Genomic DNA, 57,671 nt, shown 5'->3' with positions numbered 1-57,671 from the left:
GTGTATAATCGATAATATTGTCTAAAACATCTTTAATACGACGTCTATCTTCATCATCTTTTACATCATCAATCTCATTAATATAATCGAGTATTCGTTTATGTTGCTCATCAATAACATCAATACCCGTATTATATTCTGAAGCCCATTTCATTTTCATACACCACCCCCAATGATGTTCAATGACTGTTGCATAAAACGCATCTTATCTTTAAAGGGTATAAATAAAAACAAACCTATTTTGTCGGCTTTATATAAATAAAAATAAATAATTAATTAAGTTTTTGATTTATAAAATATTTAATAATATTAACCAACTAAAACAATAAAGTATTTTTTAAACAAAATACTTTATTGTTAATTAAGTGAAATATATATTAGTCAAGCAATTACATTTATTTTTACTGAAGATTTAATACTGATCTGCACGAGTAATACGTTTAAGTTCAGGATTTTTTTCTTCACGTATTAATCTTTCAACATGTGTTATTGCTTTTTTTATAGGCTGGCCATATTGAAATAAAATCATTTCACCAGGTTGATATGCTGTCCAAGTTTCATTATGTGTTAAAGGCTCAGTGGTTATTACTGCAACCCGATCTTCAGGAGTCGTTACTTGACTAAAATCGACTTCGACATCTAAATCGATTAAATGCGCATTATTAAATGGATATTCACGAACGAGCCAATGCAATTTAGTAATTGCATAACTAAATAAAGCTTTGCCATTAGATAAACAGAAATTAAATGTGCCATATTCTGCAATTTGTGGAGAAATTTTCTCTAGCACTTCAAATATCTGTTCAAGACTTGGTTCTTCATAGCCAAATACTTCTACAAGCTGGTCTAATAAATAACAAAATGCTCTTTCACTATCAGTATTTCCTACTGGTGTAAAACGCCCACTCAAGGGTGGATTAAAATCATGTAAATCGCCATTATGAGCAAAAATCCAGTGACGTCCCCATAGCTCACGAATAAAAGGATGTGAGTTCTCAAGTGTAATTTTGCCTTGGGTTGCCTTACGGATATGCGCGATTACGTTACGTGATTTGATAGGATAATTACGTATAAGATCAGCAATTGGTGATTCAACTGCAGACTGGTTGTCTACAAATAATCGGCATGCCTTATCTTCAAAAAAGGCTATACCAAAACCATCACTATGGTCAGAGGTAATTCCTGCGCGCTGTGAAAAACCACGGAAAGAAAAAGTGATATCCGTTGGTGTTGCACAATTCATTCCTAATAGCTGGCACATATTGTTTTAAACTTTTCGCTTCATTACCTCATACATACTATTGTGCATGAGAGTAAAATAGCTTGTAAATCCCAATATGCGCTCGCTATTACAAAATATAAGATATCTTTATCGCTGAGCCATTTTGTTCATTACAAAAGAAGTTGCGATTTTATTCACTTCCAAAAATACAAAATAGTCGAGACAGTTAAATTCAGCATCAAAAAAGGCATCTTTAGATAGTTTAGACTGCATACTCAAATACATTTGAAACAGTTTCGGCATGCGCTCATCTTGAGGAAAGCTAAACTCAGGATATTCAGGTTCATAAATTTTTTTAGAACGAATATCGATGGTTTTACTGTCTGGTAATTGCTGAATCTGACGGTGCGTATAGTACGCTCTGGCCAAGTTATCTTGCAGATGAATACTGACACAGCCCATTAAATATTTAGCGCGCATTGACCACAAAACTTTAGGTGCAAGATTCAACCATAACGTTGAAAGGGCCTTTCCATTACGGAAACGTGGATGTACACAGGTACGCCCTATTTCTAATACATTTGGCAAATGTGATAAGTGGGGAACAATATCAAATTCATGAGCACTATAGCTTTGTGCAATTTCATGGCCCTGAAAGAGTTTGAGGCGTGTATAAGCTACAATCTCTCCCGTCCATTTCTCACGTAATACTGCATGCTCACAGCTAAAGTCGTAAATATCTTGATCTAAGTTATCTTCAAAATGAATACCGAACTGTTTACTAAATTGTTGTGCACGAAACCGTTGTACATCTTGTAATTCTTTTAAATTATCAACCCATTCAAAGCGAAATTGTGTTTGATTCGTAGCCTTATGGCGATTTAGAGGTAAAGTCCACGTTTGGCGATATTGATTAAATTTTTCCAGCATAATGAACGCTCCTAGTGACACCCCCTACACTAGTCAAAGCTCATGACAAAAAAATGACCAAAATTAAATGGCATAAAAAAAGACCACTTAGCGTGATCTTTTAATGAAAATAATAATTTTAGTGGGCTGAATGAGTACGGTTAGAAATAAGCGTACCTACACCATGATCTGTAAAGATTTCAAGTAATGTCGCGTGCGGTACACGGCCATCAACAATATGAGCACTCACAACACCGCCTTTTACAGCATCTAATGCACAACCTACTTTAGGAATCATTCCGCCGTAAATCACACCTGTCTCAATTAAACGGTCAACTTCTTGTGTGGTTAATCCGGTTAAGAGATTTTTGTTTTCATCTAATACGCCGGTAATATTCGTAAGCAGAATTAATTTTTCTGCGCCCAGTGCTTCAGCAACCTTGCCAGCTACTAAGTCAGCATTAATGTTGTAAGTATTACCTTTTTCATCAACGCCTAAAGGAGCAATAACAGGAATAAAGTCACTTTGAGTAAACATCTCCAATACGTCTGTTTTTACCCCAGTCACTTCACCCACCATACCTAAGTCGATATGTTTGATAGAACCGTCTTCTTCGTGCTTTTCCATTAATAATTTACGGGCACGTAAAAGATTGCCGTCTTGACCCGTGAGGCCAATCGCACGTCCACCATGTTTATTAATTAAATTAACAATGGATTTGTTTACACTACCACCTAATACCATTTCAACCACTTCCATAGTGGCTTCATCGGTCACACGCATACCGTCAATACGGTCAGACTCACGGCCTAATTGCTTCAAGAAAGAGTCAACTTGTGGGCCGCCACCATGTACAACAACCGGGTTTAAGCCCACAGTTTTAAGTAAAACGATATCGCGAGCAAATGAACTTTCCAATTCCGGATCAGTCATCGCATTACCACCGTATTTCACCACCAGCGTCTTACCAGAAAAACGTTGAATATATGGCAAAGCTTCAATCAAGATTTTTGCTTTGTCGACGCCGAGATGCTGATCTTGTGGCATTGCGCCTCTCCTTATTAGGCCTCAGAAAGTTCTTGTGCAATTTGCGGGTAACGCTCTTGCAACATATCAATAAATTTTTGCTGGATTTCCTTTAAACGCAAAGGACTATCAGCGTCAAATCTTACGGTAAAATACTCACCCGTATTTGATGCTCGAATAATGCCAAAACCATCATCAAAATCAAGACGTACGCCATCAATTTTACTAATATGAGCGCCTAAACGATGGCTCAAAATTTCAATGTCTTGCAGTACATGCTTAGGATCTGATTGGTGAGTACTAATATAGGTATCTTCGGTACAGCATCTTTCAGGATAAATAGAAAATAAATCCGAAACTGTTGCGGCACTAGACTCGGTGAAATATTCCATTACACGCAGTGCAGCATATATACCATCGTCATACCCAAAACCACGTCCGTCATTAAACACATAGTGGCCAGCATATTCGCCACCAAAAATGGCTAGGCCTTTGGACTTAGACAAGTATGAACGGAGGAAACTGCTACCCGTACGAATCATTTTCGGTTTACCACCGAGTCGCTCTACGGTTCTTTGAACCATAAGCGAACATTTCACATCAAATACAATTTCTTTATCGGGCTGCTGTTCCAGACACATTTGTGCAAATAGCGACAGTAACCGATCAGCTGTAAGTATGTTGGCTTTTTCATCGAGTAATACGACGCGGTCACCATCACCATCAAGTGCAATACCAATATCTGCTCTTTGTTCGACAATTGTTTTACGCAACTCTTTCAAATGTGCAGCATGTGAAGGGTCTGGCGCATGATCCGGGAATTCACCATTTGGCGTCGTACGTAAGGCAATAACCTCACAGCCCATCTTTTCGAGTACCAGTTTCGCACAGTGCCCTGCCGAACCTTGTAAACCATCCAGCACTACTTTTAATGGACGTTTCAGTTGGATGTCGTCAAAGATGGCTTGCTGATATTTTTTGCAAAATTCTGATTTAAATTGAGGGGTTGATAATTCTAATAATGAAATCGGATGAGTAGGAACATAAGTTTGCGCGAACTCACCTACTTGCTGAATCATTTCTGGAGATGGAGGTTCGCTTCTTAAAATCCACTTAATACCATTATCTGATTTTGGATTATGGCTAGCTGTCACCATAATTCCATTACCACCAAACTCACGTGCAATGTAATACATCATCGGAGTTGAGCAACAACCAATGTTTGTAACTGTGAGGCCCTGCTCTACTAATATCTCTTCAATTAAATGCGCATAAGCTGGGCTTGTGAGACGGGCATCATAACCAATGACCAGTTGAGTTTGTTCTGCTTGTTTATATTGTTGTGCCAATCCATAGGCAATTGAACGGACGACATCCGTAGTTAAATAAGAAAGTTTGCCTCTAATATCGTAAGCACGGAAAATATTTTTTGGGAATGAGTGTCTTACATTCATAGCGTATCTTCTATTTAAAGATCAATCTGATCTATCGCAAAAATATAGAGTATTCAAAAAGGTATTTGCTAAAAAAGTTAAAAGAGTATGAGTAAAGCGTGTTGTAATATAATTCATTGTAACATTCAAGGTATAAAAAGAAACACCTGTAAAACAGGCGTTTCTTTTCATTATTTTTTATAAGTTAATTATTGTTTACCAGTGTGACCAAAGCCACCAGCACCGCGTAAAGTTTCTTCAAATTCCTCTACTTGTTCAAACTCAGCCTGCACAACTGGAACTAAAACATATTGTGCTAAACGTTCACCTGGTTCTAAACGGAATGTGGTTTGACCACGGTTCCAAACTGAAACCATCAATTCACCTTGATAGTCTGAGTCAATTAATCCGACCAAGTTACCAAGAACAATGCCGTGTTTATGACCTAAACCTGAACGTGGCAAAATTAAACCAGCAAAATTCACATCATGAATATAAATTGCCATACCTGTTTTAACTAATACAGTTTGGCCTGGTTCAATATCAATTGCTTCATCTAAACAGGCACGTAAATCTAAACCTGCTGATCCTGCTGTTGCATACGAAGGTAAAGGCCATTCTTTACCTAAACGTGGATCGAGCAATTTAACTTGAACTTTCATGGGATTTCCTAAAAATTAAAAAAATTAACGCTTTAATAAAGCTTTTAAATTTGCCAAATATTGTTGAGCCTGTTCTTTAGGGTCAACATTTGCTGCAATTTTCTTTTTACGCCCTAACCATTCGAGCTCGTCTTGTGGAAGCTCATCAAGGAAACGGCTTGGGGTCATTTGTTTCATTTGACCACCATTTTTACGCTGTTCTGCCAAAGTTAAAGTTAAGCCTTGACGTGCACGAGTGATTCCCACGTACATAAGACGGCGTTCTTCTTCAATGGTTTCAGCTGCAATCGAGTTCTTATGCGGTAAAAGCTCTTCTTCAAGTCCCATAATATACACAAATGGGAACTCCAAACCTTTTGCTGCATGCAAAGTAAGTAGGTTTACTTTGTCAGTGTCCTCTTCTTCTTGCTGTTGTTCTAACAAATCGAGCAAGACCAGTTTTCGAATAACGCTTTCAATGTTCTTTTCATCAACATCTTCTGCACGATTAATCAGATTTTGAATACTGGTAAATAAATTCTCGATGTTATCGAGCTTACTTTTCTCTTGAGCAGGTGTTGCAGACTGCTCACGAATATAGTCGATATAACCTGCCTCATTCATCATTTGACGAACTTTAGGCACAGGCTCATCATCTTCTAGCAACTCACGAGTAAACGTTGCGATAAAGTCAGCAAACTCATGTAATTGAGTTTCTGCTTTTTTAGGAAGGACCATGCTTAAACGCTGGTCAGAAGAAGCACCAAGTAAAGACAAATTATTTTCTTGCGCAAATAATCCTAGCTTCTCAAGAGTAACTGGGCCAATCGCACGTTTAGGCGTATTAATGATACGTAAGAAAGCACTGTCATCTTCAGGGTTAATAATAAGACGCAAGTAGCTCATTACGTCTTTAATTTCTGCACGAGCGAAGAATGATGTACCACCAGAGAGCTTATACGGAATCTGCATTTGGCGAAGCTGGGTTTCTAATACACGCGCCTGAAAGTTTCCACGGTATAACACAGCGTAATCTTTCCAGTTCTTACCATTCATCAGTTTATGAGTCAGCAAGTCTTTAACTACGCGTTCAGCTTCATCGTCATCATTACGACAAGTAATAATTCTAATGACCTCGCCATGGCCTTTATCACTCCACAATTTCTTATCAAAAATATGCGGGTTATTTTGAATCACACAGTTTGCAGCTTTCAAAATACGGCTGGTCGAACGGTAATTTTGCTCAAGCTTAATAATATGTAAATTTGGAAAATCCTGTTTAAGCAAAGCCATGTTTTCAGGCTTCGCCCCTCGCCATGCATAAATCGACTGGTCATCATCACCAACGGCGGTAAACTGCCCCATTACACCAACCAATAGTTTCACTAAAATATATTGTGCAGTGTTGGTATCTTGATATTCATCGACCAATAAATAACGAACACGGTTTTGCCATTTATCACGTACCTCTGCATTTTCTTGCAGTAATCGTGTTGGCATAACAATTAGATCATCAAAGTCGACTGCATTGTAGGCACGTAAATTACGCTCATAAAGTTGGTAAAGATGGGCAAATTGAACATCTTCGGGTGTTTCACACGTCGAATGTGCTTGTTCTGGCAAAATCAGATCATTTTTCCAATCTGAGATTTTCTTCATTGCCTTGGCAATTAACTCTTTACTCTCTGCACCTGATAAATTATCGCGATGCATCAGATCCATCAAAATACGTTTACAGTCATCTGCATCCAAAATCGAAAAATTGGCTTTTAAAGGTAAATTTTTAAGTTCTAAACGTAAAAGATTTAAACCAAAAGTATGGAAAGTCGAGACTGATAAACCTTTTGCTTCTTCGCGTGATAAAAGCTTGGTTACACGCTCTTTCATTTCACGTGCAGCTTTATTGGTAAAGGTCATCGCTGTAATACGATGCGCTGGAATACGACAATGTTGCACCAAATAGGCAATTTTACGAGTAATTACCGATGTTTTACCTGAACCAGCACCAGCAAGCACCAATAAAGGGCCTTGAGTATATTTCATGGCTTCTTCTTGCTTGTCGTTCAATTGACTGGCAGATGACATCGTGTATTACCTCTTAATTTTTCGAGCATGATTATAGTCATCTCTTTTTTAGAATCCCAATAGTAAATCTACGGATATGTATAAATGATGTCTAATAATGCAATTTATGCGCCGCAGAATGTCGTGATTATTTCTTGTACTGCACCCATAAAAAAACCACCCGAAGGTGGTTTTTGAAACAATAAATTAAATCTTATTGTTTAGCATAAATGCTGATTTCTACACGACGGTTTTGTTCACGACCAGAAGCAGTTGAGTTGTCTGCGATTGGGTTAGAAGAACCATAACCTTGTGCATCGATACGGCTTGAAGAAACGCCTTTACCAGCTAAATAGATTTTAACTGATTGAGCACGTGCTTGAGATAATGGAATGTTGATAGAGTCATTACCAGTGTTATCTGTGTAACCAGTAACTAAAATCGCACTCTTGTTATCTTCAGCCAATGTTTGCGCTACTTTGTCCAAAGTTGCATAGAAGTTTGGCTTGATGTTTGATTTGTTGGTATCAAAAGTGATGCTACCAGGCATGATCAATTGAACAGAACCATCTGGGTTACGGCCTACTTCTACACCAGTACCCGCCATTTGTTCACGTAATTTTTTCTCTTTTTGGTCAAGATATAAACCACCAGCTGCACCAAGAACTGCACCGATTGCCGCAGCACGGTTGTTTTGACGGCTAGAGTTTGCACTTGATTTAGAAATACCATAACCTGCTGATGCGCCGATTAATGTACCTAATGCGGCTTTATCGTATTCAATTCCACCAAGGTTGTTACCTGTTGTCTGACAACCAGAAAGTACTACTGCTGCCCCTACGACTGTTGAAATAACTAATGCACGCATTGCATGCCTCCTCACTTTGTGTGTTTTGTTGTCTGGATGAATAATGAAACAAAAAGGAAGTATAAAACATTGATATTTTGTTAATAATAAACAGTTTAGTTAGTTTTTTGTAATATTTTGATGCACTTTAAGACGTGCACTCATCACAATTTCTTCATTGTTGTCTAAGATACCGTTGTATTTCATTTCATGATAGTTATAGTTGAACAACTTTCTATGGATTTTGGATATTCGGGGCCATTTATATGTCAACTGCACCCAATAAGCAATCTGCGCTAAAAAAAATTACACGTGGACTCACTGTCGGTACAGTCATTACAGGTAGCACCTTTTTTCATGGACCACCTGTATTGGCTTTGGGTTTAACCAAGTTATTTAAAAAATCATCCAAAGTAGATGAAACCAACATTCAAATTACAAATAGCTGGCTCAGTGTCAACAATTGGCTCATTGACCATGTTCTACCTAATTTAAAATGGGACATTACGATCGACGAAGGTCTTGATTTAAGTATGCAAGGCCGTTACTTAATGACTTGTAACCATCAAAGTTGGGTTGATACGACTGTAAACCAGTATTTCGGCTTAACCCGTATGCCACTTACCCGTTTTTTTACCAAGTGGGAACTCATCTTTATTCCATTCGTTGGTCAAGCATTTAAAATTTTAGGCTTCCCAATGATGAAACGTCATACCAAAGAGCAAATCGCGAAAAACCCTGAATTAAAAGACCGCGATATGATGGAAGCACGTAAAGCATGCGAACAGCTCTTAAGCCAACCTTTTACATTATTAAACTATTTGGAAGGTACACGCTTTACTCAGGAAAAACATGATCAACAAAATTCGCCATATAAACACTTACTAAAACCTAAAGCAGGTGGTTTGGCACTGGCTTTAAATATTTTAGGCGACAAAATTGATGCTTTAGTTGATATGACGATTGTTTACCCTGACGGTGTACCAGGTTATGGCGATTTCTGGTTAGGTAATGTTTCACAAATTGCGGTAAATCTTCGTAAAATTGAAATACCAGCTTGGGTACTCGGCGGTAACTACGAAGATGACCCAGTTTACCGTGAGCGTTTTCAACAATGGGTACATGAACTCTGGACTGAAAAAGATCAACTCATCGAACAAATGAAAGCTCGATATACTACTTCAACTCATTAAAAGCATTTATAGCTATGCAAAACAGTTCCAGAAAACAAGCACAATATTACCATATGGACCCAAACAGCATTTCATTTAAGCTGTTTTTGGTTTATGACATCTTTATGGTGTTTATTATTATTTTCAATCTGTTCTGTCTTGCAGCAAATTTCTTTTTAATGAGCAGTATTGGGGCATGGTTTTTCGAACATATTCACTTGCCCCAAGTACTCAGCTTTTATAAAACCTATTTACACCCATGGGTAATTACGACAGAAGCTTGGTTTATTGGCTTTTTAATTACTGAATTTTTTGTCCGTTGGGGCATTTCTATTGTTTATAAACACCATAAACGTTGGTTCTTCTTTCCATTTATTCACTGGTATGAAATTTTAGCCATCATTCCGCAATTGCGTTTTTTACGTTTGTTTCGTGCCGGTATTATTGCCTATCGCTTATATGAATTAGGCTATCCGGTTATTCCTGAAAGCTGGAGAAAAAACGGTTTATTTTATTATCGTGTCGTTATGGAAGAGCTATCTGATCGCGTGGTTATTACGGTTATTGATGGCATTCGTAATGAGCTTCAAACAAGCTCAACACATAAGCAAATTATTCATGAGCTGGTTAACCATCATCGTGAACAATTTACGGTTACCCTGACCTCCATATTACAAGAATCCTTAGCTACAGCATTAAAAGAACAAAAGCCTGCAATTACAAAAGGTGTTGGACAAATTGTTGATCAAGCCATAGAAGATACGCCAGAATTAACCCAATTATTACGCTTAATTCCTTTAGTCGGAGGCCGTATTGAACAGCAAATACAAAGTATTGGTCAAAGACTTGGGGAAAATATCAGTGCAGGTTTAATAGAACCTTTAATTGAAGGATCAAAAGAACAGCCCAATGCAACTTATCAATTAATTTCAGAAAAAATAAGTAACGTGAATATTAATAACCGTGAGCTTGAGCAACTTGTAGAGTCTGTAGTGTTTGAAAGTCTCGAAGCAATTCGCAAACAAGTTAAAGTCAAACAGTGGCAACAAACCCTTGCGGAGCATGATCGAATCAAAGAATAAGCATTTACTTAATTTTTTATGAAACACGCTAGAGAATTGGCACGATTTGTTCTAGCATTTGCTCTATTTACAATAAACTTAACGATATTACAGCTCGTTTTAACGCCTTGAAGGAAGACTTATGGCTGATATCCGGATTACCGGCAGAATGGTTAACTTTAGCAGGATAACCTTCGATACGAATGATCATGATGTGATCCGCCAGCAATTATCAAATATTCTAAATGAAGGTTCCTATCAGGGAACTGTCGTTATTATAGATAGTACTGTTGAGCAAGAGCTCATTGCTTTAATTCAGTTGTTAGTCAGCTTAGGTTTACAGCCTATGGCGGTTATTGACGGTATTTTAGGTGATGAAGCACGCGCCATTCAGTTCCCTGTATTACCGGCAGACCAGCCATTACAACGCATTAAAGCAACTGCGGAGCAAGTTGCAATTGTAGAGAAAGCTGCCCCTGCACAAGCTTCAACAGAAACAAAAAAACCACTAAATAATAATGCAGTTGCCCATATTACCTCTTATCATGATGAAATTTTGCGTACAGGCCAATCTCTTGTACAAGACCAAGGCGATATTATTTTAAAAGCTGGCATGAATAGTGGATCTGAAGTGATTGCTTCAGGAAATATACATATTTATGGCACGGTTCGTGGTAGAGTCATTGCTGGTGCGGGTGGGCACGCTGCTGCACGCATTTTTTGCCAATCTTTAGAGGCTGAACTCGTTTCCATTGCCGGAACATATTGTGTCGCAGATGATATCCCTAAACATGTGGTAAAAAAGCCAGTACATATTTATTTAAATGAAAAGCAAGAGCTTGAATTTGAAGCTCTAGAACTTTAGTTTATTAAGCAAATCACCAAAAAACAGCCCTTTTAAGGGTGTATGTATGACCATAATAGGAGTGGATTCGGTGGCCAAAATTGTTGTCGTAACATCAGGCAAAGGTGGTGTAGGTAAAACTACAACGAGTGCATCTTTTGCAACAGGTTTAGCCCTTCGTGGTCATAAAACTGTTGTGATTGACTTTGATGTAGGCTTACGTAACCTTGATTTAATTATGGGGTGTGAGCGTCGTGTTGTTTATGATTTCGTCAATGTAATTAATAATGAAGCACGTCTGCAACAAGCCCTTATTCGCGATAAAGATATCGAAAACCTTTACATTTTGCCGGCTTCACAAACCCGTGATAAAGATGCTTTGAGCGACGAAGGTGTTGCTCGTGTAATTGATGAGCTTTCTCAAGAATTTGATTACATTATTTGTGACTCACCTGCGGGGATCGAGCGTGGTGCGATTTTAGCAATGTACCATGCAGATGAAGCAATCATTGTGACAAACCCTGAAATTTCTTCAGTACGTGACTCTGACCGCATCATCGGAATGTTAGACAGCAAAACTAAAAAAGTTGAACACAACGAAGGACGTATACGTAAGCATTTATGTATTACACGTTTTAACCCTGAACGTGCTGACCGTCAGGAAATGCTGACGATTGATGATATTTCTAAAGATATTTTACGCGTACCGACATTAGGTGTTATTCCTGAATGTCCAAGTGTATTACAAGCATCAAACGAAGGTAAGCCAGTTATTCTGTACTCAGAAACTAAAGCTGGCCAAGCGTATGATGACTTGGTTGCTCGCTTTCTTGGCGAAGACCGCCCTTATCGACACATCACAGCTCAACCTAAAGGCTGGTTAGCACGACTATTTGGAGCGTAGATATGGCAGGATTCTGGAGTAAATTATTTAGCAGTGAAGAAAAACCATCAAGTGCTCAAACTGCCAAAGATCGTTTAAAAGTTATTGTTGCATCAGAACAAGGTTTAGGCCGTCGTTTAAGCCAAGACAAGATTGACCAAATGAAGAAAGAAATCATGCAGGTGGTCAGTCGCTATGTAAGCGGTGTAGGCGAACAGCATATCCAAATGCAAGTTCGTTCTGAAGCAAATATCGAAATGTTAGAAATGAATATCAATTTACCTGAAGAACGATAATTCTATTTCTGACTATTCAATAAATCAGAATCAAGGCAAAATAACGCAAGTTATTTTGCCTTTTTTAAAATGAGGAGATTGTCATGGCATTATCACAGCCAGCAACTTTCAATGAAGAATGGTCCGATGAGCGTGTTTTTGCCTACCTCAACCAACTTCCTCCAAATGGTGTGAACGCAGACTTTCATGTGCTCTACCATGCTTTCAAACATATGCGCCCAAATGACTATGAACGTCTTTTGACTAAATTCGTTGCAGATGGACGAGATATCAATGCAACAAATCCTGAAGGCGAACGCATTCATGACGTAATTGCTAAGTTTCCGCGTCAATCAGCGCCGTTTTTAGAAGTTTTAGCAAAATTTGCTTAAGCTTAAGAATAAAAAAAAGCCTCTTTAAGAGGCTTTTTTTATTGTCTAGATTTACCGATTTCCAATAAGGAAAATACCAAATACAGTAAAAATACCACCTGAGATCCCATCAATCCATTTTGAAAAATTACGGTAAGCCACTCTCAAACTCGGTAATGAGAAAATAAAAGTCACAAAGCAGAACCATAAAATCGTTTCAACCGACACAATAATAAAAAGCAACCAATGAACTTGATCAAGCTGAGGGTTAGCTAAAAATAAAGAAAACACACTACCAAAATAAATCACGGCTTTAGGATTCGATAAATTGGTGAGTAATCCCTTCATAAAAAATAAGTAAGGTGCTTTAGGCAACTCAACAGCTGTAGCCTCTTGCTGCTGATCTTTTGAAAATGCTGAACGCAACATTTGATAGCCTAACCAACATAGGTACAAACCACCTGCGATGAGTAACCCTTGCTTTAACCAAGCCATTTTCTCAAAAATAATATTTAAGCCCATCAATGCTAAAGAAGCCCAAAACATAACACCTGCTGTTATTCCTGCCACAACCAACATGGCTTCTTTACGAGAGCGGCTCACTGCGGTCTGTGATACCAGAAAAAAATCAGGTCCTGGAGTAATAAGCGCACAAAAATGAATAAAAGCTAACGTAATTAACGCGACTAACATGTTGTCCTCCTGATTTGTTTCATTGTTTTTTATTTAGAAGCACACATTAGCATTTTTTACTATTTGATAAAATCTCAAACTACAACTGAATAATGATTATTTTTAACCATAAAAAAGCCTCCGAAGAGGCTTAATTTTAAATGTAGATATTAAACTAAAATATCTCGCTTACCATTGGCGCCCATAGCACTCACAATACCGTTCTCTTCCATTTGGTCGATAATACGGGCAGCACGGTTATAACCTAAGCTAAACTTACGCTGTAATGATGATGTAGATGCCTTACGAGTTTCTAGGACAAACGATACACATTGATCATAAAGAGCATCACGGTCTGAAGCACCATCACCCTCTTCAAAGCCACGCGAAGCTGGCTCTTCATCAAATGGTGTTAAGATCTCATCTACGTAGTCTGGTTCACCACGTTCACGCCATGCATCACAGATTCGGTTAACTTCATCATCACTAATAAATGCACCATGTACACGTTCTGGCTCAATCTTACCTGGCCCTAAGAACAGCATATCACCATGACCTAACAAGTCTTCTGCACCACCTGCATCCAAAATAGTACGTGAGTCAATTTTACTGTTTACACGTAAAGCTACACGCGTTGGAATATTGGCTTTAATAAGACCTGTAATGACATCTACCGATGGACGCTGAGTTGCAAGCAATAGGTGAATACCAGCAGCACGAGATTTTTGCGCCAAACGCGTAATCATTTCTTCTGCTTTCTTGCCTACCTGCATGATCATGTCGGCAAACTCATCTGCCACAATCACAATTGATGGTAATGGCGTTAAACGAGGTGCACGCTCTTGTGTCGCTGAATCACTTGGTTTCCATGTTGGATCAATCAAGTCTTCTCCATTCGCAATTGCTTCTTCAACTTTTCGGTTGTAGTCACTTAACTTACGAATTTTAAGGAACGACATAAGCTTATAACGGCGTTCCATTTCATTTACACACCAGTTTAATGCACTAACTGCATCTTTCATGTCAGTGACTACAGGCGTTAATAAATGCGGAATATCGTTATAGTTAGCCAATTCAAGCTGTTTCGGGTCAATTAAAATTAAACGTAATTGATCTGGCGTATATTTAAGTAACATCGATAAAATCATCGAGTTAACGGCAACAGATTTACCCGAGCCAGTTGTACCCGCAACTAACATATGCGGTGCTTTGGCCAAGTCTGTTAGTACCGGATTACCCGAAATATCTTTACCCATTGCCATACTAATCAGAGCACTTGGGTCACGATATGCTAGTGTTTCCAACAGCTCAATTAAACGTACCATTTCACGGGCACTATTTGGTACTTCAATACCAATATATGGTTTACCCGGAATAACCTCTACAACACGTACAGACGCCATAGACATTGAGCGCGCCAAGTCACGGGAAATATTAGTCACTTTAGATGCTTTCACACCCGGTGCTAAATCTAATTCAAAACGTGTAACAACTGGACCCGGCTGAGCTTCAACAACCTGCGCCTTCACATTAAATTCTTGTAATTTAATCTCAAGCAATTCAGACAAACGCGAAAGCTGCTCTTCGGTAAAGTTAACTTTCTTATTTGGGTCAACCTTATCAAGTAATTCAAAGCCCGGTAATGTTGGTAAATCTAAACGCTTTTTGGCTACCTGCATTGCACGCGACATTGGTCGACCTGATGCATCTGTTAATGGCGCATCAAAATCGAATTCATCATCAAGATTGTCTTGTGGCTTTCCAGCAGTTTCCTGCCAAGCTTCAATAAACTCTTCTTTTGAAAGCTTCTCTGCACCAATCGTAGTTTGAATAGGAGCTTTTACAAATGCAGAAGATTGCGCATAGCTACTTGCTTTGACCGATTGAGGTGCTGGGGCAATATCTTCATCAATTAATAAGTCATCAAAATCATCAAATACTTGTTCATTTGATAAGTTTTTAGGTGACTGATTTAAATTTGATACAGGTACAGATGTTTCAACTGATGGATGAGGTGTTTGCGGTGCTACCGCTGGTTCAACATGATGATCTTGAACGAACGGCGTATGTACATCAGTAGCAGTTTTACTATTTGGAACTGCTGCAAGCAATTCATCAAAAATCTCATCATCATTCCAATCTAGGCCTTGATGAATATTCGATGCTTGAGGTTGTGCTTGTTTAGCCTGATAAGCCGTTTCTTGGAATTGCTCATGACTTGGATGTTCATTCGAATCATCCGCAGCTCTTAACAGTGCATCAATTTCTTGCTTATGACTTGCATCATCGCGCTGTAGGGCACGCCAAACCTCACCTGTCGCTACTAAACGCTCACTGTCTTTTTTAAGCTGTTGAGCTTGTTCAAGCGTACGCTCAAAGTTTTCTGGTTGAGGAGCTGGTTTTTCTTCAACAGTTTCAGGCTGACTTTGCTCTTTCGCTAACACATCGGCAAATAAACGCTCCGCCATTTCATCGTGTCGTGTAGAGCTAGCTTTGGCTTGAGTTTTTTCTGGCTGAACATTTAGCTCTGCTTCATCATTAACTTCAGCTTTAGGCATCTCGGCAACTTTTACCGTTGCTGTTTTATTTGCGGGCTGTGTAGTTAAATCATAAGCAGATTCATTTGGCGATACATTCTTATAGAATAAATCTTGTAAATAACTCGGCATTGCTTTGAGCGTAACCCATGTTTTGCTCCACTGCACCCCAAATGCCAAAGTGAACAATACCACTCCGAAAACCAATAAAAATAAGGTCGCACCATAAATTGTTAACAGTTGAGATAAGCTCTGCCCTAATTCATAACCAATAATCCCACCTGCCGCATTATCTAAAGTATCTGCAGGTACATTCCAGTGTAAGTAAAGCAAACTAGACACAACAAGAATTAAGAAGAACTGAGCAGCATAACGGAATGGACGGTTTAGAAAACTATGCGGCCACCAGACTTGAATAGCTTCAACAAATAAGAAAATTGGAATAAGTAAACTTGCCCAACCTAAAAAGCCAAACAGCAAATCTGCAATCCATGCACCGGCAATACCACTTGCATTGGATACTTGCTGAGTATCACTTGAAATATGCATCCAGCCCGGATCAAATGGCGTATACGTTACTGTCGCCAGAAACATATAAATACCAAAAGAGACCAAGAATAATGTCATCAATAAGCGCTGTGCATAAACACTTGACACCGCAGTCATATACTGTCCTGTAACCCATTTAATTATTGGTTTAGAGATGTGAAGACCTACATTTCAGATCTTCAACGAATGAACTTTATATTATGCACCTGTTCTTACAAAAAAGGTGCATGATTCTTTACAGTTGTTGTTAACATAAGGCTCTTCTATATTGTTATATAACTTAATTCGATTGTCCTGATCAATATTATCCACATTGATTTCACGCTATTGGTCGGCAATTTCACGTATAATTTTCAAAATTCTCGAAATAAATAAGGATACCCTCAATGAGTGCTCGTCATTCTCGGTTAATTATTCTCGGTTCTGGTCCTGCGGGTTATAGTGCAGCTGTATATGCAGCACGTGCAAATCTTAAACCAACACTTATTGCTGGTTTACAACTTGGCGGCCAACTTACAACGACAACCGAAGTTGACAACTGGCCGGGCGATCCTGAAGGTTTGACTGGTCCTGCTTTAATGGACCGTATGCAAGCACATGCTGAACGCTTCGGTACTGAACTCGTCTATGACCATATTAATGAAGTGGACTTAAACGTACGTCCTTTTGTTCTTAAAGGTGATATGGATGAGTACACTTGTGATGCATTAATTATTGCAACTGGTGCGACAGCTCAATATCTTGGTTTAGAGTCTGAACAAAAGTTTATGGGCCAAGGCGTGAGCGCATGTGCAACATGTGATGGCTTCTTCTATAAGAACCAAAAAGTAATGGTTGTAGGTGGTGGTAATACTGCTGTTGAAGAAGCACTTTATTTATCAAATATTGCTGAACATGTAACACTGGTTCATCGCCGCGATTCTTTACGCTCTGAGAAGATTTTACAAGATCACTTATTTGCTAAAGAAAAAGAAGGCAAGATCAGTATTATCTGGAATCATGAAGTTGAAGAAGTCCTTGGTGACAATACTGGCGTAACAGGTGTTCGCTTAAAATCTACAAAAGATGAAAGCAAACAAGATGTACAAGTTCAAGGCTTATTCGTTGCCATTGGTCATAAGCCAAACACTGGAATGTTTGAAGGCCAGTTGAACTTACGTGATGGCTATATTCAAGTACAAAGCGGTACTTCAGGTAATGCAACAGCAACTTCTGTAGCAGGTGTTTTCGCTGCGGGTGATGTTGCTGACAGTATCTACCGTCAAGCCATTACTTCAGCTGGTTCAGGCTGTATGGCAGCATTAGATGCAGAAAAATATCTAGATAATCTTTAAGTTTAGATATTTCAAACAGCCGTTATAAAACGGCTGTTTTTTTATCATTTATAATAATTGCTGGCTGCCTCAAATTAATTTTTATAGCATAACCCTTAAGCACACATTATTTTAGTTTTATGAACATACTACCTCTATCTCAATATATTTTTCCAGATCCAGAGGAAGCCGATCCAGATGGTCATGGTCTAATTTGCATTGGTGCTGACCTCTCCCCTTCTACCCTCTATGAAGCATATACTCACGGACTTTTTCCTTGGTTTAATGAAGATGAACCTATTTGTTGGTGGAGTCCTGAACCACGCTGTGTAATTTACCCTCAAAACTATAAGCCAAGTAAATCGCTCATTCGGAACATGAAAAAGCACGATTACACCATTACGGTAAACCGTGCTTTTGAACAAGTCATTCGTTCATGTTCACTACCTAGAAGTTATGCTAACGAAACTTGGATTAGCGAAGATATTATTCAAGGTTACTGCGCGTTGTTTAATTCAGGTTATGGCTACAGCATAGAAGTTTGGCAAGACAAACAGCTGGTAGGCGGTTTATATGGAGTTACGATTGGTAAGGGTTGTTTTGGCGAGTCTATGTTTAGTACTCAAACCGATGTTTCTAAAATGGCTTTTTATACTTTAATGTTAATCGGTCAAGAAAATCAGCTTCCTTGGGTCGACTGCCAACTGGTAAATAGTCACTTAATTAGCTTGGGGGCTTGTACACTTTCTCGGCAGGAATATCTTAAATCGTTACAAGATGTAATTATTCACCCCTCTATCAATTGGAAAAAGTATCAAGAACGTGTATTTTCAAGTAAAACAATAGCATTAAATGCAAAATTAATGGAATGATAACAGGAGGGACCAATCATGAAATCATATCACCCGAAGTCCCTTTTAAATGATCTGCAGTACTATATTACTCCACCTCACGATTGCAGCTATTTAGAAAATAAGTCAGCACGTATGGTCTTTTTAGACCCGATTCATCGCATCGATGTGGTGACTCTTTCAGAGTTATCGCGATTAGGTTTTCGTCGTAGTGGTGACTTTGTATATCGTCCTGAATGTCATTTATGCAGACAGTGTTTGTCTTGTCGTGTACCAGTTGCCGATTTTCAAATGAACAGCATGCAAAAAAAAGCATGGAAGCGGAATCAAGACCTTACCATGACTGTTCTGCCAACACGGCAAGCTGCACAAATTCATTATGATCTATATGAACGTTACATTAACCAGCGCCATGCCGATGGTGATATGTTTCCACCAAGTTTAGATCAATTTGAAAAATTCCTAGTTCATAGTTGTACAGATAGTTTCTTCTTAGAGTTATGGAAAGATAACCGTCTAATTAGCGTTTCTACATGTGATTTAATGGATGATGGATTATCTGCGGTTTATACATTTTTCGACCCAGACGAGCACCGCAGATCTTTAGGTGTTTATTCAATTTTAAATCAGATCGAATATGTAAAATCACTTGGTTTAGAATATCTTTACTTAGGCTATTGGGTACCCCACTCAGCTAAAATGAATTATAAGTCTCAATATACTCCACTAGAACTTTTATTAGATGGGCAATGGCGCCGCTTAAATAGATCATTATCGCCAGAGGAGATTAATCAGTTAGGTAACTCTCTCATGACAACGTTACCTTCTGAATGGAATAATTTAATTATTAAGTAATGTGATTTTGTCTTGTTGTTAAAACAACAAGACAGTCATTTTAGAATAAAGACGCAAAATCGTCGGTACAGCTTTTTACCATAATAACGGCATTTTCACGCCCACCCTCTTGAGTTGGGTAATAATTGCGACGCACATCAATTTGATGAAAACCTGTTTTTTCGTATAAACCAATGGCTGCTTTATTACTTTCACGAACCTCTAGAAAAATTTGTACAGGTTGATTTTCTAACCGCTCAATCGAGGTTTCCAACAATTGATATCCTAAACCTTTACCTTGCATTTGGGGATCAATTGCCATAAGCAATAAATTCGCTTCATCTAACACAGGTTGTAAAATACAAAAACCGACGACCTTATTATTTAACTCAATTACCGTACACTGATAAGAGTTCACAGATTCTAGAAATTGCTGCCTAGACCATGGGTGTGTTTGAACAAGCTTCTCAATTTGGGCAACACTATCAATATCGGAGGCTTGCATAGTACGGATCATGAGTTTCAGCACATTTTTAGATTTCAAAGTAAACGTATTATAGAAACTTAAATAGAAAAAACGAGTAAAAAAAAGAGCAATTAAATTGCTCTTTTTCCGGATAGTTTTTAAAGACCTAACTTTTCACGCCAAGTGGCCAATAAAGCTGTCGTATCTGAATCATTTGGATGGAATTTTGGTCTTAAGAAATCAAGTAACTCAGGAATTTGACGGGTCATAAAACCTTTACGACCGTACATAAACTTGAGCATGTACTTCGTATCTTTCCAAGTTAGTTTGTCATCAGTCTTAAGTAACTTAGCAGTAAAATAAGATTGTGTTGCGAAGATTAATGCCATCGCAATAATTAAAGCGGTTGAGCGCATAAAATAAGCTTTTGGCCCTTGCCCATACATACTTGTATACACATCAAACGCAACAGCTTTATGTTCATTTTCTTCTACTGCGTGCCACATCCATAAGTGATACATGGTGTCATCTTGGAACATGGCCTGAATTTCAGGATTTTGTAAAAGTTCAGCGGCAATCGTCGATGTAAAATGTTCTAAAGCACAAGTACCTGTCAAATCAATCATTTCTTTAGTATAGCCAAAAGGTTTCATTAACTTGGTTACAACTGCTGTACCCATTTTAATAACTGTACCTGTTTGCTTTTCCATTTTGCGAACATCATATCCATACGCTTGCGCAGAAGCGTTAAATGCTAAATGTTCTTTAGAATGCATAGCTTCTTGACCAATAAAAGCACTTATTTCTTTTTGAAGAACCGGGTCAGCAAGCTTTGGATCATTTCGTACTGCACGTGTACTATTTACAAAGAACTGCTCGCCTTCAGGAAAAAGAGCCGATAATGCTGTCATAAAGTGAGTTAATCCTGCATCGTAATTTGCCCAATAACGTGGGACTTGAGCAAATTCAAAGTCCATACGACGTACAGGGAAACTTGCTCCGGCACGATTAGAAATATTTACTTTAGCATTCATGTCAGACTCCTTTAAGTGAACCATCAATTCACTTATATCCTTATTTATTTTCTTAATATTTATAATAATACGCCTTTGAAAGCGCTATTTAAGTGCAGATGAGGACAGCAAATTATCAGATGAGGTCATCACTAGCCCCTTTCTGGAGCAAAATGGACATATTCAATTTTAAAAATGAGCAGGGGTTTCAAGATAATAAAAAAAGGACTGTTAACAGTCCTTTTCACTTTATTTTTAATTTAAAGTCCAAGTTTGGCTTTCCATGATTTTAATAGGCCAACTGTATCTAAATCATTAGGATGAAAGCCTGGTTTAAAATAAGCCAACATCTCTTTAGCCATACCCGTAATAATGCCTTTCGACGGACTATAACCATATTTATAAATCACAGACAATTCATCTAAGTTTAATTTTTTATCTTCTCTTAAAAGACGCAGTACAAACGAAGATTGAATTGCGAAAATAAGCGCCATCGCAAATACAAGTGAACTTGTACGTAATGCATAAGCTTTAACACCTTTGCCAAATACGCCTTCGTATACATCAAAAGCTACGGCTTTATGTTCATTTTCTTCTATTGCATGCCAATACCACATAGTTGACATTGTTTTGTCTGTCATAAGCTCTTGAATGTGGGTATTAACTAAAAGCTGTGATGCAATCGTTGCAGTAAAATGCTCAAGAGCCGTAGTCGCAGTTAAATCTACCATTTCTTGTGTCATACCAAATGGTTTTACGATCTTTGCAAAAGTTTTACGCGCAGTCTGAATAGCTGTATCAGTAAATTTTTCCAACGTCTCTACATCATGACCAAACTTTTGTGCAGATGCATTAAAGTTCACATGTTCTTGAGTATGCATCGCCTCTTGACCAATGAAAGCACTAATTTCTTTTTGTAGCTCTTCATTGTTTTTAATCGCTGGGTGATAACGCACCGCACGTACACTATCAATAAAGAACTTTTCACCAGCAGGAAATAGTGCTGATAATGCTGTCATAAAATGTGTAAGGCCAGCAGAACCATTCATCCAGTATTCTGGTACATCATTAAAGTCAAAGTTCATACGACGTACAGGAAAGCTTGCTCCGGCACGATTCGTAATATTTACTTTAGCGTTCATAGTGAAAGCTCCTTGCTAGTAACCGTAGTTACTTAAACTTTATTGTTCGTTTTCTTGATTCTTATCATACAAAGTTAATAAAAAGGCTTAAGTGCAAATAGGGACATTGAAGTATCAGTTAAGGCCAGCTTTCTATTGAATTGTCGAACAATTAAACATAAAAAAAACGCCCCAAAAGGAGCGCTTTTTTCACTGAAAAGTGATTATGCAGTTACTTTCGCAACAACACCAGCACCTACAGTACGACCACCTTCACGGATCGCAAAACGTAGACCTGGGTCCATTGCGATTGGGTGGATTAATTCTACTGACATTTCAACGTTGTCACCTGGCATTACCATTTCAACGCCTTCTTTCAACTGGATCGCACCAGTTACGTCAGTTGTACGGAAGTAGAACTGTGGACGGTAACCATTTAAGAATGGAGTGTGACGACCACCTTCTTCTTTAGAAAGTACGTATACTTCTGCGTCGAATTTAGTGTGCGGCTTGATTGTACCTGGTTTAGCAAGTACTTGACCACGTTGTACGTCTTCACGCTTAGTACCACGAAGTAATACACCACAGTTCTCGCCTGCACGGCCTTCGTCAAGAAGTTTACGGAACATTTCTACGCCAGTTACAGTTGTTTTAACTGTATCTTTAATACCAACGATCTCTACTTCTTCACCAACTTTAACGATACCAGATTCTACACGGCCTGTTACTACTGTACCACGACCAGAAATTGAGAATACGTCTTCGATTGGCATTAAGAATGCTTTGTCGATAGCACGTTCTGGTTCTGGGATGTAAGAGTCAAGAGCTGCTACAAGAGCAAGAACTGATTCTTCACCGTAAGGACCTGCTTCACCGTTAAGAGCAGCAAGAGCTGAACCACGGATTACTGGAGTGTCATCACCTGGGAAGTCGTAAGTAGAAAGAAGTTCACGAACTTCCATTTCTACTAATTCAAGTAATTCTTCGTCGTCAACAAGGTCGCATTTGTTTAAGAATACGATGATGTAAGGTACACCAACCTGACGAGAAAGAAGGATGTGTTCACGAGTTTGTGGCATTGGACCGTCAGTCGCAGCACATACAAGGATCGCGCCGTCCATCTGAGCAGCACCAGTGATCATGTTTTTAACGTAATCGGCGTGGCCCGGGCAGTCAACGTGTGCGTAGTGACGAATTGGAGAATCGTATTCTACGTGTGAAGTATTAATTGTAATACCACGTGCTTTTTCTTCAGGTGCTGAGTCGATTTGCGAGTAATCTTTCGCTTCACCGCCGTAAGTTTTTGCACAAATAGTTGCAATCGCAGCAGTTAAAGTTGTTTTACCATGGTCAACGTGACCGATTGTACCCACGTTTACGTGTGGTTTATTACGTTCAAACTTGGCTTTAGCCATGATGATCTTCCTTTATTAACTACTCATGGAGGGTCACCCCATGAGCACTTGGTTTTCAACTAAGAATTAGTTAGGGCTTATAGTAATCGAAAGATTACTCGTCGTCACCTTTTTTACCGCCAGCTTGGAATTTAGCAATGATGCCTTCAGCCACGTTACGTGGAGTTTCAGCATATTTAGCAAATTCCATTGAGTAAGTCGCACGACCTTGAGACATAGAACGCATTTGAGTCGCGTAACCAAACATCTCAGCAAGAGGAACTTCTGCTTTAATTGCTTTTGTTCCACCAGGAAGATCGTCCATACCTTGAACCATACCACGACGACGGTTTAAGTCACCCATGATATCGCCCATGTAGTCTTCTGGAGTTTCTACTTCAACTTTCATGATAGGTTCAAGAAGGATAGGATCCGCTTTCATGAAACCATCACGGAAGGCATAAGAACCAGCCATTTTGAACGATAATTCGTCAGAGTCGACATCGTGGTAAGAACCGTCGAAAAGAACAGCTTTAACGCCTACAACTGGGTAACCAGCCAAGACACCATTCTTCATACGTTCTTGAATACCTTTATCAACTGCACCGAAGAATTCTTTAGGTACTACACCACCAACAACTTCTTCAGCGAATTCGTATTCTTTACCAGCAGTTTCAACGTCAAGCGGTTCTAAACGAACATATACGTGACCGAACTTACCTTTACCACCTGTTTGACGTACGAATTTACCTTCTTGCTCAACAGTTTTCTTAATCGTTTCACGATAAGCAACCATTGGTTTACCGATATTCGCTTCAACACCGAATTCACGCTTCATACGGTCAACGATGATGTCAAGGTGAAGCTCACCCATACCAGCAATAATTGTTTGACCAGATTCTTCATCAGTACGAACACGGAACGATGGATCTTCTTTCGCCAAACGGCCTAAAGCGATAGACATTTTTTCTTGGTCTGCTTTAGTTTTTGGTTCTACAGCCAATGAAATTACTGGCTCTGGGAATTCCATACGCTCAAGAGTAATGATGTTTTTCTCATCACATAATGTATCACCAGTTGTAACGTCTTTAAGACCTACACACGCTGCGATATCACCTGCACGGATTTCATCAAGATCTTGACGCTCGTTCGCGTGCATTTGCACGATACGACCGATACGTTCACGCTTAGCTTTAACTGGGTTATAAACCGGATCACCTTGTTTAAGAACACCAGAGTAAACACGTACGAATGTTAAGTTACCTACGAATTTGTCGTTCATGATTTTGAACGCAAGTGCAGAGAACGGAGCTTCGTCAGATGCTTCACGAGACGCTTTAGTTTCGTCTTTATCGTCAAGGATACCTTCGATCGCTTTAACTTCTGTAGGTGATGGTAAGAATTCAATTACAGCGTCCAACATACGTTGAACACCTTTGTTTTTGAACGCAGAACCACAAAGCATTACTTGAATTTCAGAAGCTAATGTACGAGCACGTAAACCAGCGATGATGTCTTCTTTAGAAAGATCACCTTCTTCTAGGTACTTGTCCATTAATTCTTCAGAAGCTTCAGCAGCTGCTTCAACCATGTTAGTACGCCATTCTTGAGCAGTATCAACTAGGTCAGCAGGAATATCACCGTATTCAAACTTCATACCTTGAGAAGCTTCATCCCAGATGATTGCCTTCATTTCGATAAGGTCAACAACACCTTGGAATGTGTCTTCAGCACCGATTGGCACAACGATTGGCACAGGGTTACCGCCCAAACGTGTTTTCATTTGTTCAACAACACGGAAGAAGTTTGCACCAGTACGGTCCATCTTGTTCACGAATGCTAAACGAGGCACTTTATATTTGTTTGCTTGACGCCATACAGTTTCAGACTGAGGCTGTACACCACCAACTGCACAGTAAACCATGCACGCACCGTCAAGAACACGCATAGAACGTTCAACTTCAATTGTGAAGTCTACGTGTCCCGGTGTATCAATTACGTTGATACGGTGTTGTTGGAATTGGTTAGCCATACCAGACCAGAAACAAGTTGTAGCAGCAGAGGTAATTGTAATACCACGCTCTTGCTCTTGTTCCATCCAGTCCATTGTTGCTGCACCGTCGTGTACTTCACCAATTTTGTGAGATACACCTGTGTAGAACAAAATACGTTCAGTTGTAGTTGTTTTACCTGCGTCAATGTGCGCAGAGATACCGATGTTACGGTAACGAGTAATTGGGGTTTGGCGAGCCATGATGTCTACATTCCTAAATGTTATCTTTAAAACAGGGCGCATCAATTAAATTGATGCGCACGAATACTCAAACGGGGTAACTTAAATACCCGCAAAGCCCCCACTTTGGTAGAGAGCAATGTTGAATCTAGCTACTGTATGCATGAGTATTCTCCTGATTAGGGACTGTTTTATCCGCTTAGAAACGGTAGTGAGAGAAGGCTTTGTTAGCTTCTGCCATACGATGCACGTCTTCACGTTTTTTGATCGCGGCACCTTTGCCTTCAGCTGCATCAAGCAACTCGCCAGCAAGACGTAAAGCCATAGTTTTTTCAGAACGCTTAGCAGCAGCATCTACTAACCAACGCATTGCTAAGGCAGTACGACGGGATGGGCGTACTTCCATAGGTACTTGATAAGTAGCACCACCAACACGGCGTGCTTTTACTTCGACCATAGGACGAACTTTCTCAAGAGTAGTCTCGAAAAATTCAACTGGGTCTACTTTGTTTTTTTCTTGAACGCGTTCTAAAGCACCGTAAACGATACTTTCAGCAATAGATTTTTTACCATCTTGCATTACGTGGTTCATGAATTTAGCGATTGTTTGGCTGCTAAATTTTGGATCTGGAAGGATCTCACGAGCAGCGACTACGCGACGTCTTGGCATTTTAATACACCTAATAATATGACACTTCAGGATAATCCAGCAGTTTGTACAAGTGTCATGTACACGACGCTGGCCTTACTATACGTCGCTTGAATTACAAATCTATGAAGAATTCAAACAAGCGAAACGCTAAAGGGCTTTTGGACTAGTTTCCTAGAATTACTTCTTAGGACGCTTAGTACCGTATTTAGAACGTGATTGATTACGATCTTTAACGCCGGCACAGTCTAAAGAACCACGAACGGTATGGTAACGTACACCTGGTAAGTCTTTAACACGACCACCACGGATAAGAACAACACTGTGCTCTTGTAAGTTATGACCTTCACCACCGATGTAGCTAGATACTTCAAAACCTGAAGTTAAGCGAACACGGCAAACCTTACGCATAGCTGAGTTAGGTTTTTTAGGTGTAGTTGTATAAACACGTGTACAAACACCACGACGTTGTGGACAAGCCTTCAACGCAGGAACTTTGGATTTTTCAACCAAAGTCGTACGACCCTTACGGATCAACTGATTCGTTGTTGCCATATGGCAATTCTCCCGTTATTAAAAAACCTTAAAAAGAAAATACCTCTTTTTAAGGGCACATAATTGTAAGCCAAGATGCAAAAATGGTCAACATGGCAATACTTACCAAATGTTGACCATATCAATGTTTGACAGGATGATTTACAAATTTAAATAAGGCTGAAACTTAATTTTCAAACCCTGTCTTTGTAATTGTATTGTTAAGAGTACTTTTGATCCTCTACAACCTCATCATTTTCAATTTCTAATGCTGGTTTTTGTTCACTGTGTTCATGCTCAACCACATGTTTTTCTGCAAGCTGCTCAATACCGTTATGAACATTTTCTTGCACTTTTTCTTCACTTTTTTCAGAAGTATTGGATTTGACTACAACAGATACTTTTGAAATTACATCATGATTTTCAATTTTATGATGTTGTGCTGCATGTACACTGCCATTTTCTCCAACATTTAAAAGACGTGGACTTGCCTTTTGAATAAGAGTTACTGCAGCATAGTAAGCTTGTAATGGTGATAAATGCTCACTTGGGTGTTCATTTAAATAATGTCGTGCTGCACCAAAAATAGCTTGTGCTTTATGACCTACATCTTCTTGTAACTTCCAGCTATAAACAGCACTAAGTACTGCACCAGCAACTGGAGTAAACTTGCCAACCGCAGCAAGTTGAGGAACTTTATTTAACCAGCTCCATTTGAATTCACCATTTTCATCGACTAACCAGCTTTTTAAAGTCTCAATATCATTTGAAGACCCAAGTACTTGCTGAAACTGTTGAATGTCTTGTGTCTCTAACATATTACGTAAAGCTTTAAGTGCTAAAAGCACTGTCTGCTTCTCTGCAATCAGGCTAATATCAACTTCTTTAAAAATAATTTCAACGACATCTTGATCAGTGGCTTCAGTCAAATCAAAACCGTGTGATCGTCCTGTTTGATAAATTGTTCTTAAAACCAATACTAAAGAAACTGGAATATCTACGGCTGCACCGACCATACCCGATACACCCGTAATTGCACCTTGAATACTTGCGATTAGTTTATTTTGTTCAATTAAAGCCTGACTTAAACGTTGTGAACGTGAAGTATCTTTTGTCAGCTCAAATAGGTCTTTAGCACCCGCCTCTTCTAAGATTTTTTCAGTCAGCGTACTTTTTGAACTAAAGTCATTTAGCCAATCAAATAAATAGCTCGATATTTTTTCATTCCAATCAGGCGAAATAAAGGTCGCAATACCATTGACCTTTCTAAAATGACGACCAAACACCTGACGCGTAACTTTAGGTAAATGTTCACGTAACATTTGTTGTGGACTTTCATACTGTTCCACTTCAAAAGGACTTTTACTTCTAGCATTACCTTCTACTGTTTTACCACCTGCAAGTGGCTCAGCCAACTTACTAACCTCACCTATTTGGCTTTGCTGCAAGATGTTTAAACCAGTAGAACTGAGCTTTTTAGCCACTCCGAAGACCTGAGAAAACAAATTGTCAGATTGATTATTATTAAATTTTGTCATCCAGTACCTCGATTTTTTAATTTATCTAATTAGAGATAAATACTAGGTGGAATGTGGATTTATCTCAACTTGAATGTGTGTATTTTAGTTAACCCTAAATGCAACATACTGTGTATTTGGTTATTTTTTTTAAATGCAAAATTGACATAAAGATTTGCCATAAGAAATAAAAAACCTTTCTGCTATCATGGTAACAACGAAAACATATGTCTAATGTTCTTACAGCTATATTCTCCTATCATTTAATAGCTGCTCATGTTCATAGACTTTAAATATCACCATAAAGGGACCTGTAGATGAAACGTGTTGTAATCACTGGTATGGGTATTAACTCATGTATCGGTAACTCTTTAGAAGCAGTTACTCACTCACTTCAAAATGGAATCTCCGGGACACGTTTTAACCCAACTTATGCTGAACTCAATTTTAAGAGTCATGTCAGCGCTGCTGCAGAACAAGATTTTGACAATATTGATCGTAAATTAAAACGATTCATGGGCGTATGTGCAATGTACGCTTATAACTCTGCTGTTGCCGCTATTGAACATGCTGGCTTAAAAGCAGAAGATTTAGCAGATAATCCACGTTATGGTATTGCTGGCGGTTCAGGTGGTGGTTCAACTGCTTCTGTTGTAGAAATGACTGAGCTTTTAGAAACTAAAGGTGCTCGTAAAGTTGGTCCTTTCTTCGTGCCACGTAACATGACAAACACAATTACTGCAAACGTGGGGGTTGCATTTAAACTTCAAGGTATTGCTCACTCAATCGCAAGTGCTTGTGCAACTTCTGCAGATGCAATTGGTTATGCATATAACCTTATTCAACTTGGTAAACAAGACCTTATGCTTGCTGGTGGTGGTGAAGAAGATCACTGGTCTCAAAGCTTATTGTTTGATGCTATGGGTGCTTTATGTTCTAAATACAACGACACACCTGAAACAGCATCTCGTCCATATTCAAAAGACCGTGACGGTTTCGTTATTGCTGGTGGTGGCGGTTTCGTTGTTCTTGAATCTCTTGAACATGCTCAAGCACGTGGTGCAAAAATTCTTGCTGAAGTTGTTGCTTATGCTGCGAACAGTGACGGTGCAGACATGGTTGCTCCAAGCGGTGAAGGTGCGACTCGTTGTATCTTGATGGCTCTTGAAGAAGCAAAACAACACGGCGTAGAAAAAATTGACTATGTAAATACCCATGGTACTTCTACACCAGCTGGTGATGTTACTGAACTTAAAGCAATGGAACGTGCTTTTGGTGAAGGTAAAGTTCCACCTTTAAGCTCAACTAAATCTATGACTGGTCATAGCTTGGGTGCTGCTGGTGTTCATGAAGCAATTTACTCTGTATTAATGCTTCAAAATGACTTTATTGCTCCAAACATTAACGTGACTGAGCTTGATGATGGCACTGAAGGTTTTGATATTGTGCTTGAAAAACGTGATGCAAAATTGAATACTGTAATGAGTAACAGTTTTGGCTTTGGCGGTGTAAACGCTTGCCTAATTTTCAAGAAGTGGGATGCATAATCCCACCTAGGATTAACGATGGATGCACCTTCTGATGCTTTTTTGTGGGTAAAAGCATTACATATTATTGCTGTGGTTTGTTGGTTCGCTGCTTTGTTCTACTTACCACGTCTTTATGTTTACCATGCAATGAGTGAGGATGCGGCAAGTCATCAACGCTTTGAAGTGATGGAACGTAAGTTGTATCGAGGTATTATGTGGCCATCTATGATTGCCACATTAATTACCGCCCATTTTCTCGTAGACTGGGGCGATGCAACTCGACATTACCATGAAGCCACATGGTTCTATTTAAAAGTTGGATTAGTGGCTTTATTAGTGATTTATCATTTAGTTTGTGGTTACTATCGCAAAAAGCTTATTGGAAATGCTCACTATAAATCACATAAGTTCTGGCGTTTTTTCAATGAAATGCCAACCTTAATTTTATTTGCTGTTGTGATTTTAGTTGTCGTAAAACCTCAGTTTTAACTGGGGTTTTTTATTATCTAAGATTTTTAACTGAATTCTTTTATTCATTTCACTGACTTAACCTATTCATAATTTATTTTTCCGAGCAAAAGACTTTTACAGCAATCTTGATACATTCTTATAAAAACACCTCATCTTTTTTATAAATTCAATAAACAGTAAGAATAAAGCATGAAAAGTCTGGCTTTTATTCATCGTAACGATACTCGTTTTGCAGTCGGCGATTTTTATCCAGTTCTTTCTGTTTTTTCCTACCATGAGTTAGGTAATACACTCTCCCCCTTTTTACTACTCGACCATTTAGGCCCCGGAAAAATTGCACCGTCTATAAAACGTAGAGGAGTCAATGATCATCCCCATCGTGGGTTCGAAACGGTAACACTTGTTTATGCAGGTGAACTCGAACACAAAGATTCATCTGGCGGAGGTGGGTCTATAAGTGCTGGCGATGTGCAATGGATGACAGCAGGCGCTGGTGTAATTCATCGGGAATTGTTTAGTGAAGAATTTTCTAAATCTGGCGGTGCTTTTGAAATGATTCAGCTTTGGGTCAATTTACCAGCAGCAGATAAAATGAATTCTCCACGCTATCAAAGTTTAAAGAAAGCTGAAATACCAGTGGTAAAACTGGAAAATGAGGCTGGATTTGTACGTATTATTGCCGGGCGGTTTAATCATATTATAGGACCCGCTCTTACTCACACACCTATTACCTTATTAGATGTAGAGCTCCGCGCAGGTCAGCAAGCCATTTTCCCTGCTCAATCTGGCGAAACAACATTAGTTTATTTACGTTCAGGCCGAGTACAATTTCAAAAAGATGAAGAAGTCCTAGAGGAACAAGGTTTAGCAGTGATGTCAAACCAAGGAGAGCATTTCTCTATTACGGCTTTACAAAGTTGTAAGTTACTTATTTTGTCAGGACAACCCATTACAGAACCGATTAATGGTCATGGTCCATTTGTAATGAATACTTATGATGAGATTTTACAAGCCTATGATGATATTAAAAATGGAAGATTTACCAAGTAAAACAGCCTAACTACCGCATGCGAAACAAATGACAGTTATTTGCGTCTGTCTTTCAACATAGTTGATGTATGTTATGCTACAAATTAACAGATGAACTTATTTACTAGCAAAACTATGTTCACTCTCAACGCTTTTAAACTTGTCACATATCGACAATTTATTATTTTCACCCTTTTCATTTTTCGTCACTTAAAAAGCTATCCGATTCGATTTCTTACACCAGAAGAAAAAGCTTTAGCGCAAAAGGTTTTTGGAGATTTTTTAGATTGTGACCGCCCTAAAATTATTGCTACTCGTTACTTACCTTGGCAAGCCCATGGAATTTTGATGGCTCCAAATGGAAATATTTATGTCAATCTTTCTGACTACAGTAGTAATTACGCGCTAGAGTCTAAATTCATACAAGGCATTTTTATTCATGAGTTGGCTCATGTCATGCAATACCAACGAGGTATTCATGTACTACTAAAAGGCGCCTTACTACAAACGGCCTACTATCTGAGTTTTAAATATTACAACCCATATAAATACACTTACCATCCTCAGAAAGCTTTTAGCTCTTACAATATTGAGCAGCAAGGAGAAATTGCTAGAGATATCTGTTCAGGTAAGCTACCAAATATTATTTGTTCACCTCACTTTGATTTGTAACTAAATAATCAAGATCGTCTTCAACGTAACTTTTTTGCTAACTTATGATCAGAAAATTTATAAACAAAAAAATATGAAAATAAAGTTGAGATCTGAGTTTATTAATGTCAAATTATTGAAAATAAGTATAAAAACTTATTCCAAAATTTGGAGTGTTAAGGCAGTATACAAACAATAAAAATAATGAAGCTTGTTTCTATTGTATACAGAAAATCTCGTTATTTTTACGCAGAAAATATGTGATTGGTATATATTATTGATCTTGACATTTTTGTTTACTATTTTACTTGTTTATTATCGTGCTATACACATCGTTGAAAAATTATATTCATAAAAATCAACACTATGTGTATTTATATTCGTTATGATCTAGGATTAGGTTTGAATGAAAAGTTTTAAAGTTGCCCTTGCTCAGTTTTCTCCGCATATTGGCAATATTGACTCAAACACCCAAAAGATGATTGAGCAAGCAAATCAGGCGAAAAAACAAGATGCTGACCTGATTATTTTTCCTGAGCTTTCTGTGATTGGTTATCCAGCTGAAGACTTATTGTTACGTCCAAATTTAAATAAACGTATGCAAAAGGCTTTTGCTCAACTTAGCGAAGTTAAAGATATTGTGATGGTTTTCGGCTTCGTAAACCAGACAGAAGATGGTCAACGTTATAATTCAGCTGCTGTCATGAAAGATGGCCAAGTTTTAGGTGTCTTCAATAAACATAACTTGCCAAACTATGGCGTTTTTGATGAAAAACGTTATTTCCAAAAAGGCCATCAGCACTTGGTATTTGAGTACTTAGGTCATAAGTTTGGTGTACTCATTTGTGAAGATATCTGGTCAATCAATACAGTAAAACAATTAAGCCAATTAAATGTTGATACTGTACTTGTGCTTAATTCATCGCCATATGAAGTGGGTAAACCACAGCATCGTAAACAGACATTAAGTGAGCTTGCAAAGCAGCTTCATTTAAACATTGTTTATGTCAACCAAGTTGGTGGGCAAGATGATTTAATTTTTGATGGTACAAGTTTTGTCAGCAACCAAAATGGTGAAATTGCTTTACAAGCACCAAGCTTTAAAGAAGACCTGTATATAGCTGAATTTGACCGCGATACAAAATTATATAAGGTCACCGAGTCTGCTCCTGCATTGGAAACTTTTGCAGAGATCTATCAAGGCTTAGTCATGGCAACACGTGACTATGTAGAGCGCTCAGGTTTTCCTGGAGTAATTTTAGGTCTTTCTGGCGGTATTGACTCTGCCCTTACGCTCGCTATTGCAGTTGATGCTATCGGTGCTGAAAGAGTTCAAGCTGTGATGATGCCTTATACCTACACTTCTCAAATTAGTGTAGAAGATGCAGCTGAACAAGCTCGCCGTATGGGCGTGACTTTCGGTATTGCCGAAATCCACTCAATCGTAAATAGCTTCATGCAAACTTTGTATCCGTTCTTTGGTAATTCACCAGCCGATGCGACTGAAGAAAATTTACAAGCGCGCGCTCGTGGCACATTACTTATGGGCTTATCTAACAAGTTTGGTAATTTAGTCCTTTCTACAGGTAATAAATCTGAACTTTCAGTTGGCTATTGCACACTTTATGGTGACATGGTGGGCGGCTTTGCTGTTCTCAAAGATGTTTATAAAACAATCGTGTTTGAATTAGCAAAATACCGTAATAGCTTAAGTGAAACTCCGGTTATTCCTGAGCGTGTGATTACTCGTCCACCTTCAGCAGAACTTCGTCCAGATCAAAAAGACCAAGATTCTTTACCAGCGTATGATGTTTTGGATGCTATCCTTTATGCATACATTGAAGAAGATTTAGGTCAGGCAGACATTATTGCCAAAGGTTTTGATAAAGAAGTTGTTGAAAAAGTCATCCGTTTAGTTGATCGTAATGAATATAAACGTCGTCAAGGTGCGATTGGCCCGAGAATTACTTCTCGTGCATTTAGTCGCGAACGACGTTATCCGATTGTCAACGGTTGGACAGCGAATGACTGAGCAGAAAAACTCATCAAAAACCACAGCACTTGCTCAAGCACTTTTGCTTGAGCAGGTGGAATTTTTCAAAAAACAATTATCGATAGAAAACTCACCTATTTATTTCCAGCAGTTCATTCAACTGTTTATGCAACATGCTGACGAAATTAAACTTTATGAAGTTGTAGATTTAGAACAATTACAAGCCGTTGTGAAACGCTATGCTTTTGAAATGCAGCTGGGTGCAGGCTTACTTGAGTTTATTGGAGAAATTGCACAGCGTATTTATTTATCTGCCATGAAATCTCCAATTCAGCTACAAGACTTGGTATCCGATCACCAGTTTGAAATGTGGCTTTCCAAGTTTTTGGAAATGGAGCATATTCCTCAATATCTAAATGAGTTTTTAAGAACCAGCCCTTCTGTTCAACAACTTTGCCAATATATTGCTACTTCAACCTTAGAACAAAAATTACCTAAATTTCTAACTGCCACTACAGTGAATGACTACCATTTTGAATGGCAGCATAAACTTAAAAAATTCTCGTTTTTACAGCAACAACGTCTCGAGCACAAACTTGAAACTTGGATTGCTAGTTTTATTCATGAACAACTTACAGAATTAAGTCTTTTGTCGGCTGAAGATTTAGAAAGCTTGGTGCGTCATATCTGGGAAGATATTAGACATAAAAAAATGTATGAGTTTATGAAACAGCTCACTCCTCTTGATGTGGAAGAGTTCTTTGTTTTAATTTATGAATACTGGAAAGAATTACGTCAATCGCAATTTATGCAAGATCTTATTTTGTATGGCGTCGAAGTTTTTTATGATTTTTATAAAGACCAAAGTCTATTTGAAGTGTTAAGTGAGATTGGTTTAACCGAAACCGATTTACAAACTGAAGCTTTACGTTTTTATCCAAAGGTTATGGATGCCTTTAATGAGCATGGTATTTTGGAACCGTTACTTCAAGCGCTCTTAGCTCCTTTTTATCAAAGCTCAAAAACACTCGATATGATTGAAAAACATTTTAATGAGTAAAAAATAGATAAAAAGAAACCACGCAGGAGCGTGGTTTTTAAAATGGTGGCTATGACGAGACTTGAACTTGTGACCCCCGCATTATGAGTGCGGTGCTCTAACCAACTGAGCTACATAGCCGTAAACTGTGTGCGCATTATCTATAGTTCTGTATAGCAGGTCAATACTTCAAAACTCTTAATGCCCACCAAATGAACAAATATGGTTCAGATCATCATTATTTGTTCATTTTTTAGCAAATTCATACTTTAAGCAATTGATCGGCCACAGAAATATATTAAAGATCTAATACTAGTTTTTTACCTTTTGCTCTTGATACACAAATCATCATGCTCTTTTGTGAAGCTTTTTCGGCATCACTTAAGTATTGATCGAAGTGTTCTGCTTCACCTTCTAAAATAGCCGTTTCACATGTACCACAAACCCCTTCTCGGCATAGACATTCCACATCAATATTTAATGTCTCAATGGCTTGTAAAATAGTCTGATTACTTTGTACTTCAATTTCCTGATTAGATTTGGCAAGTACCACCGTAAATGCCTCACCATCTTCAGGAACTGTTGAGGCAAATTGTTCCCAGTGAATGTATTCATCGCGGTAACGGTGCTTGTTACAACAATCAATCACCGCATCAATCATAGGTTTAGGTCCACATACATATACATGTGTGCCTTTTGGTTGCGATGAAATTAATTCGTCTAAGTTAAGCATGCTGCCTTCTGAATCAACATAACTAAATACGTGCTCTGGATGTTTTTGCTTTAATTCATCAAGTAAAGCCGCGTGTTCAGGTGAACGGTAAGCATAATGTAGCTCAAAGTCAGCACCACGTGCCGCAAGCTCATCCATTTGCGGTAAAAACGGTGTAATACCAATACCACCTGCAATTAAGATATGTTTAGTACCTGTTTCAGCTAGCGGGAATAAATTTTTTGGTTCTGATATCTGGATTTCACAGCCTTCATTGCACTGATCATGCATGAAAACTGATCCCCCCTTACCTTCAACATCCTTACGAACACAGACTTGATAAGTTGATAAGTCTTGCGTACAGCCCATCAATGAGTAAGCATTGGAAAGTTGATCATTCATTTTGACAATAATATGGCTTCCCCCACTAAATCGAGGAAAGTTCTGCCCATCTTGACGTTTGAACGTAAACCGTTTGATTAAAGGGGTTAGCTGTTCCACACGAGTAACAACTGCTGGGAACATTTCATAATGACTAGCCATATTAGAATCCTTCTTTTACCGCATATTCTTGTTGTTAGGGCTTATCCTTAAAGCCCTAAACACATGTATTTAATAGTCATGAATTCTTCAAGACCATATTTTGAACCTTCACGTCCAACGCCTGATTGCTTCACACCACCAAATGGTACAACTTCATTTGAAATTGCTGTGGCATTCATACCGACCATTCCATATTCAAGCTGTTCCGACACTCGCCATAAACGTGAAATATTTTCGCTATACACATACGCTGCCAAACCGAAAATCGTGTCATTTGCTTGAGCAACCACATCTGCTTCATCTGTAAAACGAATAAGCGGCGCAACTGGACCAAAAATTTCTTCTTGGACAATTTCCATTGTACGGTCGACATTAGTTAAAACTGATGGTTCATAAAAGGTTTGACCTAAAGCATGCTGCTTACCACCACAGGCAACCTTAGCACCTTTACTCACCGCATCATCAATTAACTGCTGTGCTTTCAAAACTGCTTTTTCATTAATTAATGGGCCAATTTGTACGCCATCTTCAAGTCCATTACCGACTTTAAATTTTTGTACTTCTTGTACAAACTTCTCGGCAAAAGCTTGATAAATATTGTCATGTACATAAATGCGGTTAGCACAAACACAGGTCTGGCCTGCATTACGGAACTTGGCAAAAATCGCGCCTTGTACAGCTTTATCTAAATCGGCATCATCAAACACAATCAGAGGAGCATTTCCGCCTAACTCAAGCGCCAATTTTTTAATGGTGCTTGAACACTGCTGCATTAGTAAACGGCCCACTGGCGTTGAACCAGTAAAAGTTAACTTCTTCACTTTTTCATGTGAAGTAAATACCGAGCCAATTTCTTGAGATTTACCAGTAACAACATTAATCACACCAGCTGGTATACCCGCCTTTTCTGCAAGCTTTGCAATCGCTAATGCACAGTAAGGTGTTTCATTGGCTGGCTTAATCACGACCGTACAACCCGCTGCTAAAGCTGGCGCTGCTTTACGGGTAATCATGGCAATTGGGAAATTCCACGGCGTAATCGCAGCCACGACACCCACAGGTTCTTTACTAATAATAAAACGCTGCTGGTTATTTACGGTTGGAATCACATCACCATAAATACGCTTGCCTTCTTCGGCAAACCATTGAATAAATGATGCAGCATAGCGAACCTCACCTTTTGCTTCTGCTAAAGGCTTGCCTTGCTCAATGGTCATGATTAAAGCAAGTTCATCGGTATGATCGAGAACCAGTTTATGCCAAGCCAACAAGATATCAGCACGATTTTGGGCAGTTAAAGCTTTCCAACTTTGTAAAGCCATATAGGCAGCTTCAACTGCTTGCGTTGCCTCTGCCGCTCCCATATTCGGAATTGTGCCAATTTCTTCCCCTGTAGCTGGGTTACTCACCGGAACAGTCGCATTCGACTGTGCAGCTAGCCATTGCCCATTAATATAGGCTTGTTGCTGAAATAGTTCAGTACTTTGTAAACTCGACATATCATCTTCCTAACTGAAGAATCAGGTGTAAGTGATCTTTACACCTGAATAAATCCATTTGTTTTATTTATGATGCTGCGCCACTAAATGTTGGAAGTAGGCAATACCATGCTCACTAATCCCTGAGCGTTGCTTGTCAGTCATAATACGACCTTGGCCACGATAACCACGTGATTTCAAACCACGTTGCACACTTTCAACCAAGTTCAAATCTTCAGGACGGAATACATTGCGATACCACTCAATCAAATCTTTTTGATCTTGAGTAAGCTCTTCATTTGTAAAGTAAATATCGTAATGCTGCAAAGTTGTTTCTGCATCAACTGGAAACTCATAGATCACAGTCATGAAGTTGCTGCCCGGTGGTACGTTGAACATGGTACAAGGCCAAGTCCAGAACCCATGAAACTCAGGATCTGTTACTGATGGATCAAGCTTAAATGACTTCTCAGATGAACGCGCAAAACCGTACTGTAATGTCCAGTTTTGATGTGTGGTGTGCCAATATTTGTCGACTTGTACTGAGTCAGCAAAGCCCGGATGTGCAGGCCCACAGTGATAACATTCTAAGTAGTTATCGACAATAACTTTCCAGTTTGCTGGCGTTTCTGTTACAAAACGAGCCGCCAATTTCAAATCTTTAATTACGCTACATGCTTGATTTAAACGCTCAGCAAAGCCTGGAAGCTGGTCTTCTACACAAGTCGCATTTTCATCCATATTAATGAAAACAAAACCTGCATATTCCTCGACTTTTAAAGGAACCATACTTGAGTTTTCTTTATCGAAAGATTCAACATGGTCACAATTACGTGCCAATGCCAAGCTACCGTCTAGCTTGAAAGTCCATGCATGATATGGACAAGTAATGACATTTTTTGCTTTACCACTGCCACTTAAAAGCTCATGGCCTCGGTGTGGACACACATTATAAAACGCACGTAGAACACTATCTTTACCGCGAATGATGACAATATTTTCACCAATTACTTTACGGGTAATATAGTCATTTGGCTGAGCCAACTCACTGCCATGTGCAACACAAATCCAGCTTTTAGCAAAGATTGATTCTTTTTCATGCTCATAAACTTGAGATGAAGTATAGAAAACTTTAGGGAAAGTCCATGCAACATCTGGGTTTGCGCAAAAATCTTCAGGTAATTTTTCAACTGCACTCATGTTTTTACTCCATTAAATTCTTTTCGTCCAAATGACTCGATATTAAATTGATGTCTTTTCGGCACTACTCAACATGCGGCTTATTGCACTTAGCATGTTTTGATATAAATGTTGAACTTCCGGACAGTCACGCATCAGACGTAAACTGCCATGTAATAAACCTTTACCTAAATGAAATTCGTTAGGGATGCCTGCTTGTTCCAGTTTTTGGGTAAAGAGATAACCGTCATCACTTAAAGGGTCATACTCTGCAACTGCCACAAAACTTGTAGGCATATCTGAAAAATCAGTTGCCAATAAAGGTGCTAGACGTAAATCCTGCCACTCTTGTGAATTCGGTGCATATTCCTTTAAATAAAAATGCATATCTTCAGCCGTTAACAACGGTGCATGGGCGTGCTTTTGCACGGCTGGGGTATCAAATGCTGTCGTTAAACATGGATAAACCAATGCCAGCCCTTGAGCTTGCAAACCACTATGTTGTAGATCTACTGCAAGAGCGGCTGCTAAATTACCGCCTGCGCTATCACCTGCTAGAACGATATTTTCGCTATCGATTTGCCAAGCTGAACCATGCTGTTTAAGCCATTGATATACCGCTAAACAATCTTCAAAAGCTGCAGGAAAATGATGTTCTGGTGCTAAGCGGTAATCTACACCAATGACAATTGCATTTAAGTCCTGACATAAATAACTGGTAATAAACTCATGTGAATCGAGTCCACCGACCATCCAACCACCGCCATGTAAATACAACACACTTGGCCAACCAGCTTCAGGTCGATTTGTTTTTGGTAAATACACACGAACAGGTACAGGATGCCCTGCATTTGCAACCACTCGGTCTTCTACTTCAATCTTGCCATCACGTGGCAAAGTGTAGTGTCGGCACATCGCTTCATATGCTGCACGAATTGAGTCAATATCTGCATCTGCTGGTGAATAAATGCTGTTCCAGTACACTAGGCTTTGCATTTCTTCACTTAAGACATAAGTAGTCTGTTCACGTGTCGTCATTACCGTTCCCTCTAGCTGGTTTTTCTATCCAGTTTGATTGAGCTTGCAAGCTCAAGCTGCATCCGTTTTGCATGTTCATCTTGAGACTGGTTTAAACCAATTTCCGCATCATCATAACCTTGTTGCTCAATTAAATGCGATGGGACTTTGGCATAATCCTGAATTAGCCATTTCACTAAGCCATAGGTTTGAATCAGAATAATCACGATGAATGGTAAAGCCGTCACAATAGTTGCCGTTTTCATGGTGTCTAACGGTGCTTTACTAAAAATCATGGCAATTGGAACTAAAGTCAGCATGACACACCAGAACAGACGAGCGTTTGGTGATGGATCTTGTCCTTCACTTAAACCGCGTGTACATGTTGCTGAAACCGCATATCCGACCGCATCCATATGCGCTGCCAAGAACACCACCATGATGCCGAGGAAAATCCACATCATTAATTTTCCGGCAGGTAACAGACTGAGCAATTGACCAATCGCAACCTCACCACCCTGTTGACTTAAGATTTGCGGTACATTGACAGCCCCATGAATAAAGCTATAAACGCTGTAGTTTTCAAACACACCAAAGATAAACCAAAGACCGACACTGCCACCAATTACCATGGCAAAGATCACTTCTTTAATGGTACGACCTTTAGAAACACGCGTTACAAACAGTGCCACACCCGGTGCATATGAAATCCACCATAACCAGTAGAAAACAGTCCATTCTCGAGTAAACTTGCCGTCACCCATTGGGTCGGTAAACAAACTCATATCGACAAAGTTGGTTGCCATTAACCCAAAACTCATTAATGAGTTATTCAAAATGAACTGAGTCGGACCAAAGCAAAGTACATAAATTGCAAATAACACTACACCCAAACACACCATATGGCTTAAACGCTGCATGCCCTTGTCCATACCTACATAAGAACTTAGTGCGAACAGAACTGAAACTGCCAAAATAATGATAACCTTGGTCATAAAGGTATTTGGAATACCTGTGAGCTGAGACAAAATATTGGTAAATGTCACGGCAGTGAGTACCAATGAGATCGTCAATGCGCCAAACATGCAAAGCAAGAACATTAAGTCGACTAAACGACCAACCACGCCAGTTGATTTAAAACCTGTCACAGCCTCAATTACTGAAGCTAAGCTTAATCCCTTGTTTTTTCTCACATGATAGCTGTAGCACAAAGAAATTGATGCCAAAGCATAAATTGCCCAAGCACTTAAGCCAGAATGAAAAAACGAGTAAGCCACGCTATATTTCAATGCTTCTGCTGACTCAGGCGGTAAGCTCAAACCCGGAGTTTGATAATAGTAAGCCCAGTCCAAAAAGCCCCAGTACAGTGTGGAAGAACCAATACCTGACAAGATGAACATAAAAATCCATGACATTGTGCTGTATTGAGGTTTTCCTTCTCCAAGCTTAATTTTTCCGTATTTACTAAAGGCAAGACCAAAAGTAAAAATGATGGCTAAAAAAGCAAACAGTAATACTGGGGTTGTAAATACCGATGTCGTCCATTGCATCCACGTTGCAGCAATCTTGATCGACTCTTGCGAATAAATCGCCAAACCAGCAACTGAAATAAATACAAACAGTAAGCTAGTTACGGCAAGAACTTTATCCGTATAAATTTTTGTGTTTTGATTATCCATATCCATACATCCATTTTTGGATGGCGTTATTCCATAGCGAATACGTCCATTTTAGTTTGGGCTACACATGATGCAATTGCATCTCCTACCTCATAAGTTTTCGCCTGACCACCGATATCGGCTGTTTTTGGTCCATTAATTAAGACATTCTCAATCGCGTGCATAATATCCTGACCTGCCTGGATACAACGCTCGTCTTCTTCACCAAAGAATTCGAACATCATGGCACCCGACCAAATCGCAGCGATTGGGTTGGCAATTTGTTTACCGTAAATATCTGGTGCTGAACCATGTACAGGTTCAAACAGTGATGGGAATTTTCTTTCTGGGTTTAAATTTGCCGAAGCAGCTAAACCAATAGTTCCCGTACATGCAGGGCCTAAATCGGAAAGAATATCGCCAAATAAATTTGATGCCACAACCACATCAAAACGTTCAGGTTGCAACACAAAACGCGCCGCTAAAATATCAACGTGCTGCTTATCGGCCTGAATTTGTGGATATTGTTTTGCCATCGCATCAACGCGCTCATCCCAGTACGGCATGCTGACAGCAATACCATTGGACTTAGTCGCTGCGGTAATTTTTTTCGCATCACGCTGATTTGCAAACTCAAATGCATAACGCAAAATTCGATCTACGCCATGACGTGTAAATACAGCTTCTTGTAAAACAAACTCTCGGTCTGTCCCTTCAAAAGCTTTACCGCCAATGGCTGAGTATTCCCCTTCACTATTTTCACGAACCACGTAAAAATCGATGTCGCCCGTTTTTTTACCTACCAATGGACATTTCACACCTGGCATTAAGCGCACTGGACGTAAATTCACATATTGGTCAAAACCACGACGGAACTGGAGCAGCGAACCCCAAAGCGAGATATGGTCAGGCACTTTATCTGGCCAGCCTACAGCGCCAAAAAAAATTGCATCATAGCCCTGCAAAGTTTCAAACCAGTCATCCGGCATCATTTTGCCGTGCTCAAGGTAATAATCGCAGCTTGCCCAATCGAAAGCATCTAACTGAAGCTCAATGCCATGCTTCTCTGCTGCTGCCTTTACAACCTTAATGCCTTCTGGTAGAACTTCTAAACCAATGCCATCGCCTGCAATCGTGGCAACTTTATATCTTTTTGCCATAAGCTTCCTTCACACCTTCGACTAATATCCTTGTATGGCTTAAACATGATGTTTTAAGCAAAAATGATCAACAACGGAACTATCAATCCAATGGACACGGATCGTGAATAATCTACCTAACCTATCGGATTTAAAGGTTTTTTGCACAGTCGCCAAACTAAAAAGTTTTGTCGAATCTGCTGAGGAACTTGGGACATCGCCAGCTTTTATTAGCAAGCGAATTAATATTTTAGAAAACACGTTAAGCTGCAAACTTTTTCATCGCAGTACGCGTCACGTTAGCCTGACAGAAGATGGCAAACTCATTCTTGAGAGAGTTTCAAATATTCTTGAGGAATTTGATGAAGTTTGTGAACTGGTCAATAACCCGCTCAGTACACCTACGGGTCGTATGGATATTATTAGTAGCTTTGGTTTTGGCAGGAAACATATCGCACCAATTTTGTCTAAATTAATGATGCTTTATCCAAAGCTTCAAATACATTTTGACACCATCGACAATACCAAGGACTTGATTCAACACAGTATTGATTTAGACATCAGAATTGGTAATGAAATTGCGCCAAACATGATTGCAAAGAAGTTAGCTTCTAATTTTCGAATTTTATGTGCAGCACCGAGCTATTTACTTAAACACGGCGTACCAGACAGTATTGAAGATTTGCAAACACATGACTGTTTAACGATTAGTGAACGTGATCAATCATCTGTACTATGGAAATTTAGACATGCTTCTGAAGATGTTTCAGTGCATATAAAACCACGTTTTGTTTCTAATAACGGCGAGATTATTCATCAGCTTGCCATAGAAGGCCACGGTATTATTTTCCGTTCGATTTGGGATGTTGCAGATGAATTGATTACCGGCCAACTTCAGCATATTTTGCCTGAATATTGGCAAGACGCAGATGTTTGGGCGGTTTATCCATCCCGTCTGAAAAGCTCTTCCAAGCTGCAAACCTGTATTTTGTTTATTCAAAATGAATTACTTAATCGTTTACAGCATGTACAAAACCTAAACCGTGGACAACTCATTTCACCAGCCGTCAAACGAGAACCACCACCTGAAAAAGTCTTTCTATAAAAAAAGCCCTAAGTGAGCCTATTCACTTAGGGTAATCGTTTGCTTTTAACTTTTAGAAATAATATCCAATTGAAAGATAAAACAGTTTATCCCAGTCATTACTGCTACCTTGTGCAAGGCCATTTGCCCCACCACCTACCATTGGGTCATTTTTACTCATAATATATTCACCCTGAATACCAATGGCTTTGTAATTAAAATAAACGCCTGCAATTAAACGCTCAGAGTCTTTATAGCCATCCTCATCTTTGAAAAAGCGACTATGAGAAATATAAGGCTTAATATTGGTAAGTTGATGAAATGGCTGAGCGAAGGTGTAATTAATTTCATTAACCAAATACTTACCCTTATTCGCTACTTGATATGGATAGTCGAAAGCACCAATAGTTGAACTATTTGGAAATAAATCATCTCCATTCGTGACATCTTGCTTACCTGCTAAGAACATCCATTGCCAAGCTTGGTATTGTGTTTGAGCAAACACATTCCATGACTTACGATGTCCATCTATGTTTGTTCTTTTATTTTCTAAATCAGAATACCAAAACGAACCACCCAATTCTGTTGAAAAATTTTGAGCTTTATCAATTTCAAATTTTCTAGATGCGCGGCCAATCCACATATTTTTTTCTTCAATATTAGTGCCATTGGACAAGTCATCAGCTTCAACAAAATTACCGCTATATCGGCTTGAGTCCTTTGAAGTACCCTTATAATTTCCACCATCAGATGGATAAAAACCTAAGGTCAAATTATATTTATCATCTGCAAATTTATATTTAATTCCTAAATTATCAATATCTTCTAAACCAACGGTATTTAAAAGTGTCTCGTAATAACTGCTGCCCCAAAATTCTCCAAAGCCAAAATCAACAGGTTGTAAACCTACTGTAACTCTTTGTTGGTCAGACAGTTTATAACCTGCCCATGCTTTTTTTAGAAAAGTTGCATCACACAGGCGATTATATTGGTAACAACGAGCATCTAAGCCCGCAATCCAATCTGGATTTTCGTAACCCAACACTAATTTAATATCTGTGAGTCGCCAGTCATCATTTTGAGAGCCTTCATTGGCCCCAACCACATAGTCCTTATGTAAATAACGGGAACGTACCGCACCAGACACTTTAAATTGACCCGAATCTAAAGTTGGATCACCCCAACTCAAATCAGCCGCAGAAACTTGTGCTCCAGCAGTTAAGCTTAGAATTCCTAAAAATAATAATGACCTTTTCATGTCTTCAACATCCTTGTTAAGTGTTATAAGAACATGAAGAAATTGGGTTAGACAAACAATGCCAGAACTATAAAGTCGGCCTTTACAAACTGTGTTTAATCAAAAAATAAGCATAAAAAAAGACCACGCAGGAGCGTGGTCTGTAAAATGGTGGCTATGACGAGACTTGAACTTGTGACCCCCGCATTATGAGTGCGGTGCTCTAACCAACTGAGCTACATAGCCGTAAACTGTGCGCGCATTATCTTAGCTTCTTTACCGCGCGTCAAGAAAAATTTTAAATAAAATGAGGTGAAGTGAGCCTATAAGCCGGGTTCTGTCGAGGATGGTCATTCCTCTAGGCGTACAATCACTCATACGCTCAAGCGACCTACCCGAATCCAGTACGGGCCGCACCTAGGATTCCTATTTGGTCTTGCTTCTGGTGGGGTTTGCCATGCCGTGAACTGTTACCAGACACGCGGTGCGCTCTTACCGCACCCTTTCACCCTTACCTCACGAATGAGGCGGTCTACTCTCTGCTGCACTTTCCGTCGGCTTTCACCGCCCAGGCGTTACCTGGCACCCTGCCCTATGAAGCCCGGACTTTCCTCTCCTGCTTCAGTCACGGAGACCTCCACAGCAGCGACCATCCGGCTCACTTCGAGGGCGCATATTAACAAATTTATTCACTAATTGCTTGTGCTTTTTTGAGCAATTAATCTTTTATATTTGTCTAATAGCTGTTCTTCCGTTTCCTCATGCTGCGGATCTTTAGGAATACAGTCGACTGGACAAAATAATTGACATTGTGGCTGATCATGGTGACCAACGCACTCGGTACATAAATCTGGATTAATTTCATAAATCACTTCACCCATAAAAATAGCTTCATTTGGGCAAACTGGTTCACAAACATCACAGTTTATGCACTCATCGGTGATATATAACGACACTTTACCAACCTTGTTGATGTTTACATTCAAAAGCTTCAACCACAGCTTGCGGAACAAACTTGGTTACATCACCTTTTAAGCGTGCAATTTCTCGAATCAACGTCGAAGAAATAAAAGAATACTGTTCGGAAGGTGTTAAAAACACGGCTTCAAAATGTGGGTCCAACTGGCGATTCATATTAGCCAATTGAAACTCATATTCAAAATCAGATACTGCTCTTAAACCGCGAAGTACTGCTGTAGCCTTTTGTTCTTTGAAAAAATTAACCAATAAACCATCAAAACCTACAAATTCAACATTTGATAGATGGCCTAATGATGACTGTGCCAGTGCAACTCTCTCTTCTAGACTGAACAAAGGATTTTTATGATGTCCAATTGCAATCGCTACTACGACCTCATCAAACATTCTTGATGCTCTAGTAACTAAATCAACGTGCCCATTTGTGATAGGGTCAAATGTTCCAGGATAAATTACACGCGTTTTAGACATCCGCTAGTACTCTAATTGTATTGTGCACCTATTTTAGCAAAAGTTATACATGAGGCGAAATATTGATATGTGGGAAAAAACTTCACCTTGGCATCAGTTTACGGCACAATAGGGGCAATTGTGGAAGTTTGAATTATGGCGAAAGCAACAGTAGTAAAGAAACATAATGGCGGAACCATCGCACAAAATAAACGTGCCCGTCATGATTATTTTATCGAAGAAAAATTTGAAGCTGGCATGTCTTTACTCGGCTGGGAAGTAAAGTCTTTACGTGCTGGTCGTATGAGTTTGACAGAAAGTTATGTCATTTTTAAAAACGGTGAAGCATTTTTATTTGGTGCGCAAATTCAACCGCTCCTTTCTGCATCTACACATATCGTGCCGGAAGCTACACGTACACGTAAATTATTATTATCTCGTCGTGAACTTGAAAAGCTTATGGGTGCAGTGAACCAAAAAGGTTATTCGTGCGTTCCATTAGCATGTTACTGGAAAGGTCATCTGGTCAAGCTTGAAATTGCACTCGTGAAAGGTAAACAACTCCACGATAAACGTGCGACTGAAAAAGAACGTGACTGGCAACGTGATAAAGCCCGTATATTTCATAAATAATAGACTAAAAAGCCTCTATAAAGAGGCTTTTTTATTTTTTACTAATTTAATCTATATAAAAGTCCAGCAATATATTCACCAAACCATTTAGCAGTATCTAAATCACCTTGTGGCGGTGTAATTTCAACTGGTGCATTATCTGATTGAGTCATTAAACCTAAACAGCTCGATAAACGGTTTAAATCAGTTTCGGTATGGCCTGTTGTCATTAAAGGCAAACCAGACCAGAGCATGCCATGCTGCATCGCAAAAATATTAAGTTGTTGCAAAACCGCTAGCTTATCACCACTCAAGCCACCTGAATTTGCAAAACCCGCTGCTAATTTGCCTTGCCATAAACGATTTTTCCAGCGTTTGGAGGTACTATCCATAAACTTTTTAAAGTCGGCAGTTACACTCCCCATATATGTTGGAGAACCAAAAATAATACCCTGTGAAGCATCTAAAACATCCCAGTCAATGTGCTCAATATTCATCACATGTACTTTAACACCCATCACTTGTGCACCAGCAGCAATAGCAGATGCTACCTTTGCGGTATGACCATATGGACTGTGATAGACGATAGAGAGATGTTTTTCAGGCAAAGACATAAGCTTAATATTTTTAGCGATTTTTTGTATTTTATCATTTTATTAAAAGTTGCTAAACCGTGATCTAAGAATATCAAAAATTAGCTTTTAAGCAGTTTATTTAAGTAAATACTGAAAATACAAAAAATAAAAAACTCCCTTATATTATTTTTAAATTTAAATAACATAAGGGAGTAATATCACAACAATCGTACTTCTAAAATTAAATACGATTTTTATAAATTACATAAAAACAAAAGTTGCCATACGGCCAGTTTTAGCATCACGGCGGTAAGAGAAATACTCTTCTTGCTGTTGATATGAGCATTGATCGCCGCCTAAAACTTGCTTAACACCAAGGCCTTGCAAAATAAAACGAGCAATCGCGTATAAATCTGCATGAAATTTATCTGGAGCTGCTCCATCAATAAATGCAGTTTCCAATTCAGGATATTTACTACAAAAAGCAGTTTTTACTTCGGCTCCAATTTCAAAGCAAGGTTGACTAATAGCAGCTCCTAACCACGCCCAAGTTGGAGGGCTTTGCATTGCAGCAACTGTATTTTCAATAATACCGCCCGCCAATCCTCGCCACCCTGCATGTAAGTTGGCAACTTCAGTGCCCTCTGCGTTACCAAGTACTACAGGCAAACAATCGGCTGTCATCATCATTAACGCATGACCTTTGGTTTGAGTAACCAATCCATCGCCAATTAATGCTGTAAAGGGAATTTGTTCATTTACCGTATGACAAATCGTACTATGCGTTTGGGTCATCCATGTCATTTTCTTAACACCGAACTGAGCAAATTCGTCTAAAAGCATCATTCGATGCTGCTGAACGCGTGCAGCTTCGTCTTTAACGTGTAAAGCAAGATTAAACCCAGTTAATTCGGTTTGGTCCGTTGGCAAAGCCAAAGGATGTTGAACACGTGTCTGCCCTACAAATACGCCTTGCGGTAAACCTTGAACAAATTCCATATGCATGTCCTTAATATGCAGCGTTTTCTGAACGTAGCACATTAACCAACTGAGTAAAATCTTCAGGCCAAGGTGCTTCAAATAACATTTCTTCACCAGTACGCGGATGTTTTAAACCCAACTTAGCTGCATGCAATGCTTGACGTTTGAAACCACGTAAAGTTTCAATGAGTAATTCAGATGCACCAGCAGGTACACGTACACGGTTCATATAAACCTGATCACCAATCAAGCCATAACCAATATAACTAAAATGCACACGAATCTGATGAGTTCGGCCTGTTTCAAGACGAGCTTGCACACGAGTAAAATCTTTAAAACGCTCTTTTACGTTGTAATGCGTCACTGCATCACGCCCACCCGGTAAAATCGCCATTTTCACACGGTCAACTGGGTGACGTTTAATTGGCTCATCAATCGTACCGCCAGCAATAATATTTCCATAAACAACTAAGTCATATACACGATAAACCGACTTATTTGCCAATTGTTTACTTAAAGAAAATTGCGCTTCTAGTGTTTTAGCAACAACTAATAGTCCACTGGTGTCTTTATCAATACGATGTACTAAACCAGCACGAGAAAGTTCTGCCAATTTTGGAAAATGATAAAGCAAGGCATTCACTAAAGTTCCAGAGGTATTACCTGCTCCTGGATGCACTACCATCCCTACTGGTTTATTAATGACTAAAATATCATTATCTTCATAAACAATATTAAGTGGAATGTTTTCAGGTTGACTCGTCGTCTGAGCTTCAAGCTCAACTTCGAGCGTAAGTAGCTCTGTCCCTTCACAACGATGCTTAGGTTTAACAATGTTACCATTCACCAACAGATGGCCATCCTTCAACCATTGCTTGAGCTTTTCACGCGAAAACTCACTCCACACCATGGCTGCAACTTGGTCGATACGTTGCCCTAAGTAGCTTTCATCTAACTGAACTTGCAACGATAAACGTGTTGCAGTTGTATCAGAAGTATGGTTATCTGCATCCTCAGAATCTTCAAGTAAATTGAAGTCGGTTTCAGAGAAGTTTGTGTTTGAAGATTGTGCTGAAGTCATTTGATCATTGAGATAAAAGTGGTTTAATAGCGCAATTGTAGCTCATTGCCCAACATAACAGAGGAGTTTTTATGTCGCTACCACGTTATAAAATTACGATGCTTGCCTTATCTCTAGGTGTAGCGTCTGCATTTGTGGGCTGTAGCAGCAATCCAAGTAAAAAAGAAGTGGTCGATACTGGCCCGCAATCTAGTGAACAAGCATATTTTGAAAAGGCCCAAAAATCTCTTGATCGTGGTCAATATCTTGAAGCTACTAAATCTTTAGAAGCGATTGACACCTATTATCCAACTGGACAATACGCGCAACAAGCACAACTCGAACTTCTCTATTCAAAATTTAAACAAAAAGATTATGAAGGGGCGATTGCTCTAGCTGAACGCTTTATTCGTTTAAATCCTCAGCATCCAAATGTAGATTATGCCTACTATGTACGTGGCGTATCTAACATGGAGCTGAACTATGACAGTTTATTGCGCTACACGTCTTTACAACAATCACACCGTGACATCAGTTATTTAAAAGTTGCTTATCAAAACTTTGTCGATCTGATTCGCCGCTTCCCAAGCAGCCAATATTCTGTCGATGCAGCACAGCGTATGAAATTTATTGGTCAAGAGCTTGCTGAAAGCGAAATGAATGCCGCACGCTTTAACGTTAAACGTAAAGCATGGGTTGCAGCAGCTGAGCGTTCACAATGGGTTATTGAACACTATCCACAAACACCTCAAATACCAGAAGCATTAGCAACTTTGGCATATAGCTATGACCAGTTGGGTGACAAAGCAACTTCACAACAATACATTGAAGTTTTAAAGCTTAATTATCCTAGTCTTGTTAATAAAAATGGTACAGTAAACATGCGTGCTGCCCGTAAAGAAGGCAACTGGATTAACCGTGCTACCTTGGGTATTCTCGGCCGTGAATCTAAGTCTACAACACCTGATACTACGACTACTGAAACAGAACCTAAACGTAGTCTACTGAATCGTGTAAGCTTTGGTTTAATTGGTAATTCTGGCAAAGAAGAAACTCAAGAAACAACAAAAGCACCAGTTGAGACTCCAAAAACTGAACGTAGCTGGACTAACCGTTTAAGCTTCGGTTTACTTGATAAACCTGAAAAAGCAGCAGAAGGTGCAACCACTGCACCTGCAGCATCTTCAACTGAACCGGACGACGCTGCTCAATAAGCCATAACAGCTTAAAAATAACCAACAAACAGGCAAGTGATATGACTTGCCTGTTTGTTTTTATAAAATAGTAAAATATTTATCGGGCATATCTCGTTTCAACATGTCAGAATAATCTGACCTATCGCATCATTAGTTTAAACACGGTTATCTGAATTATGGCAATTCCACAGCATACGATTGATCAGATTCTAGATCGGACAGATATTGTCGATCTGATTGGTCAACGTGTGAAATTGAAAAAGACCGGACGAACATATTCTGGTTGTTGCCCTTTTCATCAAGAGAAAACCCCCTCTTTCCATGTTTATCGCGATAAACAGTACTATCATTGCTTCGGTTGCCAAGCAAACGGCAATGCCATCCGTTTCCTAATGGATATTGATAACCGAAACTTTATCGATGTAATGAAAGAGTTATCGAGCAATGCAGGTGTCGAATTACCCAAAGATAATACCGATAATAAAAAACTGTCTTATACACGCCAGGTTACCAAACCACCAGTTCCAGCAAAAACAGTTGTTGAACCCAGTACTCAAGCACCTATAGATGATCAGTACAATACACTTGAACCAGTGTATTTTGATGATCCTTTTGCCCAGTTCGAACAGCCATTTAATTTTGAGGAACCTGTACAAGAAGGTAATTTATACGACCTTCTAGAAAATGTTGCCCAGTTTTATGAGCATCAATTACCGACTAGTCAAAAAGCCAAAAATTACTTTAAGCAACGTGGTTTAAGTGACCAGACTATTCAGTTCTGGCGTTTAGGTTATGCACCAGAAGACTGGCAGCATCTAGAAAAAGCTTTTCCTTATGATATTGAGGGCTTAAAGCAACTTGGCCTCATCCGTTCAAGCGATAGTGGTCGTGACTTTGACCTTTTACGTGATCGTGTCATTTTTCCAATTCGAGACCCGAAGGGTCGTGTAGTTGGTTTTGGTGGTCGTGCACTCAATGACGAAATTAAACCTAAATACATCAACTCACCAGACTCAGAAGTTTTCCATAAAAACCAATTACTTTATGGTTTATATGAAGGTAAAAAATTAAAGTCTAACGACTGGTTAATGGTTGAAGGATATATGGATGTTATTGCTTTACAGCAATATGGTATTACAGGCGCTGTCGCGACTTTAGGAACGGCAAGTAATACAGAACACCTTAATATTTTATTTAAACAAAATAATCGAATTACAATTGCCTTTGACGGCGATATAGCAGGTCAAAAAGCAGCACGTCGAACTTTAGAAATTGCGTTACCACTTCTAAATGATGGACGTGAGCTTAAGTTCTTTGTATTACCAAATGATCACGATCCAGACTCATTAATTCGACGTGAAGGCCTCGAAAACTTCCAAAGACTTTTACAGCAAGCGCCCCTGCTCTCTGACTTTGTTTTTGCCCATCTTACTGGCCAACATGACATTAGTACGCCTGAGGGCAAAAGTCTTGTCATGGGCGAACTAAGAGAACTTACCGAGTTATTACCCAAACAGGGATCTTTCCGTTATCTATTAACCCAATCTTTCCGTGAAAAGTTAGGGTTAGGTAAGCGCTTTACCCCGCAAATTAGTCACGATGCCTCGTTATCTTTTAATATTCAGACAAAAGATGAAGACTTTGCTGTCGCAATTTTGATGCACCATCCGTTTCTTTATATTCATTTTGAAGGATTACGGGCTTATATTCCACAAGATGAATTATTGGCTAAAATATTAGCAATTCTAAATCGTATATTTGATGAATTGCCTGATGACCAAGAGTTAGCGACATATTATGTGTTAGGTGCATGTAGCAGTTATTGCCATGAAATTGCAGATATTATGCAAAGAACTAATATTCAGGCATTAACTCAAGCACCAGAAGTAGCAGATAAACTCGCTAAAGAATATGCATTAGGCTTACAAGAAAGATATTTACGTCAAAAGCTAAAATCTAAAATTTCTTTAGTTGAGTCAAGAAACTTAAGACAACAACTCAATGAGCTCACCAAACAAATTAGCTTAAGATTATTGTCTTAACGTTTCGGTTTTCGCTCATGATCAAATACATCCTGTAGATGCTGTTGGAGCCACTCGAAATAATCAGGACTTTCTGCTTTAGCAGCTTCACGTAACAACATAGACGTTGGATGCATTAACTTTTGTGTTAAGCGGTGAGCAAATTCTTTGAGTACTTGCTCTGGATTGCCGCCATGGTGCAATGCATCTAAAGCGTGAGCAAGTTCTTGCTGACTAATTTCTTCACTATGGTGGCGGTAAGCATGGATTGTACTGCCTGCTTCTTTGACTTTTTGATGTGTAATCAGTTGGGTGGCTAATTGATTCACCATCACCTCAGCTTCAACAGCTGCTTGACGGCGTTGGGCTAGGTTTTCATCAATTACACTTTGTAAGTCATCAACTCCGTATAGATATACGCCATCAAGTGATTCCACTTTAGGGTCAATATCGCGCGGTACAGCTAAATCAACCATTAACATCTGTTGATAACGGCGCTTTTTTAATGCCGTTTTAACATCTGCATACGCAATAACTTGATGCAAACTACCTGTGCAACTTGAAACAACATCTGCACGGTATAAATTTTCTGATAAAGCTGAAAAATCAATAATCTCAACTTCAACTTGATGGGCAATTTCTTGAGCTAGCAGGTCAGCACGTTCACGGCTACGATTACAGATAATAATCTTGGCAACACCCATTTCCGCTAAGTGCTTGGCCACCAGACTATTCATTTCACCTGCTGCAACCACCATAACAGTGAGTTTTTCAGGTTTACTAAAGACTTGTAAGGCTAATTGTGCAACAGCATAACCCATTGAAACTGCATGACTACCTACAGCTGTTTCTGTACGCACACGTTTTGCCGCATAAAAAGCGTATTCAAATACACTGTTTAACTCAGGAGAAACCGTCTGCGCTTCTTTAGACAATGCTAGAGCATTTTTTACCTGCCCTAAAATTTGTGGTTCACCTAACATTAAGGAATCTAAACCACTTGCAACACGCATTAAATGTGTGATCGCTTGAGCATTCTCGTAACGATAAACATGATGAATTAACTGCTTTACATCAATATTATTGGCATCGGCTAACCATTTCAGAAGGCTTTCGGCATCTTCCGCCATGGCGTAGACTTCTGTACGGTTACAGGTTGAGACAACCACTAAGTCTTTTAAAGACTCATGATGGCGTTGCTCGGCAAGCAAATTACTTAATCGCTCTGCATTGAAAGCAATTTGCTCGCGGAGTTCTACAGAAGCTGTTTGATGGTTGACACCCAATGCAAAGAAAGACATATCAGATCATCATTTCGCTAAATTTATGCTATTGTGCAACATCGGTGTCATAAAAAGCATTACTTTGGATCAATAAAAATTGCGTCAAATGAATAGCCGTATTAATTTTAACGGTGCTTCGATAAGACAGTATTCTACCACATTCTTATTGTTAGGTAGCATGTCCTCATATGTCTATGCACGTCCGTTGCAAGAGACCTATGCCGTGCATTCATTTGATCAGGCTCTACAACAGAGTATGGTCGCTGAATTTGCCTTAGCTTATGACGATATTCCTACGGCACTGCATAATTACACCGTACTTGCAATTAGAAGTAACTCAACAACCATTAAACAGCGTGCCTTAGATGTTGCACTTGAATACAACGACTTACAAGCTGCACTGAATATCGCAATACATTGGGTCGTTCAAGAGCCTAAAGACGTCCCTGCTTTGTTTTATTTATCGCATATTGCATTAAAAACACATGAATATCAGCTTGCTGCTGAAACTTTGGATAAAATTTTAAAAATAGATCCAACTGCCGATCTTGAACAAATTTTGGCAAGTATTGCACCCGAAAATGCACAAGATCGAGAAGTTTTATTAACCGCTTTACGTTCAAGTGCAGAAAAGGAAAATCCTTCTATTTTAGCGCTTATCGCTAATCTGGAAGCACAAAATGGCCAATTAGAACCAGCACTAAACACCATTAATCGTGCACTACGCCGTCGTCCTAAAGTAACCAGTTTTATCTTAATGAAAGCCAACCTGTTGATTGCCCTAAGTGATCAAGAAGGTGCTTTAAAATGGTATGCAAAATCCAGCCGTAAATATAAGAAAAATCTAGATATTCGATTAGCTGAAGTGCGATATCTCATTCAGATTAATCAGCCCCAGCTTGCTCTTGAAAAATTAGAAAAAATTATTGAGAGCAATCCTCGTGCTGAAGAAGCATTATTTATTGCGGGCTTAACCAGTATTGACCTGAAGCAATATGATAAAGCTGAACAATATTTAGTTGATTTACGCAACTCTGCAAAGTATCAAAATGAAGCGTATTACTACTTAGCAATCAATGCTGAACGAAAACAGCACTATGAGACTGCTAAAGCCTATTACCGTTTAGTAGATGGTAGTCTTTACATTGTTTCCAGACGTAATCTTATTGCGATTTATGATAAGCAAGAAAATTTACATGATGCATTACGTTTTTTAACTCAAGAACGAGTCAATTATCCGCAGCATGCAAGCTTTCTCTATCAAGCTCAAGCTGAAATTTTAAAGAAGATGGGCAATAAAAAAGCTGCATTAAATTTATTAGATGAAGCGATCAAAAACTTACCAGATGATCCAGAACTCATCTATGCAGAAGTTTTATTATTAGACCCTTATACCGACCGCGACAAACTTGATAAAACACTGAAGCAATTATTACAGTTAGAACCGAATAGTCCGACTTATCTAAATGCTTATGCGTATACGTTGGCTTTACAAAACCGTAGATTAAAAGAAGCACGACAGTATGCTGAACAAGCATTGGAATATGCACCTGAGCAAGCCTCAATTCTTGATACGCTAGGCTATATTGCATTTTTACAAAATGATTATGAAGCAGCAGCGGAAGCTTTAGGCAAAGCATATGAACTCAGCCATAACATAAATATTGGCATTCGTTACGCTAAAGCATTGTATATGCAAGGATCGTTAACTCAATTTAGTACCGTGTTACAACAACTGAAACAAAAGCACGCGAATGATCCACAATTGCATCAGCTTGATGCGTTAATTTTACCTACATCTGTAAAAAAGAGTTAAATTTATGAGCAAACTTGCCCAACTGTGCACAGCGATCTGTGGATCAAGTGTATTATTCTTAACCGGTTGTCAGCATTTTACTCAGCCTAAACCCGCAGTTACCCACCAAGTACAAGATGAAAAACACTTCAATTTGCAAGGTAAAATTGGAGTGCGTACCCCCCAACAAAGTGGGAGTGCTTTTTTCACATGGATTCAACAGCAAGATAATTTTGATATCGAGTTAAGTGGAATTTTAGGTGTTGGAAAAACACAAATTCAGGGAAAATCGGGTGAAGTCACTCTAAACAGCGCTAAAACTGGCGTTATTACAGCAGCATCTCCTGAAGAGCTTTTAGAGCGTGCAACTGGTTGGCAAGCCCCCATTACTCATTTAACCAGCTGGATTTTAGCAAAACCTGCAACTTTAAATGCCCAAATTAGCAAAGATAATGCAAACCGTGTGAGCCAACTCATCGAAGATGGTTGGACGGTTAATTTTAGTTATGATGGTGAACAAACTTTACCAAATAAACTGGTTTTAAAGCAGGCGCTTGCTGAAGATAAAGAAAACCGTATTACAATGGTTATCCAAAACCGTTAAGTCTAACTATATAAATCTATGATTCGAGTTCCTTCTCCAGCCAAGCTCAACCTGTTTTTACATATAACGGGACGTCGTGAAAATGGTTACCATGAATTACAAACCATTTTTCAACTCATTGATTTATATGACTGGATGACTTTTTCCCCTATTGAGAAAGATGAAATCCAGATTGAAGGTTTAGGTGAGGTTCAACTTGAGCAGAATCTGATTTATCGGGCTGCTCAAATATTAAAACCGCATGCAAAAAAATTGTGTGGCCTACACATTAGCATTGAAAAAAATATTCCAATGGGTGCAGGTCTAGGCGGAGGTTCTTCGAATGCCGCCACAACGCTCATTGTTTTAAATCAATTATGGCAATGTGGCCTAACTCAGACAGAGCTTGCTGACTATGGTGTAAAACTTGGTGCTGATGTTCCTATTTTTATTTATGGTAAAAATGCATGGGCTGAAGGTATTGGTGAACATTTAACATTCATAGACTTAGATCAAAAACAGTTCATTATTTTAAAACCTGATTGTTTTATCAGCACTCAATTGCTTTTTTCACAAAAAACATTGACAAGAGACACTAAGACCACTAAATTTTGCGCCTATCAGTTAGAACCTTCTAATTTTGGAAATAACTTTGAGCCTTTGGCTAGAAAGTTATACCCTGAAGTTGAAGAAGCAATGCAATATCTTGATCAATTTGGTCATGCAAAGCTTACAGGTACAGGTGCTTGTGTTTTTACTGAAGTAACCAATGAAATGAATGTTGATGACATTCTTAAACATGCACCATGTAAAGCTTACTTGGTACGTAGTTTAAAAGAATCTCCTTTACATCATTTTAAAGTTGCAAGTTAGGGGCGTCGCCAAGTGGTAAGGCAGCGGGTTTTGATCTCGCCATCCGTTGGTTCGAATCCAGCCGCCCCTGCCA

At 39.0% G+C, this 57,671-nt stretch carries 53 protein-coding genes, 3 tRNA genes and 1 other RNA gene (1 of these 57 running past the window's edge); 23 read left to right on the top strand and 34 right to left on the bottom strand.

Annotated features, from left to right (window positions below; all coding sequences use genetic code 11):
* The 8 genes from HMPREF0014_RS07505 to HMPREF0014_RS07470 form a co-directional block, all read right to left on the bottom strand.
* Positions 1-160, bottom strand: the start of a protein-coding gene (locus tag HMPREF0014_RS07505; RefSeq protein ID WP_000782976.1) for a bacteriohemerythrin. Its footprint begins 296 nt before the window's first position; the window shows 160 of its 456 coding nt (coding positions 1-160); it begins with the start codon at positions 158-160; the stop codon falls past the left edge of the window.
* 252 nt (positions 161-412) lie between these two features.
* Entirely contained in the window at positions 413-1,261 is an 849-nt protein-coding gene (locus HMPREF0014_RS07500) for a class II glutamine amidotransferase (RefSeq protein WP_006581389.1), read from the bottom strand.
* Positions 1,262-1,369: 108 nt separating this feature from the next.
* Positions 1,370-2,152 (bottom strand): GNAT family N-acetyltransferase, encoded by a 783-nt coding sequence (locus HMPREF0014_RS07495; protein ID WP_004710230.1) that lies wholly within the window; start codon positions 2,150-2,152, stop codon positions 1,370-1,372.
* A 118-nt stretch (positions 2,153-2,270) separates the two neighbouring features.
* Entirely contained in the window at positions 2,271-3,179 is a 909-nt protein-coding gene (argB, locus tag HMPREF0014_RS07490; protein WP_002052003.1) for an acetylglutamate kinase, read from the bottom strand.
* Between the two features lie 14 nt (positions 3,180-3,193).
* Positions 3,194-4,612, bottom strand: coding sequence for a phosphomannomutase/phosphoglucomutase (locus tag HMPREF0014_RS07485; RefSeq protein WP_006581391.1), 1,419 nt, complete (start codon positions 4,610-4,612; stop codon positions 3,194-3,196).
* A 188-nt stretch (positions 4,613-4,800) separates the two neighbouring features.
* Positions 4,801-5,253 carry a dUTP diphosphatase gene (gene dut / locus HMPREF0014_RS07480; protein WP_002121799.1) on the bottom strand — a complete coding sequence of 151 codons (453 nt, stop codon included), beginning with the start codon at positions 5,251-5,253 and terminating at the stop codon, positions 4,801-4,803.
* A 24-nt stretch (positions 5,254-5,277) separates the two neighbouring features.
* Positions 5,278-7,317: a UvrD-helicase domain-containing protein gene (locus HMPREF0014_RS07475; protein WP_002052000.1), complete on the bottom strand. Its 2,040-nt coding sequence runs from the start codon at positions 7,315-7,317 to the stop codon at positions 5,278-5,280.
* Positions 7,318-7,510: 193 nt separating this feature from the next.
* On the bottom strand, positions 7,511-8,164 hold the full coding sequence (locus tag HMPREF0014_RS07470; protein ID WP_006581392.1) for an OmpA family protein: 654 nt from the start codon (positions 8,162-8,164) through the stop codon (positions 7,511-7,513).
* 245 nt (positions 8,165-8,409) lie between these two features.
* Between HMPREF0014_RS07470 and HMPREF0014_RS07465 the strand changes: the two genes are divergently transcribed.
* The 6 genes from HMPREF0014_RS07465 to HMPREF0014_RS07440 all read left to right on the top strand — a co-directional run bounded on the left by HMPREF0014_RS07465 (position 8,410) and on the right by HMPREF0014_RS07440 (position 12,770).
* On the top strand, positions 8,410-9,336 hold the full coding sequence (locus HMPREF0014_RS07465; protein WP_006581393.1) for an acyltransferase: 927 nt from the start codon (positions 8,410-8,412) through the stop codon (positions 9,334-9,336).
* Between the two features lie 14 nt (positions 9,337-9,350).
* Positions 9,351-10,397 (top strand): hypothetical protein, encoded by a 1,047-nt coding sequence (locus HMPREF0014_RS07460; protein ID WP_004710238.1) that lies wholly within the window; start codon positions 9,351-9,353, stop codon positions 10,395-10,397.
* 121 nt (positions 10,398-10,518) lie between these two features.
* Positions 10,519-11,241, top strand: coding sequence for a septum site-determining protein MinC (minC, locus tag HMPREF0014_RS07455; RefSeq protein WP_002052013.1), 723 nt, complete (start codon positions 10,519-10,521; stop codon positions 11,239-11,241).
* A 70-nt stretch (positions 11,242-11,311) separates the two neighbouring features.
* Positions 11,312-12,124, top strand: a complete 813-nt coding sequence (gene minD, locus HMPREF0014_RS07450) for a septum site-determining protein MinD (RefSeq protein ID WP_001074362.1) — start codon at positions 11,312-11,314, stop codon at positions 12,122-12,124.
* Between the two features lie 2 nt (positions 12,125-12,126).
* Positions 12,127-12,399, top strand: coding sequence for a cell division topological specificity factor MinE (gene minE / locus HMPREF0014_RS07445; protein ID WP_000896934.1), 273 nt, complete (start codon positions 12,127-12,129; stop codon positions 12,397-12,399).
* Between the two features lie 83 nt (positions 12,400-12,482).
* On the top strand, positions 12,483-12,770 hold the full coding sequence (locus tag HMPREF0014_RS07440) for a PA4642 family protein (RefSeq protein WP_001218560.1): 288 nt from the start codon (positions 12,483-12,485) through the stop codon (positions 12,768-12,770).
* Between the two features lie 51 nt (positions 12,771-12,821).
* Here HMPREF0014_RS07440 and rhtC read toward each other — a convergent pair whose 3' ends face one another.
* Both rhtC and HMPREF0014_RS07430 read right to left on the bottom strand, forming a co-directional pair.
* Positions 12,822-13,442 carry a threonine export protein RhtC gene (gene rhtC / locus HMPREF0014_RS07435; RefSeq protein ID WP_006581395.1) on the bottom strand — a complete coding sequence of 207 codons (621 nt, stop codon included), beginning with the start codon at positions 13,440-13,442 and terminating at the stop codon, positions 12,822-12,824.
* A 149-nt stretch (positions 13,443-13,591) separates the two neighbouring features.
* Positions 13,592-16,624 carry a DNA translocase FtsK gene (locus HMPREF0014_RS07430; protein ID WP_006581396.1) on the bottom strand — a complete coding sequence of 1,011 codons (3,033 nt, stop codon included), beginning with the start codon at positions 16,622-16,624 and terminating at the stop codon, positions 13,592-13,594.
* A 269-nt stretch (positions 16,625-16,893) separates the two neighbouring features.
* Between HMPREF0014_RS07430 and trxB the strand changes: the two genes are divergently transcribed.
* From trxB to HMPREF0014_RS07415, 3 genes are all read left to right on the top strand, one after another.
* Positions 16,894-17,841, top strand: coding sequence for a thioredoxin-disulfide reductase (trxB, locus tag HMPREF0014_RS07425; RefSeq protein WP_002052068.1), 948 nt, complete (start codon positions 16,894-16,896; stop codon positions 17,839-17,841).
* A gap of 119 nt (positions 17,842-17,960) precedes the next feature.
* Positions 17,961-18,692, top strand: coding sequence for a leucyl/phenylalanyl-tRNA--protein transferase (aat, locus tag HMPREF0014_RS07420; protein WP_004710244.1), 732 nt, complete (start codon positions 17,961-17,963; stop codon positions 18,690-18,692).
* An 18-nt stretch (positions 18,693-18,710) separates the two neighbouring features.
* Positions 18,711-19,526, top strand: coding sequence for an arginyltransferase (locus HMPREF0014_RS07415; RefSeq protein ID WP_006581397.1), 816 nt, complete (start codon positions 18,711-18,713; stop codon positions 19,524-19,526).
* 40 nt (positions 19,527-19,566) lie between these two features.
* Here HMPREF0014_RS07415 and rimI read toward each other — a convergent pair whose 3' ends face one another.
* From rimI to HMPREF0014_RS07375, 8 genes are all read right to left on the bottom strand, one after another.
* Positions 19,567-20,022 carry a ribosomal protein S18-alanine N-acetyltransferase gene (rimI, locus tag HMPREF0014_RS07410; protein ID WP_002052080.1) on the bottom strand — a complete coding sequence of 152 codons (456 nt, stop codon included), beginning with the start codon at positions 20,020-20,022 and terminating at the stop codon, positions 19,567-19,569.
* Between the two features lie 107 nt (positions 20,023-20,129).
* Positions 20,130-21,005 carry a metal-dependent hydrolase gene (locus tag HMPREF0014_RS07405; protein WP_020992190.1) on the bottom strand — a complete coding sequence of 292 codons (876 nt, stop codon included), beginning with the start codon at positions 21,003-21,005 and terminating at the stop codon, positions 20,130-20,132.
* Between the two features lie 239 nt (positions 21,006-21,244).
* Positions 21,245-22,126 (bottom strand): metal-dependent hydrolase, encoded by an 882-nt coding sequence (locus HMPREF0014_RS07400; protein ID WP_006581399.1) that lies wholly within the window; start codon positions 22,124-22,126, stop codon positions 21,245-21,247.
* A gap of 203 nt (positions 22,127-22,329) precedes the next feature.
* Positions 22,330-23,520, bottom strand: coding sequence for an elongation factor Tu (gene tuf / locus HMPREF0014_RS07395; RefSeq protein WP_002157016.1), 1,191 nt, complete (start codon positions 23,518-23,520; stop codon positions 22,330-22,332).
* Between the two features lie 94 nt (positions 23,521-23,614).
* Complete coding sequence (fusA, locus tag HMPREF0014_RS07390) at positions 23,615-25,753, bottom strand: elongation factor G (protein ID WP_002050327.1); 2,139 nt, start codon at positions 25,751-25,753, stop codon at positions 23,615-23,617.
* 178 nt (positions 25,754-25,931) lie between these two features.
* Positions 25,932-26,402 (bottom strand): 30S ribosomal protein S7, encoded by a 471-nt coding sequence (gene rpsG / locus HMPREF0014_RS07385; protein ID WP_001138055.1) that lies wholly within the window; start codon positions 26,400-26,402, stop codon positions 25,932-25,934.
* 159 nt (positions 26,403-26,561) lie between these two features.
* Positions 26,562-26,936 carry a 30S ribosomal protein S12 gene (rpsL, locus tag HMPREF0014_RS07380; protein WP_002050319.1) on the bottom strand — a complete coding sequence of 125 codons (375 nt, stop codon included), beginning with the start codon at positions 26,934-26,936 and terminating at the stop codon, positions 26,562-26,564.
* A 200-nt stretch (positions 26,937-27,136) separates the two neighbouring features.
* The gene (locus tag HMPREF0014_RS07375) at positions 27,137-28,453 is read right to left on the bottom strand and encodes an EcsC family protein (RefSeq protein ID WP_006581595.1); all 1,317 of its coding nucleotides are present in this window, start codon (positions 28,451-28,453) and stop codon (positions 27,137-27,139) included.
* Between the two features lie 296 nt (positions 28,454-28,749).
* On the opposite strand from HMPREF0014_RS07375, the gene HMPREF0014_RS07370 reads away from it, so the two are divergent.
* From HMPREF0014_RS07370 to HMPREF0014_RS07345, 6 genes are all read left to right on the top strand, one after another.
* On the top strand, positions 28,750-29,979 hold the full coding sequence (locus HMPREF0014_RS07370; RefSeq protein ID WP_006581594.1) for a beta-ketoacyl-ACP synthase II: 1,230 nt from the start codon (positions 28,750-28,752) through the stop codon (positions 29,977-29,979).
* Positions 29,980-29,997: 18 nt separating this feature from the next.
* Entirely contained in the window at positions 29,998-30,450 is a 453-nt protein-coding gene (gene hemJ, locus HMPREF0014_RS07365) for a protoporphyrinogen oxidase HemJ (RefSeq protein ID WP_002050435.1), read from the top strand.
* Positions 30,451-30,621: 171 nt separating this feature from the next.
* On the top strand, positions 30,622-31,482 hold the full coding sequence (locus HMPREF0014_RS07360) for a pirin family protein (RefSeq protein WP_006581593.1): 861 nt from the start codon (positions 30,622-30,624) through the stop codon (positions 31,480-31,482).
* A gap of 90 nt (positions 31,483-31,572) precedes the next feature.
* Positions 31,573-32,133 (top strand): hypothetical protein, encoded by a 561-nt coding sequence (locus tag HMPREF0014_RS07355; protein WP_006581592.1) that lies wholly within the window; start codon positions 31,573-31,575, stop codon positions 32,131-32,133.
* 385 nt (positions 32,134-32,518) lie between these two features.
* Entirely contained in the window at positions 32,519-34,144 is a 1,626-nt protein-coding gene (locus HMPREF0014_RS07350; protein ID WP_004710259.1) for an NAD+ synthase, read from the top strand.
* Positions 34,137-35,165, top strand: a complete 1,029-nt coding sequence (locus tag HMPREF0014_RS07345) for a hypothetical protein (protein WP_004710260.1) — start codon at positions 34,137-34,139, stop codon at positions 35,163-35,165. The genes HMPREF0014_RS07350 and HMPREF0014_RS07345 overlap by 8 nt, the downstream gene beginning before the upstream one ends.
* Positions 35,166-35,208: 43 nt before the next feature.
* Here the strand turns inward: HMPREF0014_RS07345 and HMPREF0014_RS07340 are convergent.
* The 7 genes from HMPREF0014_RS07340 to HMPREF0014_RS07310 all read right to left on the bottom strand — a co-directional run bounded on the left by HMPREF0014_RS07340 (position 35,209) and on the right by HMPREF0014_RS07310 (position 42,891).
* A tRNA-Met gene (locus HMPREF0014_RS07340) sits at positions 35,209-35,285 on the bottom strand.
* Positions 35,286-35,442: 157 nt separating this feature from the next.
* Positions 35,443-36,399: a carnitine monooxygenase, reductase subunit CntB gene (gene cntB / locus HMPREF0014_RS07335; RefSeq protein ID WP_004888393.1), complete on the bottom strand. Its 957-nt coding sequence runs from the start codon at positions 36,397-36,399 to the stop codon at positions 35,443-35,445.
* A gap of 47 nt (positions 36,400-36,446) precedes the next feature.
* Positions 36,447-37,898 carry an NAD-dependent succinate-semialdehyde dehydrogenase gene (locus tag HMPREF0014_RS07330; protein ID WP_006581590.1) on the bottom strand — a complete coding sequence of 484 codons (1,452 nt, stop codon included), beginning with the start codon at positions 37,896-37,898 and terminating at the stop codon, positions 36,447-36,449.
* Between the two features lie 63 nt (positions 37,899-37,961).
* Positions 37,962-39,077, bottom strand: a complete 1,116-nt coding sequence (cntA, locus tag HMPREF0014_RS07325; protein ID WP_004710265.1) for a carnitine monooxygenase subunit alpha — start codon at positions 39,075-39,077, stop codon at positions 37,962-37,964.
* A gap of 42 nt (positions 39,078-39,119) precedes the next feature.
* Positions 39,120-40,094 carry an alpha/beta hydrolase gene (locus HMPREF0014_RS07320; protein WP_006581589.1) on the bottom strand — a complete coding sequence of 325 codons (975 nt, stop codon included), beginning with the start codon at positions 40,092-40,094 and terminating at the stop codon, positions 39,120-39,122.
* An 11-nt stretch (positions 40,095-40,105) separates the two neighbouring features.
* A complete protein-coding gene (locus tag HMPREF0014_RS07315; RefSeq protein WP_006581588.1) occupies positions 40,106-41,758 on the bottom strand; it encodes a BCCT family carnitine transporter in 1,653 nt (550 codons plus the stop codon).
* A gap of 20 nt (positions 41,759-41,778) precedes the next feature.
* Complete coding sequence (locus HMPREF0014_RS07310) at positions 41,779-42,891, bottom strand: tartrate dehydrogenase (RefSeq protein ID WP_006581587.1); 1,113 nt, start codon at positions 42,889-42,891, stop codon at positions 41,779-41,781.
* A 103-nt stretch (positions 42,892-42,994) separates the two neighbouring features.
* Here HMPREF0014_RS07310 and HMPREF0014_RS07305 point away from each other — a divergent pair, with 103 nt between their 5' ends.
* Positions 42,995-43,975: a LysR family transcriptional regulator gene (locus HMPREF0014_RS07305; protein WP_004710275.1), complete on the top strand. Its 981-nt coding sequence runs from the start codon at positions 42,995-42,997 to the stop codon at positions 43,973-43,975.
* Between the two features lie 52 nt (positions 43,976-44,027).
* Here the strand turns inward: HMPREF0014_RS07305 and HMPREF0014_RS07300 are convergent, their stop codons facing one another.
* From HMPREF0014_RS07300 to coaD, 5 genes are all read right to left on the bottom strand, one after another.
* Positions 44,028-45,212 carry a porin gene (locus HMPREF0014_RS07300; RefSeq protein ID WP_006581586.1) on the bottom strand — a complete coding sequence of 395 codons (1,185 nt, stop codon included), beginning with the start codon at positions 45,210-45,212 and terminating at the stop codon, positions 44,028-44,030.
* Between the two features lie 148 nt (positions 45,213-45,360).
* Positions 45,361-45,437, bottom strand: a tRNA-Met gene (locus tag HMPREF0014_RS07295).
* Between the two features lie 64 nt (positions 45,438-45,501).
* Positions 45,502-45,856, bottom strand: an RNA gene (gene rnpB / locus HMPREF0014_RS25185) — RNase P RNA component class A.
* A 27-nt stretch (positions 45,857-45,883) separates the two neighbouring features.
* Entirely contained in the window at positions 45,884-46,147 is a 264-nt protein-coding gene (locus HMPREF0014_RS07290; protein ID WP_001979799.1) for a YfhL family 4Fe-4S dicluster ferredoxin, read from the bottom strand.
* Position 46,148: 1 nt separating this feature from the next.
* A complete protein-coding gene (gene coaD, locus HMPREF0014_RS07285; protein WP_006581585.1) occupies positions 46,149-46,640 on the bottom strand; it encodes a pantetheine-phosphate adenylyltransferase in 492 nt (163 codons plus the stop codon).
* A 135-nt stretch (positions 46,641-46,775) separates the two neighbouring features.
* Here coaD and smpB point away from each other — a divergent pair, with 135 nt between their 5' ends.
* Entirely contained in the window at positions 46,776-47,252 is a 477-nt protein-coding gene (gene smpB, locus HMPREF0014_RS07280; protein ID WP_001029798.1) for an SsrA-binding protein SmpB, read from the top strand.
* Positions 47,253-47,293: 41 nt separating this feature from the next.
* Here the strand turns inward: smpB and HMPREF0014_RS07275 are convergent, their stop codons facing one another.
* The 3 genes from HMPREF0014_RS07275 to rluD form a co-directional block, all read right to left on the bottom strand.
* Entirely contained in the window at positions 47,294-47,845 is a 552-nt protein-coding gene (locus tag HMPREF0014_RS07275) for a flavodoxin family protein (protein WP_004710280.1), read from the bottom strand.
* Between the two features lie 222 nt (positions 47,846-48,067).
* A complete protein-coding gene (gene pgeF, locus HMPREF0014_RS07270; RefSeq protein WP_006581584.1) occupies positions 48,068-48,805 on the bottom strand; it encodes a peptidoglycan editing factor PgeF in 738 nt (245 codons plus the stop codon).
* Between the two features lie 10 nt (positions 48,806-48,815).
* A complete protein-coding gene (gene rluD, locus HMPREF0014_RS07265) occupies positions 48,816-49,868 on the bottom strand; it encodes a 23S rRNA pseudouridine(1911/1915/1917) synthase RluD (protein ID WP_006581583.1) in 1,053 nt (350 codons plus the stop codon).
* Between the two features lie 71 nt (positions 49,869-49,939).
* Between rluD and HMPREF0014_RS07260 the strand changes: the two genes are divergently transcribed.
* Together HMPREF0014_RS07260 and HMPREF0014_RS07255 are read left to right on the top strand one after the other, a co-directional pair.
* Entirely contained in the window at positions 49,940-51,061 is a 1,122-nt protein-coding gene (locus HMPREF0014_RS07260) for an outer membrane protein assembly factor BamD (RefSeq protein WP_006581582.1), read from the top strand.
* A 158-nt stretch (positions 51,062-51,219) separates the two neighbouring features.
* Entirely contained in the window at positions 51,220-53,085 is a 1,866-nt protein-coding gene (locus tag HMPREF0014_RS07255) for a DNA primase (protein ID WP_006581581.1), read from the top strand.
* Here HMPREF0014_RS07255 and hemA read toward each other — a convergent pair.
* Entirely contained in the window at positions 53,082-54,365 is a 1,284-nt protein-coding gene (hemA, locus tag HMPREF0014_RS07250) for a glutamyl-tRNA reductase (protein WP_002050406.1), read from the bottom strand. The genes HMPREF0014_RS07255 and hemA overlap by 4 nt on opposite strands.
* 88 nt (positions 54,366-54,453) lie before the next feature.
* On the opposite strand from hemA, the gene HMPREF0014_RS07245 reads away from it, so the two are divergent.
* The 4 genes from HMPREF0014_RS07245 (at position 54,454) to HMPREF0014_RS07230 (ending at position 57,671) form a co-directional block, all read left to right on the top strand.
* Positions 54,454-56,163 carry a tetratricopeptide repeat protein gene (locus HMPREF0014_RS07245; protein ID WP_006581580.1) on the top strand — a complete coding sequence of 570 codons (1,710 nt, stop codon included), beginning with the start codon at positions 54,454-54,456 and terminating at the stop codon, positions 56,161-56,163.
* 4 nt (positions 56,164-56,167) lie between these two features.
* Positions 56,168-56,746, top strand: coding sequence for a lipoprotein insertase outer membrane protein LolB (lolB, locus tag HMPREF0014_RS07240; protein WP_006581579.1), 579 nt, complete (start codon positions 56,168-56,170; stop codon positions 56,744-56,746).
* Positions 56,747-56,764: 18 nt separating this feature from the next.
* Positions 56,765-57,598 (top strand): 4-(cytidine 5'-diphospho)-2-C-methyl-D-erythritol kinase, encoded by an 834-nt coding sequence (ispE, locus tag HMPREF0014_RS07235; protein ID WP_006581578.1) that lies wholly within the window; start codon positions 56,765-56,767, stop codon positions 57,596-57,598.
* A tRNA-Gln gene (locus HMPREF0014_RS07230) sits at positions 57,597-57,671 on the top strand. Before ispE ends, HMPREF0014_RS07230 begins: the two co-directional genes overlap by 2 nt.

The organism is Acinetobacter sp. RUH 2624, from assembly GCF_000162375.2.
Classification (GTDB): Bacteria; Pseudomonadota; Gammaproteobacteria; order Pseudomonadales; family Moraxellaceae; genus Acinetobacter; species Acinetobacter nosocomialis.
Note: the sequence above shows the minus strand (reverse complement) of the source record. Positions and strands in the feature narration are given on the sequence as shown.

What these genes read in the sequence shown, in the direction of transcription:
- HMPREF0014_RS07500 (WP_006581389.1), bottom strand. Translation starts at nt 1,261, where the DNA reads ATGTGCCAGCTATTAGGAATGAATTGTGCAACACCAACGGATATCACT.
- HMPREF0014_RS07495 (WP_004710230.1), bottom strand. Translation starts at nt 2,152, where the DNA reads ATGCTGGAAAAATTTAATCAATATCGCCAAACGTGGACTTTACCTCTA.
- argB (WP_002052003.1), bottom strand. Translation starts at nt 3,179, where the DNA reads ATGCCACAAGATCAGCATCTCGGCGTCGACAAAGCAAAAATCTTGATT.
- HMPREF0014_RS07485 (WP_006581391.1), bottom strand. Translation starts at nt 4,612, where the DNA reads ATGAATGTAAGACACTCATTCCCAAAAAATATTTTCCGTGCTTACGAT.
- dut (WP_002121799.1), bottom strand. Translation starts at nt 5,253, where the DNA reads ATGAAAGTTCAAGTTAAATTGCTCGATCCACGTTTAGGTAAAGAATGG.
- HMPREF0014_RS07475 (WP_002052000.1), bottom strand. Translation starts at nt 7,317, where the DNA reads ATGTCATCTGCCAGTCAATTGAACGACAAGCAAGAAGAAGCCATGAAA.
- HMPREF0014_RS07470 (WP_006581392.1), bottom strand. Translation starts at nt 8,164, where the DNA reads ATGCGTGCATTAGTTATTTCAACAGTCGTAGGGGCAGCAGTAGTACTT.
- HMPREF0014_RS07465 (WP_006581393.1), top strand. Translation starts at nt 8,410, where the DNA reads ATGTCAACTGCACCCAATAAGCAATCTGCGCTAAAAAAAATTACACGT.
- HMPREF0014_RS07460 (WP_004710238.1), top strand. Translation starts at nt 9,351, where the DNA reads ATGCAAAACAGTTCCAGAAAACAAGCACAATATTACCATATGGACCCA.
- minC (WP_002052013.1), top strand. Translation starts at nt 10,519, where the DNA reads ATGGCTGATATCCGGATTACCGGCAGAATGGTTAACTTTAGCAGGATA.
- minE (WP_000896934.1), top strand. Translation starts at nt 12,127, where the DNA reads ATGGCAGGATTCTGGAGTAAATTATTTAGCAGTGAAGAAAAACCATCA.
- HMPREF0014_RS07440 (WP_001218560.1), top strand. Translation starts at nt 12,483, where the DNA reads ATGGCATTATCACAGCCAGCAACTTTCAATGAAGAATGGTCCGATGAG.
- rhtC (WP_006581395.1), bottom strand. Translation starts at nt 13,442, where the DNA reads ATGTTAGTCGCGTTAATTACGTTAGCTTTTATTCATTTTTGTGCGCTT.
- HMPREF0014_RS07430 (WP_006581396.1), bottom strand. Translation starts at nt 16,624, where the DNA reads ATGACTGCGGTGTCAAGTGTTTATGCACAGCGCTTATTGATGACATTA.
- trxB (WP_002052068.1), top strand. Translation starts at nt 16,894, where the DNA reads ATGAGTGCTCGTCATTCTCGGTTAATTATTCTCGGTTCTGGTCCTGCG.
- aat (WP_004710244.1), top strand. Translation starts at nt 17,961, where the DNA reads ATGAACATACTACCTCTATCTCAATATATTTTTCCAGATCCAGAGGAA.
- HMPREF0014_RS07415 (WP_006581397.1), top strand. Translation starts at nt 18,711, where the DNA reads ATGAAATCATATCACCCGAAGTCCCTTTTAAATGATCTGCAGTACTAT.
- rimI (WP_002052080.1), bottom strand. Translation starts at nt 20,022, where the DNA reads ATGATCCGTACTATGCAAGCCTCCGATATTGATAGTGTTGCCCAAATT.
- HMPREF0014_RS07405 (WP_020992190.1), bottom strand. Translation starts at nt 21,005, where the DNA reads ATGAATGCTAAAGTAAATATTTCTAATCGTGCCGGAGCAAGTTTCCCT.
- HMPREF0014_RS07400 (WP_006581399.1), bottom strand. Translation starts at nt 22,126, where the DNA reads ATGAACGCTAAAGTAAATATTACGAATCGTGCCGGAGCAAGCTTTCCT.
- tuf (WP_002157016.1), bottom strand. Translation starts at nt 23,520, where the DNA reads ATGGCTAAAGCCAAGTTTGAACGTAATAAACCACACGTAAACGTGGGT.
- fusA (WP_002050327.1), bottom strand. Translation starts at nt 25,753, where the DNA reads ATGGCTCGCCAAACCCCAATTACTCGTTACCGTAACATCGGTATCTCT.
- rpsG (WP_001138055.1), bottom strand. Translation starts at nt 26,402, where the DNA reads ATGCCAAGACGTCGCGTAGTCGCTGCTCGTGAGATCCTTCCAGATCCA.
- rpsL (WP_002050319.1), bottom strand. Translation starts at nt 26,936, where the DNA reads ATGGCAACAACGAATCAGTTGATCCGTAAGGGTCGTACGACTTTGGTT.
- HMPREF0014_RS07375 (WP_006581595.1), bottom strand. Translation starts at nt 28,453, where the DNA reads ATGACAAAATTTAATAATAATCAATCTGACAATTTGTTTTCTCAGGTC.
- HMPREF0014_RS07370 (WP_006581594.1), top strand. Translation starts at nt 28,750, where the DNA reads ATGAAACGTGTTGTAATCACTGGTATGGGTATTAACTCATGTATCGGT.
- hemJ (WP_002050435.1), top strand. Translation starts at nt 29,998, where the DNA reads ATGGATGCACCTTCTGATGCTTTTTTGTGGGTAAAAGCATTACATATT.
- HMPREF0014_RS07360 (WP_006581593.1), top strand. Translation starts at nt 30,622, where the DNA reads ATGAAAAGTCTGGCTTTTATTCATCGTAACGATACTCGTTTTGCAGTC.
- HMPREF0014_RS07355 (WP_006581592.1), top strand. Translation starts at nt 31,573, where the DNA reads ATGAACTTATTTACTAGCAAAACTATGTTCACTCTCAACGCTTTTAAA.
- HMPREF0014_RS07350 (WP_004710259.1), top strand. Translation starts at nt 32,519, where the DNA reads ATGAAAAGTTTTAAAGTTGCCCTTGCTCAGTTTTCTCCGCATATTGGC.
- HMPREF0014_RS07345 (WP_004710260.1), top strand. Translation starts at nt 34,137, where the DNA reads ATGACTGAGCAGAAAAACTCATCAAAAACCACAGCACTTGCTCAAGCA.
- cntB (WP_004888393.1), bottom strand. Translation starts at nt 36,399, where the DNA reads ATGGCTAGTCATTATGAAATGTTCCCAGCAGTTGTTACTCGTGTGGAA.
- HMPREF0014_RS07330 (WP_006581590.1), bottom strand. Translation starts at nt 37,898, where the DNA reads ATGTCGAGTTTACAAAGTACTGAACTATTTCAGCAACAAGCCTATATT.
- cntA (WP_004710265.1), bottom strand. Translation starts at nt 39,077, where the DNA reads ATGAGTGCAGTTGAAAAATTACCTGAAGATTTTTGCGCAAACCCAGAT.
- HMPREF0014_RS07320 (WP_006581589.1), bottom strand. Translation starts at nt 40,094, where the DNA reads ATGACGACACGTGAACAGACTACTTATGTCTTAAGTGAAGAAATGCAA.
- HMPREF0014_RS07315 (WP_006581588.1), bottom strand. Translation starts at nt 41,758, where the DNA reads ATGGATATGGATAATCAAAACACAAAAATTTATACGGATAAAGTTCTT.
- HMPREF0014_RS07310 (WP_006581587.1), bottom strand. Translation starts at nt 42,891, where the DNA reads ATGGCAAAAAGATATAAAGTTGCCACGATTGCAGGCGATGGCATTGGT.
- HMPREF0014_RS07300 (WP_006581586.1), bottom strand. Translation starts at nt 45,212, where the DNA reads ATGAAAAGGTCATTATTATTTTTAGGAATTCTAAGCTTAACTGCTGGA.
- coaD (WP_006581585.1), bottom strand. Translation starts at nt 46,640, where the DNA reads ATGTCTAAAACGCGTGTAATTTATCCTGGAACATTTGACCCTATCACA.
- smpB (WP_001029798.1), top strand. Translation starts at nt 46,776, where the DNA reads ATGGCGAAAGCAACAGTAGTAAAGAAACATAATGGCGGAACCATCGCA.
- HMPREF0014_RS07275 (WP_004710280.1), bottom strand. Translation starts at nt 47,845, where the DNA reads ATGTCTTTGCCTGAAAAACATCTCTCTATCGTCTATCACAGTCCATAT.
- pgeF (WP_006581584.1), bottom strand. Translation starts at nt 48,805, where the DNA reads ATGGAATTTGTTCAAGGTTTACCGCAAGGCGTATTTGTAGGGCAGACA.
- rluD (WP_006581583.1), bottom strand. Translation starts at nt 49,868, where the DNA reads ATGACTTCAGCACAATCTTCAAACACAAACTTCTCTGAAACCGACTTC.
- HMPREF0014_RS07260 (WP_006581582.1), top strand. Translation starts at nt 49,940, where the DNA reads ATGTCGCTACCACGTTATAAAATTACGATGCTTGCCTTATCTCTAGGT.
- HMPREF0014_RS07255 (WP_006581581.1), top strand. Translation starts at nt 51,220, where the DNA reads ATGGCAATTCCACAGCATACGATTGATCAGATTCTAGATCGGACAGAT.
- hemA (WP_002050406.1), bottom strand. Translation starts at nt 54,365, where the DNA reads ATGTCTTTCTTTGCATTGGGTGTCAACCATCAAACAGCTTCTGTAGAA.
- HMPREF0014_RS07245 (WP_006581580.1), top strand. Translation starts at nt 54,454, where the DNA reads ATGAATAGCCGTATTAATTTTAACGGTGCTTCGATAAGACAGTATTCT.
- lolB (WP_006581579.1), top strand. Translation starts at nt 56,168, where the DNA reads ATGAGCAAACTTGCCCAACTGTGCACAGCGATCTGTGGATCAAGTGTA.
- ispE (WP_006581578.1), top strand. Translation starts at nt 56,765, where the DNA reads ATGATTCGAGTTCCTTCTCCAGCCAAGCTCAACCTGTTTTTACATATA.